At 75.4% G+C, this 56,056-nt stretch carries 50 protein-coding genes and 1 pseudogene (1 of these 51 running past the window's edge); 25 read left to right on the top strand and 26 right to left on the bottom strand.

The window, feature by feature from the left end; all coding sequences use genetic code 11:
- Positions 1–252, bottom strand: the 5' end (the start) of a protein-coding gene (locus ACIQUQ_RS04750; protein WP_403971312.1) for a TetR/AcrR family transcriptional regulator. The gene continues 366 nt to the left of window position 1, outside the view; only the first 252 of its 618 coding nucleotides appear in the window; it begins with the start codon at positions 250–252; the stop codon falls past the left edge of the window.
- 65 nt (positions 253–317) lie between these two features.
- On the opposite strand from ACIQUQ_RS04750, the gene ACIQUQ_RS04745 reads away from it, so the two are divergent.
- Positions 318–2,018 carry an FAD-binding oxidoreductase gene (locus ACIQUQ_RS04745; protein WP_403971310.1) on the top strand — a complete coding sequence of 567 codons (1,701 nt, stop codon included), beginning with the start codon at positions 318–320 and terminating at the stop codon, positions 2,016–2,018.
- Positions 2,019–2,198: 180 nt separating this feature from the next.
- Here ACIQUQ_RS04745 and ACIQUQ_RS04740 read toward each other — a convergent pair whose 3' ends face one another.
- The 5 genes from ACIQUQ_RS04740 to ACIQUQ_RS04720 all read right to left on the bottom strand — a co-directional run bounded on the left by ACIQUQ_RS04740 (position 2,199) and on the right by ACIQUQ_RS04720 (position 7,955).
- Positions 2,199–3,224 carry a hypothetical protein gene (locus tag ACIQUQ_RS04740; RefSeq protein ID WP_403971308.1) on the bottom strand — a complete coding sequence of 342 codons (1,026 nt, stop codon included), beginning with the start codon at positions 3,222–3,224 and terminating at the stop codon, positions 2,199–2,201.
- A gap of 66 nt (positions 3,225–3,290) precedes the next feature.
- Complete coding sequence (locus tag ACIQUQ_RS04735; protein ID WP_403971306.1) at positions 3,291–4,103, bottom strand: TylF/MycF/NovP-related O-methyltransferase; 813 nt, start codon at positions 4,101–4,103, stop codon at positions 3,291–3,293.
- Between the two features lie 122 nt (positions 4,104–4,225).
- Positions 4,226–5,695 carry an alpha/beta fold hydrolase gene (locus ACIQUQ_RS04730; RefSeq protein ID WP_403971304.1) on the bottom strand — a complete coding sequence of 490 codons (1,470 nt, stop codon included), beginning with the start codon at positions 5,693–5,695 and terminating at the stop codon, positions 4,226–4,228.
- A 201-nt stretch (positions 5,696–5,896) separates the two neighbouring features.
- A complete protein-coding gene (locus ACIQUQ_RS04725) occupies positions 5,897–6,799 on the bottom strand; it encodes a helix-turn-helix domain-containing protein (protein WP_403971302.1) in 903 nt (300 codons plus the stop codon).
- A 916-nt stretch (positions 6,800–7,715) separates the two neighbouring features.
- Positions 7,716–7,955, bottom strand: coding sequence for a hypothetical protein (locus ACIQUQ_RS04720; protein WP_403971300.1), 240 nt, complete (start codon positions 7,953–7,955; stop codon positions 7,716–7,718).
- A gap of 427 nt (positions 7,956–8,382) precedes the next feature.
- Between ACIQUQ_RS04720 and ACIQUQ_RS04715 the strand changes: the two genes are divergently transcribed.
- Positions 8,383–9,282 carry an arginase family protein gene (locus ACIQUQ_RS04715; RefSeq protein ID WP_403971298.1) on the top strand — a complete coding sequence of 300 codons (900 nt, stop codon included), beginning with the start codon at positions 8,383–8,385 and terminating at the stop codon, positions 9,280–9,282.
- A gap of 15 nt (positions 9,283–9,297) precedes the next feature.
- Here ACIQUQ_RS04715 and ACIQUQ_RS04710 read toward each other — a convergent pair whose 3' ends face one another.
- Positions 9,298–9,771, bottom strand: a complete 474-nt coding sequence (locus ACIQUQ_RS04710; RefSeq protein WP_403971297.1) for a hypothetical protein — start codon at positions 9,769–9,771, stop codon at positions 9,298–9,300.
- A gap of 164 nt (positions 9,772–9,935) precedes the next feature.
- Here ACIQUQ_RS04710 and ACIQUQ_RS04705 point away from each other — a divergent pair, with 164 nt between their 5' ends.
- Positions 9,936–10,238 carry a putative quinol monooxygenase gene (locus tag ACIQUQ_RS04705; RefSeq protein WP_403971295.1) on the top strand — a complete coding sequence of 101 codons (303 nt, stop codon included), beginning with the start codon at positions 9,936–9,938 and terminating at the stop codon, positions 10,236–10,238.
- 44 nt (positions 10,239–10,282) lie between these two features.
- Here ACIQUQ_RS04705 and ACIQUQ_RS04700 read toward each other — a convergent pair whose 3' ends face one another.
- A complete protein-coding gene (locus ACIQUQ_RS04700) occupies positions 10,283–10,642 on the bottom strand; it encodes a hypothetical protein (protein WP_403971293.1) in 360 nt (119 codons plus the stop codon).
- On the bottom strand, positions 10,633–11,424 hold the full coding sequence (locus ACIQUQ_RS04695; RefSeq protein WP_403971291.1) for a metallophosphoesterase family protein: 792 nt from the start codon (positions 11,422–11,424) through the stop codon (positions 10,633–10,635). The genes ACIQUQ_RS04700 and ACIQUQ_RS04695 overlap by 10 nt, the downstream gene beginning before the upstream one ends.
- A gap of 123 nt (positions 11,425–11,547) precedes the next feature.
- Between ACIQUQ_RS04695 and ACIQUQ_RS04690 the strand changes: the two genes are divergently transcribed.
- The 5 genes from ACIQUQ_RS04690 to ACIQUQ_RS04670 all read left to right on the top strand — a co-directional run bounded on the left by ACIQUQ_RS04690 (position 11,548) and on the right by ACIQUQ_RS04670 (position 17,445).
- The gene (locus tag ACIQUQ_RS04690) at positions 11,548–12,315 is read left to right on the top strand and encodes a hypothetical protein (RefSeq protein ID WP_403971289.1); all 768 of its coding nucleotides are present in this window, start codon (positions 11,548–11,550) and stop codon (positions 12,313–12,315) included.
- A 111-nt stretch (positions 12,316–12,426) separates the two neighbouring features.
- Complete coding sequence (locus ACIQUQ_RS04685; protein ID WP_403971287.1) at positions 12,427–13,743, top strand: M20 family metallopeptidase; 1,317 nt, start codon at positions 12,427–12,429, stop codon at positions 13,741–13,743.
- 70 nt (positions 13,744–13,813) lie between these two features.
- Positions 13,814–14,323, top strand: a complete 510-nt coding sequence (locus tag ACIQUQ_RS04680; RefSeq protein ID WP_403971285.1) for a MarR family winged helix-turn-helix transcriptional regulator — start codon at positions 13,814–13,816, stop codon at positions 14,321–14,323.
- On the top strand, positions 14,314–15,570 hold the full coding sequence (locus tag ACIQUQ_RS04675) for an MFS transporter (RefSeq protein WP_403971283.1): 1,257 nt from the start codon (positions 14,314–14,316) through the stop codon (positions 15,568–15,570). Before ACIQUQ_RS04680 ends, ACIQUQ_RS04675 begins: the two co-directional genes overlap by 10 nt.
- 291 nt (positions 15,571–15,861) lie before the next feature.
- A complete protein-coding gene (locus ACIQUQ_RS04670; protein WP_403971281.1) occupies positions 15,862–17,445 on the top strand; it encodes an SDR family oxidoreductase in 1,584 nt (527 codons plus the stop codon).
- 174 nt (positions 17,446–17,619) lie between these two features.
- Here ACIQUQ_RS04670 and tpx read toward each other — a convergent pair whose 3' ends face one another.
- Together tpx and ACIQUQ_RS04660 are read right to left on the bottom strand one after the other, a co-directional pair.
- Positions 17,620–18,120, bottom strand: coding sequence for a thiol peroxidase (gene tpx, locus ACIQUQ_RS04665; protein ID WP_403971279.1), 501 nt, complete (start codon positions 18,118–18,120; stop codon positions 17,620–17,622).
- Positions 18,121–18,257: 137 nt separating this feature from the next.
- Positions 18,258–21,647, bottom strand: a complete 3,390-nt coding sequence (locus ACIQUQ_RS04660; RefSeq protein ID WP_403971277.1) for a hypothetical protein — start codon at positions 21,645–21,647, stop codon at positions 18,258–18,260.
- 611 nt (positions 21,648–22,258) lie between these two features.
- Between ACIQUQ_RS04660 and ACIQUQ_RS04655 the strand changes: the two genes are divergently transcribed.
- Both ACIQUQ_RS04655 and ACIQUQ_RS04650 read left to right on the top strand, forming a co-directional pair.
- Positions 22,259–22,777, top strand: a complete 519-nt coding sequence (locus ACIQUQ_RS04655; RefSeq protein WP_403971275.1) for a hypothetical protein — start codon at positions 22,259–22,261, stop codon at positions 22,775–22,777.
- Positions 22,778–22,907: 130 nt separating this feature from the next.
- Positions 22,908–24,701 carry a trypsin-like serine protease gene (locus ACIQUQ_RS04650; protein ID WP_403971273.1) on the top strand — a complete coding sequence of 598 codons (1,794 nt, stop codon included), beginning with the start codon at positions 22,908–22,910 and terminating at the stop codon, positions 24,699–24,701.
- A gap of 197 nt (positions 24,702–24,898) precedes the next feature.
- On the opposite strand, the gene ACIQUQ_RS04645 is transcribed toward ACIQUQ_RS04650, so the two are convergent.
- Entirely contained in the window at positions 24,899–25,051 is a 153-nt protein-coding gene (locus ACIQUQ_RS04645) for a hypothetical protein (protein WP_403971271.1), read from the bottom strand.
- A 185-nt stretch (positions 25,052–25,236) separates the two neighbouring features.
- Between ACIQUQ_RS04645 and ACIQUQ_RS04640 the strand changes: the two genes are divergently transcribed.
- Complete coding sequence (locus ACIQUQ_RS04640; protein WP_403971269.1) at positions 25,237–26,619, top strand: hypothetical protein; 1,383 nt, start codon at positions 25,237–25,239, stop codon at positions 26,617–26,619.
- 58 nt (positions 26,620–26,677) lie between these two features.
- Here the strand turns inward: ACIQUQ_RS04640 and ACIQUQ_RS04635 are convergent, their stop codons facing one another.
- From ACIQUQ_RS04635 to ACIQUQ_RS04615, 5 genes and pseudogenes are all read right to left on the bottom strand, one after another.
- Positions 26,678–27,952: a DUF6545 domain-containing protein gene (locus ACIQUQ_RS04635; RefSeq protein ID WP_403971267.1), complete on the bottom strand. Its 1,275-nt coding sequence runs from the start codon at positions 27,950–27,952 to the stop codon at positions 26,678–26,680.
- A 2-nt stretch (positions 27,953–27,954) separates the two neighbouring features.
- A complete protein-coding gene (locus ACIQUQ_RS04630; protein WP_403971265.1) occupies positions 27,955–28,521 on the bottom strand; it encodes a toxin-antitoxin system, toxin component in 567 nt (188 codons plus the stop codon).
- Positions 28,522–28,617: 96 nt separating this feature from the next.
- A complete protein-coding gene (locus ACIQUQ_RS04625; protein ID WP_403971263.1) occupies positions 28,618–29,328 on the bottom strand; it encodes a hypothetical protein in 711 nt (236 codons plus the stop codon).
- A gap of 141 nt (positions 29,329–29,469) precedes the next feature.
- Positions 29,470–29,772, bottom strand: a complete 303-nt coding sequence (locus tag ACIQUQ_RS04620) for a hypothetical protein (RefSeq protein WP_403971816.1) — start codon at positions 29,770–29,772, stop codon at positions 29,470–29,472.
- A gap of 184 nt (positions 29,773–29,956) precedes the next feature.
- Positions 29,957–30,841, bottom strand: a pseudogene (locus ACIQUQ_RS04615) (pyridoxal phosphate-dependent decarboxylase family protein); the annotation flags it as partial.
- 163 nt (positions 30,842–31,004) lie between these two features.
- On the opposite strand from ACIQUQ_RS04615, the gene ACIQUQ_RS04610 reads away from it, so the two are divergent.
- Positions 31,005–31,445 (top strand): hypothetical protein, encoded by a 441-nt coding sequence (locus ACIQUQ_RS04610; RefSeq protein WP_403971261.1) that lies wholly within the window; start codon positions 31,005–31,007, stop codon positions 31,443–31,445.
- Here ACIQUQ_RS04610 and ACIQUQ_RS04605 read toward each other — a convergent pair.
- Positions 31,382–32,617: a serpin family protein gene (locus tag ACIQUQ_RS04605; protein WP_403971259.1), complete on the bottom strand. Its 1,236-nt coding sequence runs from the start codon at positions 32,615–32,617 to the stop codon at positions 31,382–31,384. The two genes, ACIQUQ_RS04610 and ACIQUQ_RS04605, sit on opposite strands and share 64 nt — an antisense overlap.
- A gap of 192 nt (positions 32,618–32,809) precedes the next feature.
- Between ACIQUQ_RS04605 and ACIQUQ_RS04600 the strand changes: the two genes are divergently transcribed.
- The 5 genes from ACIQUQ_RS04600 to ACIQUQ_RS04580 all read left to right on the top strand — a co-directional run bounded on the left by ACIQUQ_RS04600 (position 32,810) and on the right by ACIQUQ_RS04580 (position 38,537).
- Positions 32,810–33,448, top strand: a complete 639-nt coding sequence (locus ACIQUQ_RS04600) for a flavodoxin family protein (RefSeq protein WP_403971257.1) — start codon at positions 32,810–32,812, stop codon at positions 33,446–33,448.
- Between the two features lie 103 nt (positions 33,449–33,551).
- Positions 33,552–33,995, top strand: a complete 444-nt coding sequence (locus ACIQUQ_RS04595; RefSeq protein ID WP_403971255.1) for a hypothetical protein — start codon at positions 33,552–33,554, stop codon at positions 33,993–33,995.
- A 16-nt stretch (positions 33,996–34,011) separates the two neighbouring features.
- Positions 34,012–35,556, top strand: a complete 1,545-nt coding sequence (locus ACIQUQ_RS04590) for a caspase family protein (protein ID WP_403971253.1) — start codon at positions 34,012–34,014, stop codon at positions 35,554–35,556.
- A 198-nt stretch (positions 35,557–35,754) separates the two neighbouring features.
- Positions 35,755–38,112: a hypothetical protein gene (locus ACIQUQ_RS04585; protein ID WP_403971251.1), complete on the top strand. Its 2,358-nt coding sequence runs from the start codon at positions 35,755–35,757 to the stop codon at positions 38,110–38,112.
- 20 nt (positions 38,113–38,132) lie between these two features.
- Positions 38,133–38,537 carry a hypothetical protein gene (locus tag ACIQUQ_RS04580; RefSeq protein WP_403971249.1) on the top strand — a complete coding sequence of 135 codons (405 nt, stop codon included), beginning with the start codon at positions 38,133–38,135 and terminating at the stop codon, positions 38,535–38,537.
- 27 nt (positions 38,538–38,564) lie between these two features.
- Here the strand turns inward: ACIQUQ_RS04580 and ACIQUQ_RS04575 are convergent, their stop codons facing one another.
- Together ACIQUQ_RS04575 and ACIQUQ_RS04570 are read right to left on the bottom strand one after the other, a co-directional pair.
- A complete protein-coding gene (locus ACIQUQ_RS04575) occupies positions 38,565–39,071 on the bottom strand; it encodes a DinB family protein (protein WP_403971247.1) in 507 nt (168 codons plus the stop codon).
- A gap of 116 nt (positions 39,072–39,187) precedes the next feature.
- Positions 39,188–39,403, bottom strand: a complete 216-nt coding sequence (locus tag ACIQUQ_RS04570) for a hypothetical protein (RefSeq protein ID WP_403971245.1) — start codon at positions 39,401–39,403, stop codon at positions 39,188–39,190.
- 465 nt (positions 39,404–39,868) lie between these two features.
- Here ACIQUQ_RS04570 and ACIQUQ_RS04565 point away from each other — a divergent pair, with 465 nt between their 5' ends.
- Positions 39,869–40,402 (top strand): TerD family protein, encoded by a 534-nt coding sequence (locus tag ACIQUQ_RS04565; RefSeq protein ID WP_403971243.1) that lies wholly within the window; start codon positions 39,869–39,871, stop codon positions 40,400–40,402.
- 19 nt (positions 40,403–40,421) lie between these two features.
- Here ACIQUQ_RS04565 and ACIQUQ_RS04560 read toward each other — a convergent pair whose 3' ends face one another.
- On the bottom strand, positions 40,422–41,684 hold the full coding sequence (locus tag ACIQUQ_RS04560; RefSeq protein ID WP_403971796.1) for a cytochrome P450: 1,263 nt from the start codon (positions 41,682–41,684) through the stop codon (positions 40,422–40,424).
- A 473-nt stretch (positions 41,685–42,157) separates the two neighbouring features.
- Between ACIQUQ_RS04560 and ACIQUQ_RS04555 the strand changes: the two genes are divergently transcribed.
- The gene (locus ACIQUQ_RS04555) at positions 42,158–43,654 is read left to right on the top strand and encodes a hypothetical protein (protein ID WP_403971241.1); all 1,497 of its coding nucleotides are present in this window, start codon (positions 42,158–42,160) and stop codon (positions 43,652–43,654) included.
- Positions 43,655–43,755: 101 nt separating this feature from the next.
- On the opposite strand, the gene ACIQUQ_RS04550 is transcribed toward ACIQUQ_RS04555, so the two are convergent.
- The 3 genes from ACIQUQ_RS04550 to ACIQUQ_RS04540 form a co-directional block, all read right to left on the bottom strand.
- Complete coding sequence (locus ACIQUQ_RS04550; RefSeq protein WP_403971239.1) at positions 43,756–44,874, bottom strand: hypothetical protein; 1,119 nt, start codon at positions 44,872–44,874, stop codon at positions 43,756–43,758.
- A complete protein-coding gene (locus tag ACIQUQ_RS04545; RefSeq protein ID WP_403971237.1) occupies positions 44,871–45,575 on the bottom strand; it encodes an ankyrin repeat domain-containing protein in 705 nt (234 codons plus the stop codon). The genes ACIQUQ_RS04550 and ACIQUQ_RS04545 overlap by 4 nt, the downstream gene beginning before the upstream one ends.
- A 245-nt stretch (positions 45,576–45,820) precedes the next feature.
- Positions 45,821–46,291, bottom strand: coding sequence for a MarR family winged helix-turn-helix transcriptional regulator (locus ACIQUQ_RS04540; RefSeq protein ID WP_403971235.1), 471 nt, complete (start codon positions 46,289–46,291; stop codon positions 45,821–45,823).
- A 136-nt stretch (positions 46,292–46,427) separates the two neighbouring features.
- On the opposite strand from ACIQUQ_RS04540, the gene ACIQUQ_RS04535 reads away from it, so the two are divergent.
- Together ACIQUQ_RS04535 and ACIQUQ_RS04530 are read left to right on the top strand one after the other, a co-directional pair.
- Entirely contained in the window at positions 46,428–47,288 is an 861-nt protein-coding gene (locus tag ACIQUQ_RS04535; RefSeq protein WP_403971233.1) for an SDR family NAD(P)-dependent oxidoreductase, read from the top strand.
- A gap of 64 nt (positions 47,289–47,352) precedes the next feature.
- On the top strand, positions 47,353–48,039 hold the full coding sequence (locus ACIQUQ_RS04530) for a cysteine hydrolase family protein (protein WP_403971231.1): 687 nt from the start codon (positions 47,353–47,355) through the stop codon (positions 48,037–48,039).
- Here the strand turns inward: ACIQUQ_RS04530 and ACIQUQ_RS04525 are convergent.
- Positions 47,961–48,563 (bottom strand): histidine phosphatase family protein, encoded by a 603-nt coding sequence (locus ACIQUQ_RS04525; protein WP_403971229.1) that lies wholly within the window; start codon positions 48,561–48,563, stop codon positions 47,961–47,963. The genes ACIQUQ_RS04530 and ACIQUQ_RS04525 overlap by 79 nt on opposite strands.
- Positions 48,564–48,723: 160 nt before the next feature.
- Positions 48,724–50,532 carry a serine/threonine-protein kinase gene (locus ACIQUQ_RS04520; protein ID WP_403971227.1) on the bottom strand — a complete coding sequence of 603 codons (1,809 nt, stop codon included), beginning with the start codon at positions 50,530–50,532 and terminating at the stop codon, positions 48,724–48,726.
- Between the two features lie 188 nt (positions 50,533–50,720).
- Between ACIQUQ_RS04520 and ACIQUQ_RS04515 the strand changes: the two genes are divergently transcribed.
- The 4 genes from ACIQUQ_RS04515 to ACIQUQ_RS04500 all read left to right on the top strand — a co-directional run bounded on the left by ACIQUQ_RS04515 (position 50,721) and on the right by ACIQUQ_RS04500 (position 55,912).
- Positions 50,721–51,422 (top strand): M15 family metallopeptidase, encoded by a 702-nt coding sequence (locus ACIQUQ_RS04515; protein WP_403971225.1) that lies wholly within the window; start codon positions 50,721–50,723, stop codon positions 51,420–51,422.
- A 160-nt stretch (positions 51,423–51,582) separates the two neighbouring features.
- A complete protein-coding gene (locus ACIQUQ_RS04510; RefSeq protein WP_403971223.1) occupies positions 51,583–53,412 on the top strand; it encodes a VanW family protein in 1,830 nt (609 codons plus the stop codon).
- Positions 53,413–53,542: 130 nt separating this feature from the next.
- Positions 53,543–54,121 (top strand): PadR family transcriptional regulator, encoded by a 579-nt coding sequence (locus ACIQUQ_RS04505; RefSeq protein ID WP_403971221.1) that lies wholly within the window; start codon positions 53,543–53,545, stop codon positions 54,119–54,121.
- A 66-nt stretch (positions 54,122–54,187) separates the two neighbouring features.
- Complete coding sequence (locus ACIQUQ_RS04500; protein ID WP_403971219.1) at positions 54,188–55,912, top strand: acyl-CoA dehydrogenase family protein; 1,725 nt, start codon at positions 54,188–54,190, stop codon at positions 55,910–55,912.
- Positions 55,913–56,056 lie beyond the last annotated feature (144 nt).

Below are 56,056 nucleotides of genomic sequence, written 5' to 3'. Positions count from 1 at the left end.
CATGCCGGTGCGGATCGCCGCCAGGAGGCGGTCGCCGACCGGCGCCAGGCAGGCGACGTACAGGTCCTCCTTGGTGCCGAAGTACTGATGCAGCAGCGTCTTGGTGACCCCCACGCGGGCGGCGATCGCGGCGAGCGAGGCCGCCGCGTAGCCGTGGGTGCCGAACTCCTGCGTGGCGGCGGCGAGGATCTGCTGCTCGCGGTCCCGCCGGGGGACGCCCTTGGTGCCGGCTTTGGATCGGGGGGTTGCCATGCGGCGATATTATCAGTAGGTAATTTACCGCGAGGTAAGTTACTGCTACCCCCTGGAGCACAGCCATGGCAGGCACCGCGACGCAGCCCACGTCCCGCACCCGTTCCTGGTGGGGGTGGGGGTGGACGGACGCCCACCCGGACGACGCCGAGTGCGTCGCGATGGGCGCCCTCCTCCCGGGCACGTCGGCCCGGCCCCTGCCGGTGCCGCGCGTCGCGGACCTGGGCATCGGAGCCCCCGCCGTCGAGCCGCCCGCCGCACTGGCGCACGTGGTGCGCACGGACCCCGAGGACCGCGCCGCCCACGCCATGGGGAAGGCCTACCGTGACGTCGTACGCGCCCTCCGCGGCCGGCCCGGGCGGGTCCCGGACCTCGTGGCCCGCCCTCGGGACGAGCGGGAGGTGGCGGACCTGCTGGACTGGGCCGCGGAGCGGGAGGTCGCGGTGGTGCCGTACGGGGGCGGGTCCTCGGTCACCGGCGGGGTGGAGTACCGCGGTGACGCCCACCGCGCCGTCCTCTCCCTCGACCTGACCGCGATGGGCCGGGTGCTGGAGGTCGACGCGCCCGGCCGGGCGGCCCGCATCCAGGCCGGCACGCTCGGCCCGGACCTGGAGGCCCAGCTGCGGCCCCACGGGCTGACGCTGCGGCACTTCCCGCAGAGCTTCGAGTTCTCCACGCTGGGCGGCTGGCTCGCCACCCGGGCGGGCGGTCACTACGCCACCGGGCCCACGCACATCGACGACTTCGTCCAGTCGCTGCGGGTGGTCACGCCGGCGGGCGTGAGCGAGTCGTGGCGGCTGCCCGGATCGGGGGCGGGTCCGTCGCCCGACCGGCTGTTCCTGGGCTCCGAGGGCGCGCTCGGCGTGATCACCGAGGCGTGGGTGCGGCTGCAGGAACGTCCCGTCCACAAGGCCTCCGCGGCGGTGGCGTTCGCCGACCTCCACGCCGCACTGGAGGCCGTACGGCTGATCGCCCAGTCCGGGCTGATGCCGGCCAACTGCCGGCTGCTGGACGCCGGCGAGGCGGCCATGTCCGGCGCCTCGCACGACGGCAGCGCGGTGCTGGTCCTGGGCTTCGAGTCGGCCCACTTCCCGGTCACGGACCGGCTGGCCCAGGCGGTCGACCTGGCCCGCTCGCAGGGGGGCCGGGCGGACGGCACGTCCGGACCGGCGGGCGGCACGTCCCCGATGGGCGGGGCGGGCGGGGCGGGCGCCGCGGGCGGGGCGACCGGCGGGAGGAGCACAGCGGACGGCAGGAGGGCGGCGGACGGGGACAGGGCGGCGGACGGGGCGGTGGACGCCTGGCGCTCGGCGTTCCTCCGGATGCCGTACCTGCGAGACGGGCTGGCCCGGATGGGCGCCGTCGCGGAGACCTTCGAGACGGCAGCCACCTGGGACCGGATCCCGGGGCTGATCGAGGCGGTGCGCACCGAGGTCGGCGCGGCGGCCCGGAAGGCCACCGGGTACCCGGCGACCGTCAACTGCCGCCTCACGCACGTGTACCCCGACGGGGCGGCCCCGTACTTCACCGTGCTGGCCGCGGGCCGGCCCGGCGACGAGGTGGCCCTCTGGGACGACCTCAAGGCCGTGGCGAACGACGTGCTGCACCGGCACCGGGCCACCATCACCCACCACCACGCGGTCGGACGCGACCACCGCCCCGCGTACGACCTCCAGCGCCCGGCCCCCTTCGCCACCGCGCTGCGCGCCGCCAAGCACGCCCTGGACCCGGCGGGAATCCTGAACCCGGGCATCCTGATCGACTGACCCGCCGGGCCACCGGCTCCGCCGGCACCGGGGGGCTCGGCCGGCACCGGGGGGCTCCGTCGGCACCAGGGGGGCTCGGCCGGCCCCGGATGGCTCCGCCGGCACCGGATGGCTCCGCCGGCGTCAGTGGCCGGGGGCCGGGTTGCTCCGCCGGTGCCGGTGGACAACACGGCCCGGCGTTCAGGGGGCCGGGGGTGCCTGCAGGCGGGTGAGGGTGCGGGCTGCCTCGTCCGCCTGCTCCTGCGTGGCGCGGGCGGTGCGGGCGGCTTCGCGGTGGTGGGCGGCGGCGCGGTCCGCCGTGCTGCGGGCTTCCGCGAGGTGGTGCTCCGCCTCCGCCAGTTGCTCCTCGCGTTCCCTGAGCGCCGCTCTGGCCCGGCGGAGCTCCTCTTCCGCCGCGCGGAGTTGCTCCTGGCCGCGTTCGGCCTCCCGGGTGGCCGTGTCGGCGGCCTCCTGTGCCTGTGCCAGGGCACGCAGGTGCGCGGGGTCGGGGGCGGGGACCCCAGGTTCCGGCTCCGAGCCGGGATCTGCCGGGCGGCCGGCCCCTGCCGTGTCCGGCCCCCGCTCCGTGGCGGTTCCCGGGTCCGCCCGGCGGGTGGCTGACGCACGGCGGGACCGTCCGGGGGCCGGTTCCGGCTCCGCCGCCGGGGCGGGTTCGGGCTCGGGCCGGCGGTGGGACCGTGCCGCCGCGGGTGCGGACGGGCGGCGGGCCCGTACCGCCGTCGGGTCCGGTTCGATGCCGAAGCCCGTTGGCGGGGGTGGGGTTCTGGCCAGGCGGGCGGCCAGCCACTCCTGGGCGACCTCCGGGTCGGCCAGGGCCGCGTGGAGGGTCTGCTCGATCTCCCTGAGGCCCGGCTCCGAGACGGGCCGGCCCTCCTCCGCGGCCAGCGCCGCGGCATCCCTCGCCAGGGCGGTGACCAGTACGTGCCGCTGGTGGGACAGCTCGCGCAGCTCCTCCCCCGCCAGCGTCCGCTGCGCCTCGCCCAGGGCACGGCCCAGCTCCACCAGGCGTTCCGCCTCGGCGGGCCTGCGGCGGGCGAGGAGGTTCGCGGCCCACGCCGCCGCCGTCGGCCTGCGCAGCGCGGCGATCCGCCTGGCGAGGGCGCGGTCGCCCTCCTGCCGCGCCCGGGCGGCCAGGGCGTCCCGGGCCGCGGTGAACCCGGCCGGGTCCAGCCCGTACAGTTCGGCGGCCGCCGACTCCAGTTCCACTCCCCCACTCTCGCGTGCGGGTGCGGGGTCCGGCGGCCGCCGGGGCGGGCGGGTCCTCCGTCCGGGTCAGGGCTTCACGGCGATGCGGCCCTCGTCCATGCGGGTCAGCAGCAGCCGGGCGCCCGTCTCCTCCAGGAACTCGTCCACGGCCTGGCGGGAGCCCTGCCAGTAGCCGTAGTCGTCGAGCAGCAGCACGCCGCCGGGGACGAGCCGGTCGTAGAGGTGCTCCAGCTCGTGCTTGGTGGAGGTGTACCAGTCGGTGTCCAGGCGGAGGATCGCGATCTGCTCCGGCGCCTGCTCGGGGATGGTGTCCTCGACCTTGCCCTGGACGTAGTGCAGGCGCTCCGCCGGGTAGTCGATCCGGGAGAAGCCGTCCTGTACGTCGTCCAGCGTGGCCAGCGCCCAGATCGGCCGGTCCTTGCCCTGGGTGGCCAGCAGGTCGGCGGCGCTGGCGCCGTCGACGCGCTTGTCCTCCTCGGTGGGCTCGGTCATGCCCTCGAAGGTGTCGAAGAGGTACAGCTCCCGGTCGGTGACGTCCAGGGAGAGCAGGGTGCGGGCCACGGCCTGCATGCTGCCGCCGCGCCACACGCCGCACTCGACGATGTCGCCGGGCAGCTCGTGCCGGGTGACGTAACGGACGGACTGGACCAGCGCGTTCAGGCGCTCGACCGAGGTCATCGTCCACGGCTTGACCGCGGTGATGATCTCCTTGGCCCCGTCGTCGTAGTCCGCCGGGAAGCGGAGTCCGGCCGGCTTCGGGGCCGCCGCCTTCGGGGCCGCCGCGGGGGTCGGGGTCGCCTTCCCGGCGGGGCGGGCCTTGCGCAGCTCATAACCGGTGAGCTGCGCCAACTTCTGGTTCACACTCGAACGCCACGTCATGCCGCCCGAGCGTACGTTCCAATCCCGCGCCTGTCTGCCATTCGGACCAAGATCGGTGTGCGGTGTCCGGCCGCGGCCTGCGGGGGCGCGCGGCCGGACCCGGGTGCCGTCGCTCCGCGGGCTCAGCGGAGGAGGAACTGCTGGGCTGCGCGGGCGCCTTCGTCGCTGCGGCTCTGGGTGAAGTGTCCGGCGCCGGGTACGACGACCAGTTCGGCCCGCGGGGTCGTGGCGGCCAGTTCGCGCGCCCACTGCACGGGGGTCGACAGGTCGCGGTCGCCGGCGAGCAGCAGCACGGGCATGGTCAGGGTGCGGTGCGGGGCGGCCGGAAGGGCTCGGGACGAGGGCCAGGGCAGGCAGGTGAGCGGGATGCCCTGGGCGCCGGCCGTCTCGCGGCGGAACGGCCAGGCGTCCGCCGGGCGGATGCGCCGTACCGCGGCGGCCAGTGCCCGCTCGCGGCCCTCGGCCGGTGCCGAGGCGTCACCCCACGGCCAGACGCCGTCCGCGCACAGGGTCGCGGCGTGCAGGCCCGAGCTGAACTCGGCGGGTGTCTCCTCCCCGGGCCCGGAGAAGCCGGCGACGAGTGGATCGAGGCGGGTCCGGTCGCTGGCGGCGGAGGCGTGCAGGGCGTCCAGGATCCCGAAGCGCGGGTCGTCGAGCCGGGGGTCGATGATGCCGGCGATCACGAGGAGGTTGAACACGCCGACGCCGTTGCCGTCCCTGCGGACGACCTTCGCGAGGTCCCGGGCCGGGTCGAAGCCGCAGCGCTGTTCGCGGCAGGCCGCGCGCAGGACCCGGGCGGTGTGGCCGAGGGAGTCCTCGTACAGCACCTGCGGTCCGGCGAGCGGGACGACGGAGTCCAGCACCAGCCTGCGGACCCGCCCCGGATGCGTGAGGGCGTACCGGGCGGCGGTGAAGGTGCCGTACGAAACCCCGTCGACGGTCCAGGAGCCGATGCCGAGGGCGCGGCGCAGGTCTTCCAGGTCGGCGACCGTGTCGGCGGTGGTGTAGAAGTTCCGCTTCTCGCCCAGGATTTGGGCGCAGGCGGTGACGGCGCCGGCGGTGGGGGGCACGGTGTCGCTGCTGCCGGCCTCCCGCTGGAGCGCCGGACAGTCGATGGCGGAGCCTCCGGTTCCGCGCTGGTCGACCATCACGAGCCGGTACTCGGCCAGGGCCCCGGGCAGCCGGGAGCGGATCCGGGGTACGTACGGGACGCCGGGCTGGCCGGGGCCGCCGGTGAGGAACAGCAGCGTGCCGCGCGGGGCGTCGGCGCGGCCGAGGACGGCGGCGCGGAGGGTGAGCGTGCCGGGGACCGCGCCGCTGCGGTCGAGGGGGACGGCGAGGTCGGCGCACGTGACGTCCGGCTGGCCGGGGCAGGGGTGGTGGCGGGTGAGGGCCGGGGTGTGCGGGGCGGCGGGGGTGAGCGCGTCGGGGCGGGTGGGCGAGGCGAGACGGGTGTGCGGGGCGGGACGCGTGTGCGGGGCGGTGGGGGCCGCCGTGGCGGGCGGGGCGGCGGTGGCGGGAGGGGCGGCGGTGGCGGGGGGGGGCACCGGCGGCCGGCGGAGCTGCCGGGCGCCGCGGCGGTGGCCAGGCACGCGGCGGCCGTCAGTACGGCCGCCAGGGCCGTGCGGGATCGGTCGGGAAGGATCATCTGCGTCCCCCTGGCCGTCGCCGGTGGCGGTGGGCGCGCCGCGCGCGGTGCCGCGGCGCCGGCCGGCCCCTGCGGAACGGGAGCGCGTCCCGTGTGGCCGGCCGCCGTCATCCTGCGGCCGGGGCCGCCGTACCGCGTCGAAGATTCATGCGCGGTCCGCGAGGAGCCTCCGTACGGCGCTGGGCACCTGGCCCGTGTGGCGGCGGCAGGTCCGCGTGAGGTGCGCCTGGTCGGCGAACCCGTACCGGTGGGCGAGGTCCCGGAGCCCGTCGGCACCCTCCCCGACCGCGTGCAGCACGCCCCGTACGCGCAGTTCGTTGCGGTAGCGGGTGAGGGTGGTGCCGGTGACGGCGTGGAACACCCTGCTCAGGTGGTGCGGGGAGGTGCCGACGAGCCGGGCCGGCTCCTCCAGGGAGAGCCCGAGGGCGGCCGGCCCGGCCGCCAGGGCCGCGCAGGTGTCGCGTACGAGCCTGCCGTGGACCCGCACGGTCGGCCCGCGCCCGGGACCGTCCGCGCGCCAGCGGCCGCCGGCGGCCGCCACGGCGTCGAGGAGGGGGTGCAGGCGTTCGGCGAGCTCGAACGGCTCGGCGCCGCGGGGGGCGGCGGCGAGCAGGGCGCGGTGGTGCAGGTCGGTGGCACCGCTGATCTGGAAGCGGCTGGTGGCGGCCGTACGGTCGAAGCGGTCGGCGAACAGCCGCTCGGGGAACACGATCTCGGTGGAGCGGTCACCGGCCCCGACGGTGTGGGCGACGCGCTGCTCGTGCCCGGGGCTGATCAGGTAACCGCCGGTCGGGTCGAGGAAGAACTCCTCGCCCTCGACTCGGCGGAGGAAGGCGCCGGCCCTGACGAGCACCACGGTGTACGAGGCGGCGTGCCCCGGCCCGACGAAGGCCGGCCGGTCCTCGCAGCGGAGGATGTCGCTGACCGTCATCCCTGCGGTCCGGATCCGCTGCCGGACGAGCCCGCGGCGCTCCTGGACGGCCTCGGAGCGGAAGGCGTGCGCCGGCGGTGGCGGCTGCACCTTCGCGGTGGCGGGTTCCTGACGCATCGATACCTCCGAGGTGGCGGGCTGTCGGGGGCGGGAGTGCGTCGTGCACCCCCGCGCCCCTCCCCCGTCCCGGGCAGGGGGCGATGGGCGGGGCCGGGCTCCGGGCTCCGGGCTCCGGGCTCCGGGCTCCGGGCTCCGGGCTCCGGGCTCCGGGCGAGGGTCGTGGCCGGCGACTGCGGTGTTGGACTGCGCATACGGGTCTTGTTGACGCACCCGCCTCCGAGGGACGCCGGGCTGTGCGGGAGCGGCGGGCCCGCCGCGCTTCGCCCTGCCGTGCCTTGCCCTGCCCTGCCCTGCCAGCCGGATTCGGCCGGGCCCTGACCACGAGGCACCTGGCGGGGCTCGGCCGGACCCCGCACAGAGGTTGTGGGACCGCGGCTGCGGCCGCACGTGCACTGGCGCGCCGGGCACTCCAGGCGTCGGCACGGCCGGATCCCGCATAAGCCCGTCGCCGGCTGCGCCCGAACATGCACCACCGCACGCGTTCCTTGCCGCCGCGACACTCCCTGGGCGGGCAGGCCGTGCGGGAGCGGCGGGCGTACCTGCCCCGTCACCAGGCCGGCTCCGGCCGGACCCGGACCGCGGGCCCCACGAGGTTCGGCCGGATCCCGTACGACGGCCGTCGCCGGCTGCGGCCGGACCTGCACCACCGCACGCGTTCCTTGCCGCCGCGACAGATCTGCCAGGGGCCTGCGAAGTTCCGCCGGACCGTGCGGCGTTCGGCCGGAGCCTGGAAGGTTCGGGCGGACCCCGCGGCGCGGTCGGCGAACCGCGGCGTTCCCTCAGGACCTACCGGGTACGGCAGGGCCTGCCGCGTACTCCGAGCCTCACGGCGTACAGCCTGCGGCCGCCAGGTCTGCCCGGGCCAGGCCGGGAAGCGGGTCAGGCTCAGGACGAGGTCAGGTCCGGTAGCGGGTCAGGTGGCCGGAGGCGGGCCGGACTCTCCGTCGGGGAAGTCCTGGCCCCAGCCGTCCGGGGAGGCGTCGGCGGTGCGCATGGTGCCCCACCGGCCGCCGTCCTCGGACGAGACCGGCTGGACGTTGATGCAGTTCGGACACGTGGGCATGGGTCGGGCCTGGGCCACGGGGAGGGTGAGGACGGTGACCGCGGCGGCCAGCGTGAGGGCGGCGGCGGTACGGGCGGTGAGCCTGGTCATGGCCGGATGGTTGCAGGGGATGGGAGGCGGACGACAGCGTTCAGCCACACACCGCCGCGCGGGCCCGGGGGGAGCCGGTCCGGACTCGGGGCGCGCGACTGCCGGTGGCCGGCGCGGAGCGGGACCGACGCGGGCGCGGCGTAGCCCGTCCAACCAGCGCGGGACGGCGAACGGCGCACGCCGTCCGCCGCCCGTGCCCGGCGGCGGCTGTCGGCTGTCGGCAGGGTGACGGGCGGGCAGCTGCTGGTGGCGGCCCTCCTGACCATGGTGCCCGGGCCGGGCCTGGTGCAGCTCCGCCACCCCCTACCCCTCGCCCGGTCGCGACCCCGGCCGCCGCCTCAGCTCGTAGGGCCTGTCCCGGCGCCGGCCACCCGCCCCCTTTCTCCAGAACCGAGCGGAGGGAAGGGCGTTGGCGGAGGATGGGGGGATGCGACGCATCGTTCTCCTCGACGCCCCGTCCAACCTCGGACTCCGGCCGCCCGTGCCCGGGGCCGTGCCCGGTGTGTACAAGCTGGCCGGCGCTCTGCGCGAGCAGGGGCTGCTGCGGCGGCTCGGTGCCGTCGAGGGCGGTGTGGTCGTGCCGCCGCGCTACGACCGTGGGGACTGGCGGGAGGGGGACGGGGTCTTCCACGCCGGGCCCCTCGCCACGTACACCGTCACCCTCGCCGACCGGATCGAGGCGCTGCTGCGGGCGGGCGACTTCCCCGTGGTGCTCGGCGGCGACTGCTCGATCCAGCTCGGCGCGTCCCTCGCCATGCGCCGGCTCGGCCGGTACGGGCTGGCCGCGATCGACGGCTCCGCGGACTTCCGCCACCCGGGCAACGAGGCGGTCAACGGCCCCGTCGGCGCGGCCGGCGGCGAGGAGCTGGCCCTCGCCACCGGCCGCGGCCAGGCCGGGCTTTCGGACCTGGAGGGCCTCGGCCCGTACCTGCGCGACGAGGACGTACGCCTCTTCGGGCTGCGCGACGGCGACGGGGACCTGCCGGAGCTGCGCGCCGCGGGCATCTCCGCGGCCCCGGTCGGGGAGATCAGGGAGCGCGGGGCGGCGGCGGTGGCCGAGGCCGCGCTGAACGGGCTGCACCCGCCCGTGACCGACGGGTTCTGGGTGCACCTGGACGCGGACGTGCTGGACCCCTCCGTGATGCCGGCGGTCGACAGCCCCGATCCGGACGGGCTGCTGCCGGCCGAACTGGCGGGGCTACTGCGGGTGCTGGTCGGCTCGCCGAGGTGCGTGGGTCTGAACGTGACCGTCTACGACCCCGACCTCGACCCGGACGCGAAGGCGGGCGCTCTGCTGGCCGACCTGGTCGTCGAGGCCTTCGCCTGACGGGACGGCGGGCCGTCAGGCCGCGGCGGGCGGGCGGCGCCGGAAGTGGGCGTGGGCGGCGGGCAGGTGGAGCGGTACGACGGCGGCCGCGCCCAGCAGGTCGGGGAGGGCGGCGAGGAGGGCCCAGCCGCCGGGCACCGTCCCGTCCATGCCGAGGTCGGTCGCCCGGGCGAGCAGGGCCACGGCCGCGGCGGCGGTGAGCACGATCCTGGCCCACCCGCGGCCCGCCCGTACGTACGCGGCCACGGCGATCCAGGCCGCCAGGAGCACGGCCGACACCGCACCGGACAGGGCCAGCTGCCGGGCGGCGGCACCGGCCCCGACGGCCGCGGTCATGTCGTCCAGACCGGTGGGCTCGACCACGAAGGCGCCCAGCACCCACACCACCGCCTCCGCGGCGCACGCCGCGAGGGTCAGCCGCCAGGCCGCCTCGACCTGCCAGGGCCGCCGGCCCGCACCCCTCCCGCTCCCGCTCCCCGTACCCGACATCCGTGCCTCCCTCGTGTGCGACGCCCTCTCAGATGCGTTGCGCGGCCCGACGGTTCCGTGTCGGAGCGAGGTCGGCGGGCCAGGTCCCGGGCCAGGTCCGGCGGGGTGTCCGCCTGGTGGAATGCCGTCGCCCGACGGTCGTGGGCGGGCCTAGGGTGCGGCGCATGACCGACTCCGTACGACTCGTGATCCTCATCAGCACCCTTCCGGGCCGTGGCCGTGAGCAGGCCGAGGCGTTCGCGCGGCTCGCGCCGGTCGTACGCGCCGAGGACGGCTGCCTCCAGTACGACCTGCACGAGGTGAGCGGGGAGCCCGACCGCTTCGTGCTGCTGGAGCACTGGGCCACGAGGGCGGACCTCGCCGCCCACGGGTCCGCCCCGCACATGGTCGAGGCCGACGCGGCCGGCAAGGCCTTCCGCGCGGGCCCGGCGCAGGTGCTCGAACTGTCCGGCGCTCCGGTGGCCTGACGGTCACGGCCGTCCGCACGGCCCAGGAGCGCGGACGGCGCGGTTCAGGCGAACCACGGGACCCGGCAGACGTGCGGTTCCGTGGACGGCGGGCACATCGTGCGGAGCACGGTCTTGCGCACGGCGCGCCAGGTGCGCAGCGAGCAGACCAGACGGACGCGCAGTTCCACCGCCTCGCGGGTGCCCGGGTCCTGGCCCGGGTGCTCCCAGGCCCACTGGTCCACGAGAACGTCGTACATCTCGGCCGTCGTCACGTGGCCCCCGGGCAGGGTGTGGGCGACGGCAGTGCCGGCGATCCGCGCGCTCCGGGCGCGTACGGCGTCCTCGACGAGGCCGAGGGTCCACGCCAGCCCTTCGGCGTCGGCGTACAGGCCGAGGCGGAGCGTACGTGTCCTCAGTGGCATGTGCGGGTCTCCCGGTCGGGTGGTGCGGTGCGGCCGTCGCGGGGGCCGAAGGCCGCCAGGGCGTCCGCGTCGGTCGGTGGGGTGCGGAGGTACGCGTCGGCCCAGCCGGCGATGCCGGGGTACGCGGAGTCCCCGGTCAGCCGGGCCACGGCGGCGTCGGCGTCGACGTCCGTGGTGCGCAGGGCGACGCCGGGGCCCAGCAGGGCCCAGTGGGCGCCGGGGCGGCCGTACGGCATGCCGACGCTGCCGGGGTTGACGACGAGCCGGCCGTGGGCGAGGCGGACGAACGGCATGTGGGTGTGGCCGAGCACGACGGTCCGTACGGCGGGGTCGACACCGGCGAGGACCTCCTGCCAGCGGTCGGGGCGGGAGTCCACCAGCACCGTCTCCTCGTCGTCGCGCGGCGTGGCGTGGCAGAACAGCACCTCGCCCAGGCCGTCCAGCGGGAGGGTCAGCGAGAGCGGCAGGGCGGCCAGCAGGTCCAGGTGGTCCTCGCGCAGCTGCTCCGCCGCCCAGGGGGCGATCGGGTCGGGGATGGCGTCGCGCTGCCCGCGGCGGTACTCGACGAGTTCGCGGTCGGCGTTGCCCGCGATCCAGAGCGCGCGGTCGCCGAGACCGGTCAGCAGGTCGAGGACCTCGGCGGGCTGCGGGCCCGCCGCGATGTCGCCGGTGAGCACGATGCGGTCGGCGGCCCGTACGTCCGGCTCGTCGAGCACCGCCTCCAGGGCGGGCAGCACCCCGTGGACGTCGGAGAGGACCGCGACGGTCCGGTGGTTCGGCATGATCACCACCTTGGTGCGGACCGCGGCCGGACGAAAGGGTGTTCGCTCGCCGCTGAGCGGCGGGTAAGGTGGCGACCTTCGGCCGGCGGAGGCCGGCCGGAGTCCTGAGAAGGCGTGACGCCGATGAACTCCCCGTCCACTCCCCCGCCGCCGCTCTCCCTCGGCCCTGCGCTGGACCGCGTCGCCGAAACGTTTCGGGGGATGACCGCCCGGGCCGACGAGGCCCAGTGCGACTGCCACTGGGGCAGCGCGGAGGAGCTCGCGCTGCTGAAGGTCCCGGACGTGGAGCTCGACGCCGGTCTCCTGGACCGGACCTGGTACGCGCCCGACTGGGACGACCACGGCGCGGTGCTGCGGCGCGTCCTGCCCCAGCTGGCGCGGGAGCTCGCCGCGGGACGGGTCGACCCGCTCGTCGGCTGGCAGAACGTCGGCACGTCCTTCGCGCGCGGCGGGTGGCGGGACTGGCCCTCCGGTCAGGCCACGGCGGTGTGGGAGTTCCTACACGCGTGGTGGGCACGGGTGCTGACCGGCCCGGAGTTCCCGTACCCCGCGCACGAGGTGCTGGTCGTGTGCGCCGAGGCGTCCGGCACGCTCACCCCGTGGCTCGCCGCCTGGGAGGCGCTGGACGACCCCGTGGCGGACCGCCGGCTGGCGGAGGCGGCGCGATGGTGGGAGAACGACCTGCTGCGCGACGAACTCCCCTGGCTGCCCTGGGAGGACGAGGAGGAGGACGCGCTGCGCACCGAACTCTGCGGCTGGCTCGTCCGGCACGTGCCCGCCCGGCTGCGCGGCACGCCCGGCCACGAGGAGGTGCTCCACCGCGTCAGGCTGCTCTCGCTGACCGGTCCGGCCCGCTGGGAGGACCCGCACTGGCCGGCCCACCTCGGCTGACCCCCGGGCGGTGGCGGGCGGTGGCGCGAAATCCGGCTCCGGGTGCGCGGCCCGGGTCCGTAGGCTGCCGCCGTCGGCACGGGTGCACGTACGGACGGACGGAGGGCGCGCATGGGCGACGACGAGACGGTGTACGCGGATCCGCACCGGCGGGTGGTGTACGCGGAACTGGACCGGCGGGCTGCGGAGGCGGCCGCGGACGTGGTCGCCTGGCGGCACCACCTGCACCGGCATCCCGAGCTGCCCAACCGGGAGGCCGGCACCGCGCGGTACGTGGCCGGCCACCTGCGCTCGCTCGGGCTCGACGAGGTGCGCACCGGGATCGCCGGGCACGGGGTGGTCGGCGTGCTGCGCGGCGGGCTGCCCGGGGAGCGGGTGGTCGCGCTGCGGGCCGACATGGACGCCCTACCGGTGAAGGACCTGAGCGGGGTGGAGTTCGCGTCGACCGTGGTCGACACGGACTACCCCGGCGGCCCGTTCCCGGTGTCGCACGCGTGCGGGCACGACTGCCACACCGCCATGCTGATGGGCGCGGCGACCGTGCTGGCCGGGATGCGCGAACGGCTGCCCGGCACCGTCCTGTTCGTCTTCCAGCCCGCCGAGGAGGGCCCGCCCGTCACCGAGCCGGGCGGGGCGCGGCAGATGGTCGCGGAGGGCGCGTTCGCGGACCCGGAGCCGACCATGGCCTTCGGGATGCACGTCACTCCCTTCCCGAAGGGGTACGTGGGGTACCGCGTGGGCAACCAGTACGCCGCGTCCTGCCTGGTCAGGATCGTGATCACCGGCCGGCAGGTGCACGGCTCCACGCCCTGGCAGGGCATCGACCCGATGCCGGCGGCCGGCGCGGTACTGACCGGGATCGGGCAGCTGTACCGGCAGTTGCGCGCCTTCGACGCCGTCACGGTCACGATCGGGCACGTCGAGGACGTCGGCCGGTTCAACATCATCGGCGAGACCGTCACCCTGTGGGGCACGATCCGCTGCGCCGTGGAGTCCGGCATGGGCGAGGTGCAGGAGCGGCTCGCCCGGCTCGTCGAGCACAGCGCGGCCGCGTACTCCTGCACCGCGGCGGTCGACTACCTCCAGGACGTGCCGCCCGTGCACAACACCGAGGGGTGGGTGACGGCCGCGCTGCCGACGCTGCGGCGCGTCGTCGGCGCCGGGCGGGTGCTGGAGACCTCGCCGACGCTGGGGTACGACGACGTGTCCGAGCTGGTCAACCGGTACGGCGGGCTGTACGTGATGCTCGGCGTCCAGGACGCCGAGCTCGACGCGCGGGGCGCGCCCGTCCCCGTACCAGGCGGCCGGGGCCTGGTCACCAACCACAACCCCGCCTTCTACGCCGACGACGCCACCCTCGCCACCGGCGTCCGCCTGCACGTCCACACGGCGTACGACCACCTCAACGGCACGCTCGACGGGGGCTGAGGCCGGACCGGCGGACGACGTGCGCGACCGATCGTAACAGCACTTATATAAGCGCTGTTACGATCGGTCGGTGACCCAACACCCCAAGCCCGGCACGCCCGACCCCTCCGAGCAGAGCCTCTGGCGGCCCCTGCGCCTCCTCCAGGCGTCCATGGACGCCGACATCGACCGGATCTACTCCGGGTCGGCGGTCCAGGGCCTCAAACCCAGCTTCGTGATGGAGCTGCTGAGGCTCTACGCCCGCGGACCCATGACCATCGGGGAGCTTGCCGAGTCGGTGGAGCGCACCCATTCCGCGCTCAGCCAGAAGGTGGCCGCGATGCGCGCGGCCGGCTGGGTGGAGACGGTTCCCGGCGACGACGCCCGGACCCGGAGGGTGGCGCTCACGGAGAAGGCCCGGAGCGTCGTGGGGCGGCTCGCGGCCGAATGGCGCGCCACCGAGGCCGCGCTGGCGGACCTGGAGGCCGAGGTGCCGTATCCGCTCTCGCAGGTCGTGACCGACATCGAGCGGGCGCTGGAGCGCCGGAGCTTCCACGACCGGATCGCCGAGAAACTGGCCGAGGACCCCGAATGGGGCTGAGGCGGGCGCTCGTTGACGTTTCACCGCTGCGCACCGTGCCGGCGTTCCGGCGGCTGTGGGTCGGGCAGTCCCTGTCGGGGTTCGGCAGCCAGATGACGCTGGTCGCGGTCATGTTCCAGATCTGGCAGACCACGGGCAGCACCGCGTGGACGGGGGCGGCCGGGCTGGCCCAGGCGGTTCCGCTCGTGGCGCTCGGGCTCTTCGCCGGCTCGGTCGCCGACCGGGTCGACCGGCGGCGGTTCTACCTGCTGATGACGGGCGGTCAGGCCCTGTGCTCCGGGCTGCTCGCGCTCCAGGGGTTCCTCGCTCCGCTGCCCGCCGCGGGGCTGCTGGGGCTCGTCGCGCTGCAGTCCTGCTTCGTCGCCGGGGCGGGCCCGGCCGCGCGCACGTTCGTCCCCTCGCTGCTGCCCGGGGAGCAGCTGGCCGCGGGGCTGGCCCTGGGGCGCGTCTCGTTCCAGGCCGCCATGCTGGCCGGGCCGGCCCTGGGCGGGCTGGTCGCCGGCGGGCCGGGCGTCGGCGTCTGCTACCTCGTGGACGCCCTCACCTTCCTCGCCGCGCTCGCCGGCGCGTACGGGCTGCCCCAGCTGCGCCCCGGGGACGAACCGGCGCGGCCGGGGGTGCGCGGGGTGCTGGACGGACTCGCCTTCCTGGTGCGTACGCCCGTCATCCGCGGCGCGCTGCTCACCGACCTGGCAGCCACCGTGCTGGCGATGCCGGTGAGCCTGTTCCCGCTGGTCAACGCCGAGCGGTTCGGGAACGATCCGCGCACGCTGGGCCTGTTCCTGACGGCCCTGGCCGTCGGCGGGGTGGCGGCGTCGCTGCTCTCCGGGACGTTCACCCGGCTGCCGCGCCCCGGGCTGGTGATGCTGGGCGGGTCCGCCGTGTGGGGAGCGGCACTGGCCCTGTTCGGCCTGACCGCGGACGCGTGGACCGGGCTGGGGCTGCTGGTCGTGGCGGGCGCGGCGGACACCGTGTCCGTCGTGTCCCGGGGAACGGTCGTCCAGGCCCACACCCCGGCCGGGCTGCTCGGGCGGGTGGGGGCCGCCGAGCAGATCGTCGGACAGGCCGGCCCGGAACTCGGCAACCTGCGGGCCGGGCTCGTCGCGGGCGCCACGTCCGGGACCGTCGCGCTGGCCGGGGGCGGGCTGCTCTGCCTCGCCGCCGTCGCCGCGGTCGCGGCCGGCACGCGCGAGCTGCGGGGCGCGCCGGACGGCGGGCGCGGTCCGGTGGTGCCGACGGGGTCCTGAGGAGTGGGTCGGGGCGCGCGCGGCCGGCGGGTCGGGGCGCGCGGCCGGCGGGGTGGGGCGGGCGCAGCCGGCGGGGGCGGGGCGCGCGCAGCCGGCGCGGCGGGCCTACGGACCGCGGGCGGCGGGCGGCCCGTACGTCCGGCCCGCGTCCTGCCCGTACGCACGACCTCCGGTGTCCTGCGCGTGCGGACCGCCCCGCCTCCGGCACCTACGGGTGACTGCGCACTTCCCCCGCGCGCGGTGCGTCCGTACGGCTCTCCCGGGCGGAAGGGAGGGGTGGGGGGAGAGAGGATGGTGCCCGTGATTCCCCAACCGACGGAGGACGCGGAGCCCGGGGCCGGTGCCGGGCCGCTGTGCCTGGTGACCGGTGCCGGCGGCTACATCGGCGGGCGGCTCGTGCCCGAGCTGCTCCGCGCCGGGTACCGGGTGCGCTGCCTTGCCCGCACCCCCGCCCATCTGCGGGACCACCCCTGGGCCGGGCAGGTCGAGGTGGTGAAGGGCGACGTCACCGACGCCGGGAGCCTGCGGGACGCCCTGCACGGGGTGCACGTCGCCTACTACCTGGTGCACTCCATGAACTCGGGCCCCGGCTTCGAGCGCACCGACCGCCTCGCCGCCCGCTGCTTCGCCGACGCGGCCGCGGAGGCCGGCGTACGGCGCATCGTGTACCTCGGCGGGCTGACGCCCCGGGACGTGCCGGAGGCACAGCTCTCGCCGCACCTGCGCTCCCGCGCCGAGGTGGGCCGCATCCTGCTGGCGTCCGGCGTGCCGACCACGGTGCTGCGGGCCGCGGTGGTGATCGGTTCGGGATCGGCGTCGTTCGAGATGCTGCGCTACCTCACCGAGCGCCTCCCCGTCATGGTGACGCCCAGCTGGGTGGCCACCCGCGTGCAGCCCATCGCGATCCGGGACGTGCTGCGCTACCTCGTGGGCAGCGCAGCGATGCCCGGCCACGTCAACCGCGCCTTCGACATCGGGGGGCCGGACGTCCTGGACTACCGGACGATGATGATCCGCTACGCCGAGGTCGCGGGCCTCCGGCGGCGGCTGATCGTGTCCGTGCCGATGCTGACGCCGGGGCTGTCCAGCCAGTGGATCGGCCTGGTCACGCCGGTCCCGCCGCGGCTGGCCCGGCCGCTCGCGGAGTCGCTGCGCCACGAGGTCGTCTGCGCGGAGCACGACATCGCCGACTGGGTGCCGGATCCGCCCGGGACCCCGGTCTCCTTCGACCGGGCGCTGGCACTGGCCCTGAAGAAGGTGCGGGAGGCCGACGTCGCCACCCGCTGGTCATCCGCCTCGCTGCCCGGCGCCCCGAGCGACCCGCTGCCGACCGACCCCGACTGGGCGGGCGGCAGCCTGTACCAGGACGTGCGCGAGCGGGAGGTGGCGGCCGGGAGCCGGGACCTGTGGCGGGTGGTCGAGGGGATCGGGGGCGAGAACGGCTGGTACTCGTTCCCGCTGGCCTGGGCGGTGCGCGGCTGGCTGGACCGGCTCGTCGGGGGCGTGGGCCTGCGCCGCGGGCGCCGGGACACGGCTCGGCTGCGGGTCGGCGACTCGCTGGACTTCTGGCGGGTGGAGGAGATCGAGCCGGGGCGCCTGCTGCGGCTGCGCGCGGAGATGCGGCTGCCGGGCCTGGCCTGGCTGGAGATGTACGCGGAACCGGACGGGGACGGGCGCTCCCGCTACCGGCAGCGGGCGCTGTTCCACCCGCGGGGGCTGGCCGGGCAGCTGTACTGGTGGAGCGTGGCGCCGTTCCACGCCGTGGTGTTCGGCGGCATGGCCCGCCGGATCGCGCGGACCGCGGAGGAGGGGGCGGGCGGCGGCGCGGACGCCGCCGGGGGCGGCAGCGGCGCAACCGGGGGCGGGGGCCCGTAACAGCCGGGCGCGCAGGCCCGTACCGGGGCCGTGGGCCGTGACGACCGGGCGCGCAGGCCCGTACCGGGGCCGTGGGCCGTGACGAGCGCGGCCCAGGCACACGTCCGGGCCCCGCGGTACGGGCGGGCGGCGGGCACGGTCCGGCCGCCGTCCGCCCGTACCGGGCGACCGGGGTTACTTCAGGGCCGCGAGGGCGGCCTCGTAGTTCGGCTCCTCGGCGATCTCGCCGACCAGCTCGGAGTGCAGGACCTGGTCGTTCTCGTCGAGGACGACGACGGCGCGGGCGGTCAGACCGGCGAGCGGGCCGTCGGCGATGGCGACGCCGTACGCCTCGTGGAACTCACGGCCGCGCAGGGTCGACAGGCTCCTGACGTCCTCCAGGCCCTCGGCGCCGCAGAAACGTGCCTGCGCGAAGGGCAGGTCGGCGGAGATGCAGAGGACGACCGTGTTGTCGAGCTTGGCGGCGCTCTCGTTGAACGCGCGCACGGAGGCCGCGCAGGTGGGGGTGTCGACGCTCGGGAAGATGTTGAGCAGCTTGCGCTTGCCGGCGAAGTCCGCGAGCGCGGCGTCCGCCAGGCCGGCCCCCACGAGCGCGAACGCGGGGGCCTGGGTGCCGGGGGCCGGGAGGGTGCCGTTGACCTGCACCGGGTTGCCCTTGAGCGTGACCTGAGCCATGTGGTGTGTCCCCTATCGAACAGAGATGCTGATTCCGCTCGCGATCTTAATGCTTTCGGGTGAAAGCACCGCAGGCCGCTGCCGGGGACCCGGCCCGCCCCCGTGGGGGCCCGGTCCCCGGCTGCGGCGTCACGCCGTCAGTGCCCCTTGAGCCAGCTGACGATCGGCGAGGCCAGCTCGCCCGCCACCGAGGTGAGGTCCTTCACGAGGCGGACGCCCCGGTCGGCCTTCTTGGCGAACTCCACGCCGTGCAGGATCTTGGCCTGGCCGAGGGTGATCAGGCCCAGGGCGGTGATCCCCGCCTGGCTCTTGAACTCGCTGCTCGTCCATCCGTAGCCGAAGCCCTTGAAGATCGCGCTGGTCGCGTCGAGCGCGGTGCCGAGGAGGCCGATCTTCAGGCCGACGCCCATGATGGCCGCACCGGCCAGCGGGTTGAAGAAGGCGACGCCGGCCCCGACCAGGCTCACGCCCGCGCCGATGAACCCGACCGCCATGCCGGCGGTGTGGAAGGCGTTGCCCCACCACTTCGGGTCCTTCCACCAGGGGTCGCCGCCCTTGACCGAGTCGTTCTCGGCCGTGTCGGCCGGGTTGGTCCCGGTCCGCCTGGCCTCCTCGGCCGCCTCGGCCGCCTCCCGGGCGCGGGCCCGGACCTCGTTGGTCCGCATCCGCATGGCGATGGTGTTGGCGTCGCTCGCCGCGGCGGCGGCCTCCTCGGCGCTCTGGTTCGCCTGCTTCGCGCTCTTGTACGCGGAGACGGCGGAGGCCTGGGCGGCGTTGGCGGAGGCGACGGCCTGGCGCGCCGACTCCATCGCGCGGTTCGCCGAGTAGTTGGCCGAACGCGCGGCGGAGCGCGCCACGGCGGCGGCCTGCTTGGCCCGCTCCGCGGAGGCCTGCGCGTCCTTGGCCGACTGCTCGGCGTTGTTCGCGTACGTGTTGGCCTGGGTCGCGTACGTGGCGGCCTGCTCGGCCGACAGCCGCGCCTTGTCCGCCCACTGGACGGCCTCGGCGGCCGCGTTACGGGCCTTGGCCGCAGCCTCCTGGGCGCGGGCGGCGTCCTCCTGCGCCTTGTGCGCGATCTTCGCGGCCGCCGCGATCGCGCCCTGCATGGCCGCGATGTGGGTGGCCGAGTCGTGGTCGAGCTGCGCCGTCTTGAACTGCACCGAGGCGATGAAGTTGCGGCGCATCCACGCCGGCCCCTCCAGCGCCGCCTGCGCGTGCGCCTTGGTGTACGGGCCGCCGGTCTGCAGGAGGGCCGCGGTGGCCACCGCGTCGTCCTCCCACTGGGCCTTCTCGAAGCCGACGGTGAGGAACTCGTGCAGGGCCTCGGCCGTGCCCGCGTCCAGCGCCGCGTTGGCCGCCTTGGTCACGGCCTTCCCGGGCCGCAGGTCCAGGATCCGGGTGACGGCCACCCGGTTGTCCATGATCGCTGCGCCGATGGCGCCGCCCTCGAGGAACTTCGCCGGGGCCTCCAGGTCCGTGCTGTCGAGGGCGTCCGCCGCCGCGGCGGCGGCCTCGGGGGAGGCGGTCCGGGCGATGAAGAGCGTGGTCTCCCGGTCGTCCTGCCGCTGCGCGAGCCGGCGGTCGACGTCGATCCAGCGCAGCACGTCCGCGTCGGCGCCGGCCAGGGCGAACCGCGCGGCCTCCTGGGACCAGGAGCCCCGGGAGGACATCAGGGCGACGGCGGCCCGGCGTCCGAGGCCGGCGGCCGTGCTCGCGTTGCCGGCCCGCAGCGCCGTCTCGGCCTGGGCGATGAGGTCCTTGGTGGCCTGCTCGGTCTGCTCGGCCTGGGTCCTCTTCCGCTCCATCTGGGCCTTGTCGTAGGCCTCGATCTCCAGCAGCAGACGCATCTCCTCGACAGCCCGCTGCGTGTCCTCCTCCAGGCGCTGCCACTCGGCCTCGCGGGCGGCCTTCTCCACCTCCACGGCCTTGACCACGGCCTCGGTCGCGGCGTTGGCGGCCTTGGTCGCCTCGTTCGCGAACTCGGTGGACTTCTTCGCGTGCTCCACCGCCTGGCCCGCGTACTGCGCGGCCCACTCGGCGGCCACGGCGGCCTTCTCCGCATGGTCCGCCGCGCTGTTCGCGGCGTCCCGGGCGGTACGGGCCGCGACGGCGGCCGCGTTCGCCAGGGCCTGGGCCCGGCCCGCGGCGTTGGTGGCGATCGCCGCGTTCGTGCCCGCGATCTGCGCCTGGCGCTTGGCCTCCGCGGCCTGCGCCTGGGCGGCACCCGCGGACGAGGCGGCCGAGGCCGCGGCGGAGGCGGCGGCGGAGGCGTTGCGCGCCGCGGAGGCGGCGGCGGAGCCCGCGCTCGCGGACGCCGCCGACGCGTCGGCGGCGTAGCCGGCGGCCTGCGCCGCGCTGCGGGCCTTGGCGGCGGCGTTGCGCGCCGCCACCGCGACCTCCCTGGCGAGCCCGGCGTTGTCGGCGTTCTCGGAGGCGGCGATCGCGGCGCGGTAGGCCACGGCGGCCGCCGAGCCCGCATTGGCGGCGGCCTGGCTCGCGGCGGCCGCCGCGTAGGAGGCGCGGCGGGAGGCCTGGACCGCGGCGTGCGAGGCGCTGATGGCGACGCGTGAGGCGTCGGCGGCACCCTGCGCGGCGGCGCCCGCGTTGCGGGCGGCCTTGCCGGCCTTGGCCACGTCCTGCTGGGCGGCGGCCGCCTCGGCTGCGGCCTTCTCCGCGGCCTCCTTGGCCTTGGCGGCCGCCTCCACGGCGCGCGCCGAGGCCTCTTCGGCCTGCTTGGTCATCGCGTCGGCCTTCTTGCCCTCGCGCTGGACGACCGCGACCAGTTCCTCGATCTTCGCCCGCTCCTGGTCCCGGGCGCGGGCGATGTGCTGGCCCGTCTCCAGGAACCACTCCACGTCCTCGGCCGTGCCGGACAGCGCGCGGTCCGCGTACTTCCGCACCTCGGGACCGGCCAGCACCATCAGCTTCGAGGTCTCGACGCGCATGTCCTCCAGCCGGGCGGTGAACTGCCCGTCGGTGAGGAACGCCTCCAACACCGGCTGGGTGCCGGTGGTGAGGGCGGTGTTGCCGGCACGGTTCACGGCCTTGCCGCCGACGGCCATCACCGTCGACGTGGCCACGCGGAGGTCCTCCAGGAGGGCGGCCTTGTAACCGCCGCCCAGGAACGTGGCGATGGCCGGATCGCCGCCGTTGATCGCGGCGTTGGCCTCCCGGCGCATGCCCTTGCCGGCGCCGGACAGCGTGCTCGTGATCGCGACGCGGTTGTCCCGGGTGCTCTCGGGCCCGAACTGGACGTCGAGGAAGTTCCGCACGTCCGCGTCGGTCCCGGTCAGCGCGGCCTCCGCGGCCGCCCGGACGGCCTTGCCGCCCAGGATCCACGCCTTGACGACCTTCGCCCGGTCCGTGTCCGGGAGCAGGAAGGGGTCGCCGGCGTCGGGCTCCGTGGGGGGCGTCTCCGTCGCCCACGCCGCGAGGGGGTTGAGTACGAGGCTCGAAGTGGCTGCGACGGCGCTGGTGGCCGCGAGGGCGCCCAGAACGCGCCGCCTACTCCAATTGGTGGTGTCCAAAACGGTCCTTCGCTTTCGGCGACTGGCACGCCACGGAATATGCGGGCTGGGCCAGGACAGCAAGGGTGAATGCGCGATGGATTCATCGGGGCGGGCCGCAGGAATGGCGGGCCCCGAGAGGCGCGGATCCCGACCCTACGCGCAACCGACACTCTTGACCATACGCAAGATGACTAAGAATCAACTGCCGTTGATTCACGGTGGCTTCATTCCTGCGGAAGTTGACGCGAAAGCGCCCCTCAATTCGGGCATCAGGCCACCAAAACCGCAGTTCACGGCGGTCCGTCAACCACAGTTGTGTGAGCCGCGTCACTGACTGCCCGGTCGCCCCCGGGCGATCCGGCCACCGGCAACGCCCCCTTACGCGCGCGCGAAACAAGGGGTTTTTGCCGACCCCGCTCCGTTCGGCCGAATCACGCGGCCGAACATCGCCCCGGATTATGGGACTTGATTTGTCCGGCCCTCATGCGGTTACGATCCGGGCCGGAGTTGGGGGCTTCCCCGAGAGATCTCCTGTCTTCTCGACACCTCTCGCCGCTGGACACGAGCCTTCACATCCGTACGCACACTTCTTCCGGCACGTGCTGCCGGAACCGACGACTGGGACAGGGATGAAGGCACGCACGACACTCCTCCGCACGGTGGGCGCGGCCCTGGCCGCGGGCGCCCTGGCATGGGCGGCCATCACGGGCGGCGCCGTCGGCGCCGGGTCCGGCACCGGCGCCGACGCGATGAAGGCGGTGGCCGAGGAGGGCCCGGGCTACGCCATCGAGGACTACGGCTACCCGAACGCCGACAAGATCCTCGCCGAGCGCAACATCACCCTCAAGCGCGGCGACGGGCACATCCTGCTCGCCGACTGCGACAGCGCCACCGACCTCATGGAGGTCTGGTCGCGCGAGAAGGAGAAGATCTGCTTCAAGGTCAGCGGCACCCGCGGCTACCTGGCCCTGGAGATCCCCTCCGTCTTCGCCGTCAAGGGCAACAACTACTCCGCCGAGGTCGACATGACGGTCGGCACCGAGGAGAAGTCCTTCGACGTGAACAAGAACTCCTGGACCCCGGTCGGCGAGAGCGCCGACGAGCAGGGCCGCGACTTCATGCTCATGGAGATCCGCACCGTCAAGTAGGCGTCGGGGCCCGCCCGGCCGGCCCTCGCCCGTGGTGCACACCCGCCGCCCGGCGGCACCCTCGCGCGCCCGCCCCCACGGGACGGCACCACCCGCCATTCCGCTCCAACCCCTGCTTCCAGGAAGAGAAATGAAGCCTCTGCACTCCGCAACGACTCCGATACGGGTCGCCGTCGGCGCGGCCCTGCTCTCCGCCCCGCTGACGCTCGGCGCCCTGGCCGGCACCGCCTCGGCGGTCGTCGGCACCCCCGCCGCGGCCGGTTCCCTGGCCCACACCGCCCGGTTGTCGGTCGGCGAGTGGCCCTCGGACCGCGGCTGTGCCGCGACCGTGGTCGACGAGATCTGGCTGGCCACCGCCACCAGCTGCTTCGCCACGGTTCCGGGCGCCACCGTCCCCGCCGGCCAGCCGGCCGTCAAGACCACCGCCACCCTCAGCGACGGCCGGACCGTACGGATCACCGAGGTCGTCCCGCGCACCGACCGCGACCTCGCCCTGGTGCGTCTGGCCGAGCCCACCGCCATCAAGCCGGTCACCCTGGCCGCCGCCGCGCCCGCCGCCAACGCCGAGGTCAAGGCCGCCGGCTTCGGCCGCACCAAGACCGAGTGGGTGCCGGACAAGCTCCACACCGGCGCGTTCACCGTCAACGCCTCCGACACCACCACCCTCACCCTCACGGGCAAGGGCACCGACGCCCTCTGCAAGGGCGACACCGGCGGCCCGCTCCTCAACGCGTCCGGTCAGCTCGTGGGCGTCAACAGCCGTTCCTGGCAGGGCGGCTGCCTCGGCGCCCCGGCCACCGAGACCCGCACAGGCGCGATCTCCTCGCGCGCCGACGGCCTCGGCTCCTGGATCTCCTCCGTCAAGGCCCGGCCCACCCTGCTGAAGGCCGGCCAGACGCTGCAGTCCGGCGAGACGATCTCCTCGGAGAACGCCCGTCTGGTCATGCAGGCCGACGGCAACCTGGTCCTGTACCACCGCACGGGCGGCCAGGGCAAGGGCGGCGCCCTGTGGGCCTCCGGCACCGGCGGCAACGAGGGCGCGTTCGCCAGGATGCAGGACGACGGCAACTTCGTCGTCTACAAGAAGGGCTCCACCGGCACCGAGCCCGCCGGCGCCCTCTGGTCCACCGGCACCCACCAGTACGCGGGTGCGCGCGTGGAGCTCCAGGCCGACGCCAACCTCGTCGTCTACACCAAGGACGGCGGCCACGGCATCGGCGGCCACCTGTGGCACAGCGACACCTACCCCCGCGGCAACAAGCTCGCCTCCGGCGCCAAGCTGATGCCCGGCTCCTGGCTCACCAACGGCACCCACGTGCTGCTCATGGACATCCAGGGCAACGTCCACCTCCGTGAGCAGGCCACCAGCCGCGAGCTGTGGTCCAAGATCACCTGGGACTGGTACGCGTACCTGAACATGAAGGCCGACGGCAGCCTCGTGCTCAGCAAGAAGGACGGCACCACCCTGTGGACCGCCTTCGGCGGCGGTGCCGGATCCACCGCGACCCTGGACGGCGGCAGCCTCGTGGGCAACTGGGGCGACGGCGGCACCCGCTGGGCCTCCGCCTCCCTCCGCGGTGAGGGCTCCGGCCGCTGCCTCGACTTCAACGGCGCGACCGCGACGATCTACGACTGCTGGGGCGGCGCCAACCAGCGCTGGGACTACACCCCCGCCAAGGAGCTTCGCACCAGCGGCAACCAGTGCCTGACCGCCGAGGCCGGCGCCAACCAGAGCGCGAAGGTCGGAACGGCCCTCTGTGACGGCCGCGCCGAGCAGAAGTGGAACTTCGACGGCGAGACCATCACCGCACACCTCAACCCCGGCCAGTGCATGAACGTCTGGGGCCAGGCCACCGCCAACGGCTCGCAGCTGGGCCTGTGGCAGTGCAACGGCGGCTCCAACACCAAGTGGAAGCGCCCGTAACCGGCCGCTGACAGGGGGCGGTCCCGCACGGGGCCGCCCCCTCCCCATGTCACCGCCGACACCGGCCCGAACAGGTACCAGAACCACGCGCTGGTCCACGGCGGCGCGCGGCTCGGCGAACGCGGCAGCGGCAGCGGCAGCGGCAGCGGCAGCGGCAGCGGCAGCGGCAAGGCGATGGAGTTCGACGGCCGGGACCACTACCTGCGGGTGGTCAGCTGCTCCCCGTCGCTGCGGCTGGGGCGGGGCGACTTCACCGTCACGGCCTGGTTCCGGCACTCGGCGGCCGCCGGCGGCCTGCCGATCGTGTGGGGGTACGGCATGGGCGAGGGGGTGCGGCAGTTCTGGCTCACCGCCGGCCGCCTCCCGGACGGCAGCGGACGACGCCCGAACGGGCCAGGCCGGGGAGCCATCGGAAGCAGAGAGTGTTCATCTGATCACAGAATGTCGTGGCCGGGTCGGTGTGCGCCCCCGGTCCCGGCCCCTGGCTGGAGTGCGCCCGGCGCGGGAGCCTCCCGGTGGTGAAGGAGAGCCTCTGATGACTTGGCAGGACTCCCGGGCGACGGATCCGGTCGGCCGTGTCAGGAGAACCGGTCCGGCCCGCCGGCTGGCACTGGCCGGCCTGGCGGCCGGCGCCGCGGTGGCGTTGCCCGCCCCGGTCGCCCATGCCGCCACCCTGCCGGTGGCGTGCTCGGCCCCGGCCCTGGTGGCGGCGATCAACACGGCCAACAGCCAGCCGGGCCCCGACACGCTCAGCCTGGCCGTCGGGTGCACCTACACGCTGACGGCCGCGGACCACGCCGCGAACGGCCTGCCGGCCATCAGCAGCGAGATCACGGTCAACGGCAACGGCGCGACGGTCACGCGCGCCCCGACCGCCCCGGCCTTCCGCATCCTCTTCGTGGCCGGCGCGGGCAACCTGACGCTGAACAACGCCACGATCAGCGGCGGGCGGGCGGAGACCGACTGCCAGGAGATCGAGGGTATCTCCTGTGGCGGCGGCATCTCCAGCCTCGGCACGCTGACGGTGAACAACAGCCGGGTGCGCGACAACACCGCCACATCGCCCGTGTTCGCCCAGGGCGGCGGCATCGACAGCGCGGGCACGGGCACCCTGAACAACGTCGAGGTCAGCGGCAACACCGCCGCCTACACCGGAGACGACCCGGAGGGCGCCGCCGCGGGCGCGGGGGTCGCCAACGACGGCCCGCTGACCGTCACCAACAGCCGGCTGCACCACAACGTGGTCACCGTCCAGAAGAAGGACAGCGTGGGGTTCGGCGCCGGCCTCGCGGCGTTCGCGCAGACGACGGTCACGAACGCCACCATCAACGACAACCGCGTCAGCGCCCCGGACGGCATCGCGCGCGCCGCCCTGACCAACTCCGCCCCGATGACCGTCACCGGCACGGTCGTGCGCAACAACACCGCCAGCGCCCCCGACGGCGACGCCCAGGGTGGCGGAGTGGCGACCAACACCACCCTGTCCCTGAGCGCGACCCAGGTCAGCGGCAACCTCTCCAGCGCCCCGCGCGGCACCGCCCTGTCCGGCGGCATCCAGGTCGGGGCATCGGGCGCGCTCACGCTGAACCGCAGCATCGTCCAGGGCAACACCGCCAGCGGCGGCACCGCCCGGGGCGGCGGCATCGCCAACGCCACCGGCGGCACGGTGACGGCCACCCAGACGACCATCGGCGGCAACACCGCCGTCGCCACCGGCGGCACGGCACAGGGCGGCGGCCTCTTCACCGGCGTCGGCGCCACGAACCTCAGCCTCAGCAGCGTCACCGGCAACCGCGCCGGCGACGGGGGCGGCATCTACGAGGCCTCCGGCACCGTCACCCTGACCAGCACCTCGGTCAAGACGAACGTCCCGAACAACTGCGCCCCGCCCGGCAGCGTCCCCACCTGCGTGGGCTGAGCGGACCCGGCGCCGCCGACGACCGCCCCGTACACGGTGCTTCCGCCGTACGGGGCGGTCACGGCGTACGACCCCGGCTCCCCGCGGCAGGCTCCGCACGGCGGGCACGCGCGTACAGCTCGGCGCGGCCGGGGGCCGTCGGCAGCGCACGGGACACGCAGACCAGGATTTCCGCGTCGGCCGCCTCGGCCGCGCCGACCACACGGGCGGCCAGCAGCCGCTGCTCCTCGCTGGCCGTGCAGCGCCGCGCCCGGTCCTCGGTCGCCGCCTTCAGCATGGCGGCGATGCCGATCGCCCGCGCCCTGCGCTCGGGGGCGCCGGCCTCCGTCGCGTCGCGGTGGGCCAGCTCCCGTACGTCCTCGGGGCAGTACGCGTACAGGCCGAGCAGCCAGTCGTGGATGGCGGTCATCCGGTACATCAGCAGGTGCTCGGGCCCCAGGTACCAGGGGGTGCCGACCAGCGCCCGGAAGCACCCGGCGGCCGCCGGGGGGTGGGCCGCCCGCCAGAGCCACCGCAGGGCGAAGACCTTGGCGTACGGGTGCCACACGTGCCCGGCCAGCCAGGGGCCGACCACCGGCGTCAGGAAGCCGAGCCCGACCAGCGCGCCGCAGAGGGCCATGAAGGGCGCCATGCCCTCGCCGACCATGCTCCAGTCCCGGCCGGCCCAGGTGGCCGCGATGACGGTGAGTTTGGCGGCGCCGAACAGGAAGTTGGCGGAGGAGCCGAGCACCAGTGCCTGGAGGCCGATCTTCAGCCACGGCACGACGGGCGTGGCCCCGGCGCGGTCCGAGGCGTTGCCGATGGTCCCCGCCCAGTTCCAGCACATGACCATCGTCGCGAAGGAGGCCAGGGAGAGGCCGGTCAGGTAGACCACCGACATCTCGCGCAGGAAGGGGGTGGCGGCGTAGTGGAGGTCGAAGTCCACCGGCCGTTCGACCGGGGCCTCGCCGAGGGCGAAGAGGACGACGACGGCCACGATCACCACGGCGTAGCAGAGCAGCCAGCCCCGCACGCGGCGCCGGGTGGCCGCCCCCGCCTCGGGGCCGGCGCGCCAGTACTCCACCAGGACGACGGAGGCGCACGCGTAGGCGGAGAGCACGCAGTGGACGAACACGGCCGAGAAGTTGTCGATGCCCGTGAGCCGGTTGACCAGCCGAACCGTCGGCGGGGCTGAGCAGGCGAAGGTGACGCACGGCAGCAGGAGCATCGCGTTCACGGCGCGGACCATGGGGTTGCGCCAGCCGCGCCGGAGTCCCGGGAGCTTGGCGAGGAAGGCGACGCCCAGGACGGCCGCGGGCACGTACCAGGTGAGGGGGTGGGGTTCGGCCGTCACGGTCACCCCTCCAGGCAGGCCCAGATCCGGCCGGCCGTCTCGTCCGTGGGTCCCCCGCCGCGGGTTCCGTCGAGGTAGGGGCGGAACCTGGCCGCCAGCATCCGGCCGAACCGCTCCGCCCGCCGCTCCTCGTCGAGGTCGGCCCCGTCGCGGGCGGCCACGTGCGCGACCGCGTCGTCCAGGGACCAGCGGCCGCCGAGCATCCGGGCGGCCGCCGAGACCGCGGCGCCGGCCCCGTGGTGGCCGCAGCCGCCCTCCTTCCGGTGCCACAGCTCGTGCCCCATGATCACCATCTGGTGCAGGGGCGAGGTGTTCGCCTCGACGGCGATCACGTCGAAGTCGCCCATGTCCAGCCAGAGTCCGCTGACCGTGTCGACGGGGAAGGGCTCCAGCACCAGGCGCACCTCCCGCCCGCTGCTCAGCGTCAGATGGCGGCAGATCGCCCGGAAGATCCCCTCCGGTGTCTCGGGAACCGGGCGGCCGACCCCCTTGAACAACTCGTCGCGGTGGCGCTTCATCGCGCGCGCGAGCCGCAGCCCGTCGGTGTACGTGTCCCATGGCAGACGCACGGGTTCCCCCCTGCACATCGTTCTCGGTTGCGCGTGACCGCGCGCGGACCACGACTCCCCCGTCGTGGCCGCCTGCTCCGTCCTGCGTGGTGCCCCTCAGTCGCGTGCGGCGCGGGCCTCCCGGGCCCGGTCCTCCTGGGCCCGCCGTGCGACGGACTCGATGAGGGCGATAAGCGGCTGGGCCGTGTCCTCGGGGACGTCGACCAGCGCGCGGGCGGCGTAGGCGACGACGCCGAGCTCGGGGTCGACGCCGGCGACCGTGCCGGTCTTCCGCAGGCGTGCGAGGTCCTGGTCCTGGCGTTCCACCGTACGTTCCAGCAGGTCCCGGTGGATCTGCTGGAGGACCCGGTCCAGGGCCTCCGCCGGCTCGGCGACCAGGAACTCGATCCGCTCGCCGAAGAAGGCCGCGATGCCGGCGGCGTGGTCGAGGTTCGGCGCCCTGCCCGTCCTGATCATCTTGTCCAGCCACTGTGCGCTGGTCCCCGCGCCCGCCGCGATCTCCGCGAGGGAGCTGATCCGCCTGCTGCCGTCCGGGCCGGTACGCAGGCGGGTGCGGCGCAGGAAGAGGATCCGCTCGACCACGCGCCGGTGCCGGGCCTCCACGGCGTCCGCCCCCGGGTCCGGGGAACCCACCGGTTCCCCGCGCAGCAGCGCCGCCACGTCCTCGGCCGGCACTCCCGAGGCGTGGGACAGGCCGCCCTCACCGTCGATGCGCAGGACCCGGTCGCGGTCCAGCCCCATCCGGTCGAGCAGGACGTCGATGCGCCGCACGGTCTCGGTCAGGTCCCGGGCGGTGCCCTCCGTCACAACAGCTCCCGCGGTGTTCGAGTGGTTCGTCCGCCGCGCTCCGCGGGCCCGCCCGAGCGGGCGGCCGGGGCGGCGGTCCCGCAAAGACTAACAACCGCCGCCGGTCCGTCATCACCCGTACGGCGGCCACCGGGTGGCCGGTCAGGGGGCGGTGGCGGCCCGGCGGACGGCTTCCAGGGCGCGGGCGACGTCGGCGTCGGTGGTGGACCAGTTGCTGACCGAGATGCGCAGGACGCGGCGGCCGTGCCAGGTGGAGCCGCTGATCCAGGTGGTGCCGTCGGCGAGGAGGCGGTCGATGACCAGGTCGGTGCGCGCGTCGGTGCCGAAGTGGGCGCAGACCTGGGTGAACACGACGTCGTGGAGGATCGTGGCGCCCTCGATGCCGGCGATGCCCTCGGCGAAGGCGGCGGCGTGCCGGCAGAGGCGGTCGACCAGGTCGCCCACGCCGGACCGGCCGAGGGAGCGGAGCGCGGCCCAGACGGTGAACGCGCGGCCTCGGCGGGAGAGTTCGGGGACCTTGTCGATCGGGTCGCCCTCTTCGTGGTGGATGAGGTACTCGCCGTCCCATGGCGGCCCGCAGCGCGGCCGGGTCGCGGACGACGGCGAGGCCGCAGTCGTAGGGGACGTTCAGGGTCTTGTGGGCGTCCGTGGCCCAGGAGTCGGCGTCCGCGCAGCCCGCCATGAGGGGCGCGTACGCCGGCGACGCCGCCGCCCAGAGGCCGAAGGCACCGTCCACGTGCACCCAGCCGCCGGCCTCGCGGGCGGCCCGCACGGCCTCGGGGAAGGGGTCGAAGGCGCCGGAGTGGATGTCGCCGGCCTGCAGGACCACGATCGTGGGTACCGGCCCGCCGGCACCCGCCGCGGCCAGGGCCTCGCTCAGCGCGTCGGGCCGGATGCGTCCCTGGTCGTCGGCGGGCACCAGGCCGGGACGGCCGAGGCCCAGGTAGCGCAGGGCGAGGTCGACGGCCATGTGCCGGTCCTCGCCGGCGAGGACGTGGACGCGCGGGGCGCCGCTCAGCCCGTCCCGGTCGGTGTCCCAGCCGGCGCGCCCGAGGACGGCGTCGCGGGCGGCGGCGAGGCAGGTGAAGTTGGCCATGGTGGCGCCGGTGGTGAAGCCGACGGCGCTCCCGCCGGGGAGGCCGAGCAGGTCGAGCACCCAGGCGCCCGCGATGTCCTCCGCGGCCGCGTACGCCGGGCTGACGGCGCGCATGACGCTGTTCTGGTCCCACGCGCTGACCAGCCAGTCCGCGGCGAGGGCGGCGGGTTCGGTGCCGCCGACCACGAAGCCGTAGAAGCGGCCGCTGGGGAAGGCGGTGAGGCCCGGCTCGCAGGCGGTGGCCAGCAGGTCGACCACGTCGGCGGGGGTGCCGGGGCCGTCGGGCAGCCCGGGGCCGAGCGCGCGCACGATCTCGTCGACCGAGGCGCGGGCGGGTACCGGGCGGTCGGACAGGCTCGCCAGCCAGCGGACGGCATGGCCGTACGCCTGTTGGAGCGCCGCCTCGCGCGCGTCCATACTTCGGACTATGAGCCGGTACGGGCGGCCGCGCAAGCGGCGGTGCGGGCGGCGGCTGCCGGTCGGACGGGGAGGCGGCCGGACGGCCGTCCGCGTGCCTGAGGGAGGGGGCAGGTGCTCGTCCAGGCGTGCCTGAGGGACGGGGCCGGATGATCGTCCAGGCGTGCCTGAGGGAGGGCTCCGGCGGGAGTCCCACGTGCTGCCGGACGACGGGCGGCTGGACGACGCGGAGCGGTGCCGGGTGCCGGTGGAGCACGGCACCTCGCACGCGGTGTTCGTCGGCGCGGACGTCGCCGCCGGCACCGCCGGGGACCCCGGACTCCCGGTGCCGCCGCGGTTCTTCACGTCGGCTGGGGAACTGCCGGCCTGCGGCCACGGTACGGTCGCGGCGCCGGCCTGGCCGGCCCGGCGGACCGGGGGCGAGGGCCGCCGGAGCTTCCGGCTCCGGGCGTCGGGGCGGGACTTCGACGGCTGGACCGTACGGGCCGGCGCGCGCGTCACGACCTCCTTCGATCCCGGCCCGGTGCGGCTGCCCGCCCCTCACCGGTCCTCGTCGTCCCAGTCGTCGACGTCCCAGCCGTCGTCCGGGTCCGGGTGGACGTAGGGCAGCGGCTCGGCCACCCAGCCGGCGGCGAGGACCAGCCGGGAGGTGCGGTGGACGGCGAGGAAACCGAAGGGGCGGTCGATGGTGACGCCGATCCGGCGGATCAGGTACGGGGGCAGGGTGGCGGCACTGCCCACCACCGCGAAGAACGCGGTGACGGCGGCCGCCTCGAAGCCCTCGGCGTGGAACCGCGCCATGGCGGACTGCCTGCCCCGGTTGACGGCCAGCGGGACGGCGCTGATGCCGGGGAAGTGGCCGGAAGTGCTGTCGGAGGCGGTCTCCAGGCCGAACAGGCGCGCCCGCTCCAGGAGGTCGTGGTCACCCTCGACCTCGAAGGCCGGCGTCTCGACGTCGAGCTGCGGCTGCCGGCTGTACGAGCGTTGCCTGCCGACCGCCAGACCGGGTCCGGGCGCACCCTCGGGCAGGGCGTGGCCGTCGACCGACGCGACGGCCCGGGTCACCGCGTCGACGCCGCCGCGCAGCACGCGGCCGGGATCGGCACCGGGTTCGCCCAGCACCAGGTGGACGTCCACCCCGCCGTCGCCGACCACTTCCAGCACGGTGACCCGGCCGCCGGTCGTGTCGGCGACCCGCACCCGGTCCAGGAGGGAGGTCGTGCGGCGCAGGCACAGGAACTCCCGGCCGGCCCAGGGGCCTTCGTACGCCTCGCCGGGTGCGGGCGTGAACGGCCGGATCCAGCGCAGGCGCAGGGCGAGCGCCGAGGCCAGCACCAGCATGGTCGACTCGTCGACCGCCGCGGGCATGCGGTCGATCCGGCCGCCGGTGTTCTCGGCGGCCCAGGCGTCGAGCGCCGCGCGGTCCTTCTCGGGGTCGCCGGTGAGGGGGCCGCGGGCCCCTTCGGGGAGCCCGGCGGTCCAGTCCGGATCCAGCGGCAGGTCCTGGTGCGCCCAGAGGCCGGTCGCGGCGTCCAGGCCTCGGATGCGGCCCAGGGCGTCGAGCAGTTCGACGGCCGCGGCGGCGGCGCGCTCCGGGGGCAGCCCGAGTGCCCCGGCCAGTTCCTCGCGCGCCGGGCCGCCCGCGCCGTCCGCGAGCTGCGCGAGCAGCGGCCAGACGCCGGCCGCCGTCAGGACGGTGCTCTCGGCCCCGTCCACCGCGGTCTCCACCCAGCGGCCGGTCAGCCGGTTCACCGCACGTATCGTCGAATCCCTCATGCCGGGAGGGTATGCGGCCGCCGGCGGGCCGCCCTCCGGATTTTCGCCCGCCGGGCCTGCGGGGCGGCGGCCGTTCGGCCGGGCGGGGCGGGAATACCCCGGGATCCGGCGGGGGTTGGCGGGGAGGAGACCACGGATCACCAACCCGCCCGTGGGCGGCCGTGGCCACGCCGGCACGGACGCGCCCGGCGGATGACCGAGAGCGGAGCACACCTGACCATGGACACGACCCCGACCGCCGGCCGCTCGTTCCTCTTCGTCCTCGGCAGCTCCCGGCCCGGGGGCAACACCGAGACCCTGGCCCGGGCCGCCGCCGAGCAACTGCCCGCCGACGTCGCGCGCCGGTGGGTGGACCTGTCGAGGATGCCGCTGCCGGACTTCCAGGACGGGCGGCACGACGACGACAGCTGGACCGCCGGCGAGCACGAGGAGGCCCTGCGGCACGCCACGCTGGAGGCCACCGACGTCGTGATCGCCTCGCCGCTGTACTGGTACAGCCTGTCCGCGCAGGCCAAGCGGTACCTCGACTACTGGTCGGGCTGGCTGTCCGTACCCGGCTCGGACTTCAAGGAGCGGGTGGCCGGCCGCACGCTGTGGGGCGTGACGGCGATGGCCGACCGCGACGAGGCCCGGGCCGAGCCGCTGGTCGCCTCGCTGGAGCACACCGCGGCGTACCTGGGCATGCGGTTCGGCGGGGTGCTGCTCGGCAACGGCTCCCGGCCGGGCCAGATACGGGACGACGAGCGGGCCATGGTCCGTGCGAAGACCTTCTTCGGCCGGGAGGCCCGGCCGGCGGCGTTCCCGACCGCGTTGCCGCCCGCGTCCGCCTAGTCCGCGATCCTCTGGCTGTCGCCGAACTACGGTGCCGGCAGCCCGAGTTCACGCCATAATCGAGACGCTTGGCCATCCGCCGACCAGCGACCGCGGGAGCCCCATGGACGCCACGCTGACCGTGACGAGCACCGATCTCCGCGAGGGCGGGGAAGCCACCGCTTCACTCCTCACATGGCTGTCCCGGGACTCGGAGGTACGCAGGCACTGCCGGCCCGTACCGGTGCACGCGCCGCCCGAACCCGGAGCCATGGGGTCAGCCCTGGAGGCGATCAGCCTGGTGATCGGGAACGTCACTGCCCTCGGCGGCCTGACGGTGGCGGTCGCGGTCTGGCTGCAGGGGCGCTCTGACCGGACCGTGCGGATCAGCCGGGGCGACACCACCGTCGTGATCGACAGGGCGTCGCCCGGGCAGGTGTCCGAGATCGCCCGGGCCCTGAGGATCCCGGACCCGGCGGTCGTCCCGGACGCGGCGGTTCCGGCCGCCACCCTGCCGGAGCCCGGCCATACCGGCGACCCCGCTCCCGCCCCGGACGGCAGCACGTAGCCGGGCCGGGCCGAACGTGGCCGTGCTTCCGGACCCGGCGCGCTCACGCTGCCTGCTGGTCGGAGTCTCCCGCCTCGCGGCGAACGACCTGGCGGACCTGCCCGCGGTCGACAACAACCTCGAAGCGCTACGGGCGGCTCTGACGGACCCGGAGGTGTGGGGTCTGGCCGCGGAGCACTGCGTCGTCATGCGACCCGGCCTCGCCGAGGAGGTGATCGACCGGATCCACTCCCTCACGCAGGAGGCCGAGGACACCTTCGTCCTGTACTTCGCAGGGCACGGTCTCGTCGACGCGGCCGGCGACGAGGGCCTGCGGCTGGCGATGCCGAGGTCCACGAGGCAGAGGTCGAACTGGTCCCTCCTCTACAAGTCGGTGGTCAAGGCCCTCAAACACAACGAGTCCAGGGCCGAGCGCAACATCGTGATCCTGGACTGCTGCTACAGCGGGACGGCGGCGTCCGAGCCGATGGGGGTGAGGCGGCCGACGCGCGAAGAGCCGCCCGTGGACGGCATCTTCCTGCTCACCGCGACCAAGCGCCACGAACAGGCGATCTCGCCCGCCGGGCAGCCGCTGACGGACTTCACCGACGAACTCGTGTCCGTCCTGTCGGAGGGGCTTCCCGAGGGGCCCCCGCTGCTCGACCTGGACACCCTGTACCGCGAGCTGTACGGCAGGATGGTCCGGCGCAACGGGACCCACCCCGACCTCGCGGCCACCCGGAGCAGCGCCGCGCGTCTCGCCCTGGCCCGCAACCGGGCGTACCGGGAACCGCCGGAGGGGCCGGCCACAGGCCGGACCCGACCGCGGCCGGGCAGGCTGATCGCTGCTCTGGCGGTGGCGGCCGCGGTGGCGCTCGCCGCGCTCGCGGTCGTGCTGCTCGACCCGTTCGGCGGCGCCGGGGGCTCGGCGTCCCCGCCCGGCGTCGGGGGCCTGCTCCGGGGTACCGGGAGCGCCCTCACCGGGAACGTCGACCTGTCGTCGGAAGGCCGGACCGACTGGGTGCAGTGGGGGTACCTCCCCGAGGACGAAGACGCCACGACCGAGTTCGCGGGCGGCAAGCCGGCGGCATCGGAGTGCGCCCACCTGAACGTCTACTGCGTGACCCGCAAGGCGGACGCCTTCGTCATCGGGGACTTCACCGCACTGGGCACCGAGGAACCGACGAGGCTGTACGCGAGCGGGCAGCCCGTGACGTTCTCGTGGACCGGCGGCGCCTCACCCCACCAGGCGGCGCGCAACGTCCGTTCGGTGGTGTACCAGGGCGGGCCCGGCGCGGGCTTCCGCATCCTGGTCCCCTCGAAGAGCACGACCCGGGTGTTCCGCCTGTACGTCGGCTACCGCCAGGGCGCGATGCGCTTCACCGCCGCGCTCGGCAAGGACGCCCGCCCCGCCTACCGCGACCACGCCGACACCGCGTCCGGCCCCCTGAACAAGGACTACTTCCGGGTCTACGACATCACCTTCCGCACCCCCGAGCCCTCACTCCTGGACGTGAACATCACCCTCGAACGCAACCACGGCGGCGGCAACGTCACCCTGCTGGCGGCAACCCTGGCCTGAGCAACCGGAACCGGCGCCGCCGGGGGTGCTCCGTGCGCCAATGGTGGCTCGTTCCTGCGGTGTTGGGGCCTGGGTGCCAGCGCGACGGCTGACATTCCGGCGGTGGGCTGCCTAGAGTACGAGGCCTCGAACGGGTCGGGGGGATCCATGAGACGGGTGGGCGGCAGGGGGAGAGCGGCACTCCTGTGCGGGGTCCTGGTGGCGTTGGGCAGCCCGTGGACCGTCGAGGCGCTGCGCGGCTGGTACCCGGACGACCGCGTGGTCTGGCTGCTCCACCGGTCGCTGTTCGTCCCCCGGTGGAGCCTCACGGAACGCGTCGACCGCCTCGGGGCGGGAATCCCCTGGCAAGACGACCTGGTACTCGTCGGGCTGCTGCTCGGCACCCTGCTCTTCGTGCCCCGCCTGGTGGGCCGGGCCCCCGCGGCCGGCGGCGTCCGGTGGGTCGCCGCCCTCGGCACCGGTGTGGTGACCTCCGTCCTCGCCACGCTCCTGTGGTGGGCAGTCGCCGCGCTCACCGGCCCCGGCAGCTCCGTCCTGCTGCGCACGGCCCCCTCCGAAGCCCTGGTCGTCTACCTCTTCGACGCCCTGGTCTTCGGCGTGCTGCTGGGCCTGCTCATCGGCGTCGTCCACGCCGGGGCCCCGACGGCGCCCGGCACCGGGCGCGGGGTCCTCGCCGCCTTCCGCACACGCACCCGTGAACGGAGCACCGCCATGGCCCACCCCACCGCGAGCGCCACCGAGCCGGTCGCGACCGGCACCGCGCCCGGTGACATCACCCGCTATCTCAGCGCCGGGACCTACCTGGATCCCCCCTTCGCGCGGCGCGTGGTGGACGGCGTACTCGGAGACGGGCTGGGCGCGGTCGCCGTCTCGCCCGGCATCGACCTGGTGCCCGTCGTCCGGCACGCGCTCGCGGCCCGCCGGCTGCACCGCCGGCGTGACCGGCGGCTGGCCGCGGCCTTCTGCCCGGTGCTCGTGGCCGGCCCGCTGTGGGTGTTACCCACCCTGTTCGCGCTCCGGGCGCTGGGGGCCGCTGCCGAGCCGCGCGCGTCGCGCCAGGTGGCCCGCGGCCGCGGGGTTCCGCCCACGTCCGAGGTGGCGTGGCGACTGGCCGGTACGGTCTTCGGCCTGGTGGTGGCCGGCGTGCTGACGGGGCTCGCGCTGTCGGCCCTGCCGCTGCCGGGGGTGCTGAGCTGGCTGGTGGGCGGCTACCTGTTCGGCGTACCGCCGCTCCTCGCGGTGGCGGCGGCCTGCGCGCTGGCGCTGCGCGCGCTGCTCGACGAGGAGACCGACGTCGACGCACGGCTGGCCGGGGCCCTGCGGCGCGGGGTCTTCGACCCCGCCCGGCTGCCGGACGCCGGGACCGCCGAACCGTGGGCGGCGGCCAGGATCGCCGCCGTGGCCGAGGCCCAGCGCGGCAACGTGACGTGCCACAGCACCTTCTCGCCGTTCATCGGCTACGGGGGTCAGGACTCGGCCTGGGACCTCACGGTGCCGTTGCTGCCCGCCCAGCCGGCCGCCGGACCGTCCGGGGACGGTGCCGCGGGCGCGCCCGCCGGGGTGGCCGCCGGGGTGGCCGCGTTCGACACCTGGGACGTGCTGGAACGGCTGCGGAGCGGGCTGCGCGCGACCGCCGCCGCCACCGTGGCGGCGGCGGGGGCGGGGGCAGCCGCGGGGGCGGGCGCGAGTGGCTCCGGCCAGGCCGGCGGTGCGGACGCCCCGTACCTGGCCGGACTACGGGTCGAGGAGCGGGTGTTCGTCAGCGGCCGGGAGCTCGTCGCCGGCAGCCCGCTGCTGCCCGATCCGCTGCGCGCCCCCGCCACCCGACTGCCCGACGAGGCGCTGCGCCGGATCGCGGGGCAGCCGGACGGCGTGGCCCGGCTGTGGCTCGCCACCCACCTGCCCCTGTGGGGCGGGGAGGTGGTTCCCAGCCACTTCGTCCACGTGGCGGTGACCGACCGGACCCTGCACCTGCGCTGCGAGCGGTTCGTCCTGGACCCCGCACCACGGGGGTTCCACGTGATGGACCTGCTGCCGCCGGGCGCTGAGCGCGGTACGGCCGCGCCGGCCCCGGACCGGCGCCGGCGCCTGGTGCTCAACGCCGTACGACGGAGCGCCGGCGCCCTGCGGCAGGCCCCGCGGGCGTGCCTGGCGGATGCCCTGGCCGAGCGCCGCAGGCCCGGTCTGCTCCGCCGCGAGCTGCACGTCGCCGCCGAGGACCCGGCGTTCGACCGCGGCGCCAGGATGAGCATCCGGGAGACCGGTACGGGGCCGCAGTACTTCCACCACTTCCAGCGGCTGGACGCCCAGCGCACGCTCAACGCACTCGACCGGCACGCGCTGGCCGCCGTACGGGACTTCCTGGACGACCACGGCGTGGACACCTCCGACTTCCGGGCCCAGAGCCAGACCATCCTCAACCACGGCGTCCTGCAGACCGGCGGCGTGAGCGTCGTGGGCAACCAGGCCGTGGGCCCCGGCGCACGGGCCGACGCCCGGTCGGCCACGGCCCGTGCCGGGGGGCCGACGCAGCCCGGCGGCACGACGACCCGTTGAACAGGAAGGCAGGAATGGACATGTCCCAGCAGCCCGGGCCCTCGCCCGACGGCGCCCGGCCCGTCGTGAACCTCGGGATCCAGCAGTACGGGGGCCACAGCCACGTGGCGAACCAGGCCGTGGGCCCGCACGCCCGGGCCGTGGCCGGCCAGGTCTTCATGCAGGCCCCCACCATCGAGCAGCGCACCCGGCTGGACGACCTGCTCCGGCAGGTCGAGCAGCTCCTGGAGGAACACCGGGCCGCGCTGCCCGACCAGGAGGCCCCTCGCGCAGAGCTGCGCCGCCTGCGGGAGGAACTCGACGAGGACCAGCCGGAGCCCGGAGTGGTCCGCAGAGCACTGGACCGCCTGACGGTTTTCGCGCAGCCCGCGGCCCCCCTGGCCGCGGCCGTGGCCGAACTCGCCCGCCTGGTCCAGGCCTTCTGAGCGCGGCCGGGGGCGACCGGACGGAACCTAGCCGCCGGTCGTGCCGTCGAGCATCTCCCGCAGGATGTCCAGGTGGCCGTTGTGGCGGGCCGTCTCCTCGGTGAGGTGGAGGAGGATCCAGCGCAGGTCGACGTGGAGGCCGCCGCGGACGGCTCGTTCGGCCCGGTCGTCCAGCCCGCTCCCCGCGACCAGTTCGCGGTAGCGGGCGCTCTGTCCGGCGTATTCGTCGAGCAGCTGGGACAGCGGGAAGTCGACGGCGATGCGCATCTCGCGGTCGGGGTCCTCCTCGGTCCAGGGGCCCTGGTCCTCCTCGCCGAGGAAGACCACCTGGAACCAGTAGTACTCGACCCAGCGGAGATGGTTGATCACTCCGCTCATCGTCATCAGCGGTGAGCCGGGCAGGAGGGCCTTGCGTGCGTTCTCCGCGGAGATGCCTTCGCACTTGGCGCGGGCGGTGTCACGGGTGTAGTCGAGGAACGTGGTGAGCTGGGTGCGCTCGTCCCACGCGGGCGGCGTGTCGTCTGTTCTGGTCATCGCGCGAAGCGTCCCCGACCACCGCGGCCGGTGTCGAGGCATTTTCGGCGGACCAAGCTGCCTCGACACGGTCTCCCGGCGTCGACGGCCCGCCCGGCGTGACCGCCGGACGGGCCCTAGTCCGGCAGGTGGCCGGTGTCCGGGTCGATCTGGGCGAGGAAGTCGCGCGCGGACTGTTCGAGTTCGGCCGGGGTGAGGGAGTCGGCGCCGTGGACCGCGGTCGTGAAGCCGTAGCCCTCGTTCGGGCCCGAGTCCCAGGCGAAGTCGTAGACACCGCGCGCGTCCTCGCGCTCGGTGACGGTGAAGCGTTCCCCGTCCACGACCAGCTGCATGCCCGGTACTCCCCTCGCGGCGCCGCACGGCCGTTCCGGCGGCGTTGTCGGACCCATGATGGAGCATGGCGTCGAGGCGTGCGCTGAAGGGGCGGGCCGGTGGGCGGGGGTCGGGGGTGGGCCGTGCGGCGGAGGCTGTGGGTGTGGGCGCTCGTCGTCTGGGGGGTGCTCGTGGCCGCGGGCGGTGTCGCCACGCTGTACCTGGGCGGGCCGGAGGGCGGGGCCGCGCCGCAGAGGGTCTGGGAGCCGGCGGCGACGCCGTCCGCCCCGCCGACGCTGGATCCCGCCGCGTGCGAAAGCCAGGGTGCAGACCCGTTGGGGCCCAGGGTCCTCTGCGCCGAGGCACGGGAGTGACGGGGGAATGCGGCCGAAATGCGGGGCACGCTTGATCACTTGGGGTGGCAGCATGGTGGGTCCACGACGGTGGCCGGCGGGTGCCGGCGGAGGAGAGGGGTGGGGGCGCCGATGAGCGGTTTCCGCAAGGGTCCGGCGAAGGTCGAGGTCGCGCTGAAGTGGGATCCCGCGCCGGCCGGGCGGCCGCCGCACGACCTCGACCTGGTGGCGGCCACCTACGCGGCCGACGACCCGCACGGCGAGCCGGTGTACGTCGTGCACTTCGGCAGCCGGTCGCCCGACGGCACGATCACCCTCGACCGTGACAGCCGCACCGGCCAGGGCTTCGGTTTCGACGAGGTGATGACCCTCGAACTCGACCGGATCCGGCCGGAGCTGGGCCGCGTCGTGGTCGGCGTGTCCGTGCAGGACCAGGGCGGCCGGGTGACCTTCGGCGAGATAGCCAACGCCGGGTTCCGGATCCGCGAGGGGCACACCGTGCTGGCCGAGGGCGGCTTCGCCGAGGTGGGCGACTGCCCGGCCGTGCTGGTGGCCGAGTTCGTGCGTGACGGGGCCGGCGCCTGGACCTTCGTACCGGGGCTGCGCGGCTCGCAGTCCGGGCCCGCGGAGTTCGTACGGGCCATGGGCGCGCTCCGCGCCCGCTGACCGAGCCCCGGCCCGGGCGTCAGCCCAGCGTGACCGGGGTGGGGCCGTCCGGGCGGACCGTGATCCCGAACACCGTTCCGGCCGGGGTGGCGCGGAAGCGCGGCCGGTGGGCCGGCAGCAGGTGCTCCAGCAGGGCCGTGGCCTCGCGCAGCGCGAACTGCAGGCCCAGGCACGCCCGGGGGCCGATGCCGAAGGGCAGGTGGCTGCCGGGCTCGGAGGGGCGGCGGCCCGGCGTGGTGAACCGTGCCGGGTCGAAGCGCTCCGGGTCGGGCCACAGCTCCGGGTCACGGTGGGTGAGGTACGGGCAGACCAGGACGTCGGTGCCGGCCGGCACCACGTGCCCGGCGAGCAGTCCGTCCTCGACCGCGTGGCGCGGCAGGATCCAGGCGGCCGGGTACAGGCGCAGCGCCTCGTGGACGAGCGCGCCGAGGGCCTGACGGCGCTCCGGTGTGCCCTCGCCACCCGCGGCGAGGGCCTCCTCCCGTGCCTCCGGGTGACGGTCCAGGAGCAGGTACAGCCAGGTCAGGGTGGTGGCCGTGGTCTCGTGGCCGGCCACCAGCAGGGTAACCAGCTCGTCCCTGAGCAGGTCGTCGGTGTACTCGGCGTGCTCCCCCGCCGCGTCGAGCAGCACGTGCAGCAGCCCCGGGCCGTCCGGCCCGGCCTCGCCCCGGCGGGCCGCCCCGATCGCATGCCGGGCGACGGCGTCGATCCTGGCCAGCTCGGCGGCCACCGCCGCCCCCGGGGCACCGGCGGGCAGGGTGGGGAGGGCGCCCATCACGGTGGACACGGCGGCCAGTTCGCGCTCGGTGTGCGCGTCGAGGGGGTGCCCCGTCAGGGACCGCCAGATGGTGTCCAGGGCGAAGCGCCGCATCTCGTCGCCCAGGTCGAACTCCTCGCCGGTCCGGGCGTACGCCGCCCAGCGCGCCGCGGCCGTACGGGCGGCCGCCTCGATCCGGTCCTCGTAGCGCCGCATCCCCTTGCCCGTGAACTGGCCCTGGAGCACCCGCCGCTGCCTGCGCCAGGCGTCGCCGGTGGCGGAGAGCACGCCGTCTCCGACGAGCAGGCGGGCGCGGTGGGACCGCTTGACGTACCGGTCCGGGTGCAGGGCGAGCACCTGCTGGGCCGCCCTGGGGTCGGTGACGAGCACGGTGGGGTCCGGACCGAGCCGGAACGCTGCCACGCCGCCCAGGAGTTCACGCGTCCGGGTGAGCAGGTCCACCAGCTCCCCGCCGTCCGCGCGCCAGCGCGCGACGAGCGCGGGGTCGGCTTCGGGCACCGGCACCCCCTCCCCGGCCGGCGGGAAGGGCACGGGCGAGGGGGCCGGGACGGGGCCTGACTCGGCGTGGGTGGCCACGGGGCTGCTCCTGGTGCGAAGTGGGGCGGTCGGCTCCGGCGGCGGGCACGGCGGCACGACGGGGGCCAGGCACGGACGGGGGCCAGGCTCGGGCTCGGCACGGGCACGGGCACGGGCACGGGCACGGGCACGGGCACGGGCACGGGCACGGGCACGACGGACTGTACGGGAGCGCGTGCGGTGGGTGAAAGGGCGCATCGAGCCGTCCGTCCGACTCCGGCCACGCCCTCACTCCCCGATTCCATCCAAGCCTCAACTGTCGTTTTTTGAAGCACTTCTGAGGATCCGTCGATTACGAGAGAGTCGCGTGCTCATGTCATGATTCCGCTGCCGCATTACTTCCCAGTAGGAATCTTGACGGCATCCACCCCCCTCATCCTCGAACCGCGGAGGACGCCCCCGTGCGCAGGCCCGCCAGGACCATCCTCGTCCCGTTACTGACCTCCCTCGCCCTCGCCGCCACCGGCTGCTCGGCCGCCGGTACGGCCCCCGAGTCCGCCCCCGCCACCCCGGTGGCGGCCGTCGCCCCCGCCCCCGCGGCCGGCAGCGAGCAGCTCGCCGTCGCCGAGGCGCCGCGCGGCACGCCGACGGCCGTGGCCCGCCCCGACGCCAAGGGCGGCGCGCCCGCGGCCGGCGGCGCCAAGCGGAGCGCCCTCAAGGTGGCGTCGTACGACAGGCGCACCCGACGCGCCGTCATATCCGCCCCGTCGAAGCCCGCCCCGCCGCCGAAGGCCACACCCGGCGCACCGGACGCCACGCAGCCCGGCGCGACGGCCGGCCCCTCCGCCGGCCCCTCCGCCGGTCCCTCCGCCGGTTCCTCGGCCGGGAGCACCCCCGTACGGGCCGGCGACATGATCGCCAGCCCGCCCGCCCCCGGCGCGCCGGACGGCCTCCTCGCCGAGGTCACCGAGGTCGTGGGGACCACGGGCCGCGGCACGGAGGTCGTCACCAGGCCCGCCGCCCTGAGCGCGCTCCTCGGCGACGACAAGGCCGCCGGCCAGGTACCGGTCGACCCGTCCACCATCGGCGTCGAACCCCTCGTGGACGGCGTGAAGTTCTCCTGGACCAGGCCCGACGGGCTCCACTTCGGTCCCAGCGGCGCGAAGGTTCCCGTGGGCCGGCTCCGGCTCGACGTCGGTGCCGCGCTCGCGACGGCGGAGGGCGCGCCGGTGTCGGCCGCCGCCTCCGTGTCGGGCTTCGTGGAACTGGCTCCGGAGGTGGAGTTCTCGTACGACGGCGGCGCACTCGGCGCGCCGGGCAGGTCCGGCCCCGGCACCGCGTTCCTCGGCATGAGCGGCGACTGGTCCGCGCAGTGGGCCCTCAAGGGCCGGGCGGCGGCCACCGCCTCCCAGCGGATCCCCTTCGCCAAGCTGCACGCCGACCCGGTCATCCAGGTCGGGCCGGTCCCCGTGGTCGTCAACCTCGACCTGACCGTGTACCTGCTGCTGGAGGCCGACGGCCGGATCACCCTCGACGTGCGCCAGGACGTGAAGGGCGACTTCCGCGTCGGCGGCAGCTACGCCCGCGGGCAGGGCTGGACCCCGGTCGGCACCTCCGAGGTCACGAGCACGCCGGTGACGGCCACGGTCACGGCGGCCGGCCGGGCGAAGGCCGCGCTGGGCGCCGAGGCGTCCGTCGGCCTGTACGGGATGGCCGGCGTCGGCGCGGACTTCGCGCCGTACCTCCGGGCCGGCGCCGAGGCCACCGGCACCGCGTCCACGGACGGCAGCGCGACGCTGGCCGGCTCCTGGTCGGTGCACGGCGGGTTCGACCTGAGCGGACACCTGCAGCTCCAGCTCTCGGTCTTCGGCACGCCGATCTTCCGGAAGCGGATCCCGCTGGGCTCGCTGAACCGTGAATGGCCCCTCGCCTCCGGTCACGGGAAGACGTCCGCCTGAGTGCGCGTGGGGGCCGGCCGGACCTCGGTCCGGCCGGCCCTCACGCCGTCTGTCTCCGGCCCCGCCGGCCGTGCGGCACGACCACCGGTCCGCGACGTCCGTCAGAGCACGGCGATCCCCAACGGCCGCTCCCCGGCAGGGAGGCGGCGGGTCGCGCCGCTCGCGAGGTCGACGACGGTGATGCCGTCCCAGTGGCCGTCCCGCGTGAACCCGCCGGAGACGTACGCGGTCCTGCCGTCGCGGGACACCGCCACCGACTCGTGCGGCCCGTCCAGGGGGACGACGCGCTCGCGGCCGTCGGGCGCCCGGACCGTGAGCGAGGCGCCCGCGTCCTCCTCAGGGTCGATCGGACCGGTGCCGACGACCAGCAGCGCCCCGTCCGGTGCGACGGCGACGCCGTGCTGGTGCGTGTCGGCCGTCATCGGCTCCACCGTCGACTTCCCGGTCCGCGGGTCCAGTACGACCAGCCGCTCGCCCTCGAAGGGCAGCAGCAGCCTGCCGTCCGAGGGCCGTACGGCGGCGTAGTGCGGCTTCAGCCAGGAACCGAGCCCGCCCTCGGTGCCGTACGGGGCCACCTCGATGCGGCGGGGGCGCAGCGAGCCGGCGTCCACCACGGTCACGTCGAAGGAGTCGTGCCCGGTGGCGTACACCTCGCGGCCGTCGGCCGAGACGTCCACGTCGAAGGGGCGGCGCCCGACCGGGACGGTGTCCGTGACCTCCAGGCGGGCGGTGTCGACCACCTCCAGGACGCCGTTGCGGCCGGGGACGTTCACGCCGACGAAGGCGCGGCTGCCGTCGGGCGACAGCGCGATGCCCATGCCGCCGCCGCGGTACTCCCCCGTGTCCGGGCGGCCGGTGGCGGTGCGGTACGGAACGAGGGCCGACCGGGTGCGCGTACGGGTGTCGACGACGGCGACGCCCTCCGCCGTCGCCACCCAGGCCCGTCCGTCCGCGCCGAGGGCCAGGCCGTACGGGGCCGTGCCGACCCGTACCGAGCCGGTGGCGCCGCGCACCGGGTCCACGAAGGTGACGGTGTCGGCGCCGAAGTCGGCGACCAGCAGGGTGCCGGGGGCCGGCGGCGCGGCGGGGGCGGGCACGGCACGCGTCGGCGCCGGGGCCGTGGAGTCCTCCGCGCCGTCGGCGGGCGTACAGGCGGAGAGCAGTGCCGCCGCGGCCAGGACGGGGAGCAGCAGGACGCGGGCGGGACGGCGGGGCCTCACCGGCCGGCTCCGGCCGTGGGGTCCGTGGGGCCGGCGGGGCCGGCGGAGTCCGGGGAACGCTCAGCTCCCGCAGGGTTCGCGGCGCCGGCCGGGCCCGTGCGGCGGGCGGTGACGGCGCGGAGGAAGTCCGCGATGCCGGTGAACCCGCGCCGCTCGGCGTGTTCGAGGGCGGTCACGCCGTCGTGATCGGCGAGGAGGGGGTCAGCACCGGCCGTGACCAGCAGTTCCACGATCTCCTCGTGCGCGGGTCCGCCGTCGCCGAGGATGACGGCCTCCAGGAGCGCGGTCCAGCCGAGCCGGTTGACGTGGTCGACGTCGATGTCGGTCTCCCGCACGACCGCGCGCACGTACTCGACGTGGCCGCGCTCGGCGGCCGGGATCAGGCTGACACCGCCGTAGCGGTTGCGCAGCCGCAGGTCGGGGCCGGCCGCCAGGAGGGTCCGCATCATCGGGACGCTGCCGGTGACGCCGGTGACCAGCCAGGGGCTGTCGGACCGCTGGTCCTGGGCGTCGGGGTCGGCCCCCGCCCCGACCAGGGCCCGTGCGGTGCCGACGTGGTCGCCGAGCGCGGCCAGCAGCAGCGCGGTGCGGCCGTGCGGGTCGCGGGCCTCGATCGCGGCGCCGTCCCGCAGGGCGGCCGCCACCGCGGCGGTGTCGCCGTCGGCGGCCGCGGTGAGCAGGCGCGCGTCGTGTGCGTTCATGGTGGTCGTCCCCGGTGCTGTCGACGGTCGGCGGCGCGCCGTGGGGCGCGCGGTCCGGGCGGGTGCCCGCCGCAACCATCCTCGGCGGCGGGGCAGCCTCCGGGCCTCCCCGGACCGGCTGGTGCCCGTGCGCGGCCCGGTGGACCCGGGGGTCATCCGATCGGCTGACCCGGGCCCGGCCAATTCCGGCTGACCGGGCGCCGCCGGCTGCCCGCTCCGGCCCGTCGGGCCCCCCGGCCGCCCGCTCAGCGGCTGCGCGGCGGCGCGGTCGCCTTCAGCTTGGCCCAGACGGTGTTCAGGGCGTCGATGTCCGACCGTTCGAGGCGGTCGTCGAAGGCCTCGGCCAGCGCCTGGCGGCGGGTGGCGTCGGCCTCCGCGAAGGCCTTGCGGCCCTCGGCGGTGAGGGCGATGCCGACCGAGCGGGCGTCGGTGACGGAGGGGACGCGCTCGATGAGGCCGCGCGCCTGGAGGGCGTCGAGGACCCGGGAGACCTGGCTGCGGCTGAGCAGGGTCCTGGCGCCGAGCGAGGAGGGCGCGACCGGGGCCGTCTGGGCGTTCAGCCAGAGCATGACCTCGAACCAGGAGAGCGGCAGGTCGTGGGCGCGGGTGAGCGCCTGGTCCACCCGGGTGGTGAGTGTCGTGCCCGCCCAGACCAGGCCGTAGAAGGCGTGGTCCCGGTCGGAGAGTTCTCCCAGGGTGATGTCCTCGCGGCTCATGATCCCCAGTTTACCGGCTTGCGTGCGCGTGCACACAAACCTAGGATGTGTGCGTGTGCACGCAAGTAGCGATTGCTTGCGGTATACCCCTGTTTGTTTGCCATTGAGGCGAACCGAATCCAGAAGGAGTCCCCCGATGACCCGCACCCCCGACAGCACCGACAAGGTCGTCCTGATCACCGGCGCCTCCTCCGGCATGGGCCTGGCCACCGCGGTGGCCGCGGCGCAGGCCGGCTGGCGGACCGTCGCCACCATGCGCGACCTGGGCAAGGCCACCGCACTGCGCGAGGCCGCCGAGGCGGCGGGCGTCGCCGACCGGGTGGACGTGAAGCGCCTCGACGTGGTGGACACCGACACCGTGACCGCCTGCGTCAACGCGGTGATCGCCGAGTACGGGCGGCTGGACGCGGTGGTCAACAACGCCGGGGCGGGCCGCGTCGGCACCCTGGAGCAGGCCTCCCTCGGCGACGTGCGCGCCACGATGGAGGTGAACTTCTTCGGCGTGATCAATGTCAGCCACGCCGCGCTGCCGCACCTGAGGGCCGTCGGCGGCCGTCTGATCACCGTCACCAGCGTGGGCGGCGTGGTCGGCCAGCCCTTCAACGAGGCCTACTGCGCGGCCAAGTTCGCGGTCGAGGGGTTCATGGAGTCGCTCGCGCCGGTCGCGGCGACCGTCGGCGTGGACGTCACCGTGGTCGAGCCCGGCGCGGTGGCCAGCGAGTTCGTCAACAACATCGGCGTCGACGTGCCGGAGATGCTGAAGGCCGCCGGCCCGTACGCCCCCGCGCTGGAGGCGTACATCAACCGCACGATGCAGACCTTCACCGCCGCGCAGACCTCGGCCGAGGCGGCCGCGCCGGTCATCGAGGCGCTCACCGCCGAGCGGCCCGCCTTCCGCGTCCAGACCTCCGACTGGGCCCGCGAGTTCGTCTCCGGCAAGCTCGCCGACCTGGACGGCTCGGCGGTCGTCGGCATGACGCGGGGTTGGGTGGCCTGACCGCCGGGGAGCCATCACCCGGCGGCCGGCGCGGGCCGCCGCCGCGAGGGGTGACGGGAGGCCTGTGGACGAGGACCGGCGGCACCGGTGGGCCATCGGCGGCCACGAGTACGAGCGGCACGAGCGCCGGCGCGGGCGGCGGTTCGCGTACGAGGAGCTGTGCCCGGAGCGGACCGCGCTCGTGGTGGTGGACGTGGTCGGGTTCTTCGTGACGGGCAGCGCGTACACGGCCTCGGTGGTGCCGCGGGTACGGGAGCTCGCCGACGCGACGCGGGCGGCCGGCGGGACCGTCGCGTGGGTGCTGCCCGCCGTCGCGGCGCGTCCGGACCCGTGGGCGGTGGGGTTCTACGGGGCCCAGGCGGCCGAGGCGTACCGGCGGTCCGGCGGCACCGGCCCGCCCGCGGAGCGGCTGGCCGCGGGGCTGGTGCCCGGGCCCGGCGACGCCGTGCTGGAGAAGAGCGCACCCTCCGCGTTCTTCCCGGGGCGCTGCCCGCTGCCCGAGGTGCTGGCGGAGCGCGGGGTGGACACGGTCGTGGTCTGCGGGCTGGTCACCGACGTGTGCGTGGCCGCCACGGTGCGGGACGCGGCGACGCTCGGCTACCGGGCGGTGCTCGTCGCCGACGCCTGCGCGACCCGCAGCGATGCCGCGCACAACGCCGTACTGGAGACGGTCTACCGCAGCTTCGGCGACGTCCGGTCGACGGCCGCGGTGGTGGCGCTGCTGTCGGGCGGGGCCGCGGGGAAGGTGTAGTACCAGCCCTCCTGCCACCGGAAGGGCGCGTCCACCAGGTCCTCGATGGCGCCGCCGCCGAGCAGGCACTGGAGCGCCCAGCGGTTGGCCGAGTGGGCGATGAGCAGGACGCGCTGCCCGTCGTGGCGCGCGTGGAGGTCGGCGAGGAGGCCGGCCGTGGCCTCGATGACCTCCCGGTAGCTCTGGCCACCGCCGGGGAAGGGGGTGTCGATGTGCCGGGCCCGGACGGCGGCGACCTCGGTGACGGGGCGGCCGTTGAGCTCGCCGTAGTCGCACTCCCGAAGCCGCCGGTCCTGGCGGAGGGGAATGCCGGTGTCCGCGAACGCGATCCGCGCGGTCTCCACCGCCCGGTGCAGGTCGGAGGAGTACACGGCGGCGAGGCCGTCGTCGCGGCGCCGCTCGCCCAGACGGGCTGCCAGGTGGCGGCCGCGCTCGGAGAGGCGGCCCGGGAGCCGGCCGGTGGCGATGCCGCGCTCGTTGTCCTCCGTGATCGAGTGGGTCTCGTAGACGATCTCGACGGCCATGACGGTCTCCCCAGTGGTCGCGGGCCGGGCGGCCATCGTCCCGCGGCCGGCCCGTCCCGGGACAGACCGCCTCACGACGGACCGCCACACGACGAGCCCCTCACGACGGGCCACGGCGACGGGCCGCAGCGACGGACCACCCCGCGGCGGGCCGCGCCGGTCAGCGCTTCCGGGTCAGGGTGCCTGGCGCGCCGGCCGACTGGGCCCCTTCCGATTCGAGCTTCACACGGTCGGGTGCGCTCAGGGTCACCACGTACAGGTTGCCCTGGGGGCAGGTGAACGGGGCGGTGCTGTCGGTGGGATGGCTGGTGGCGGCCAGGAGGAACACGGTGTCGCCGCGGACCTGGCGGAGTTCGAGCGCCTCCGTGCAGCCCAGGTTCCGGCCGGTGCCGATCTCCTCCAGGTTGCTGACCTGACGCCCCACCACTTCGCCCACGGCGCCGCCCTGGAGGGTGACCGTGACCTCGAACTGCCGCGTCCGGGCCTGGGTCAGGCCGTCCGCCTTCGGCGTGCCGGGGCCGACCCCGGCCCAGGTGCCGACCCAGGACGCCGGGAGGGAGGCCGCGGTCCCCGGACCCGCCGCGGAGGGGGTGGGCGACTTCCCGCCCTTCGCGCCGGCGTCGCCGTCCCCGCCGTTCCAGGGGGAGGTGACGGCCAGCGTCACCACCACCGCGAGTGCGGCGGCGCCCGCCACGGCCGCGATCACCCGGCCCCGGGAGGACGGGGTCCCGGTCCCCGCCGGGATGCCGGGAACGGGCGGGGGTGCGGGCGCGCCGTGAGTCGGAGCGGGTGCCGGCGTGCCGGTGCCGGCGGGCGGCGCGGCAGGGTCGGACGGCGGCGAGCCGGGAGCCGTCGGCAGGCCGGGGACGGGAGTGGGTGCGGGCGTACCGGGAGCCACGGGCGCACCGCCGTCGGAAGCCGCCGACGCGCCGCCCGCGGGAGCAGGCCCGGGCCCGCCCGCCACGGGGCCGGGCGGCGGCGTACCGGGCGCCGTCGGTGTCGGCGCCGCGCCACCTTCGCCGCCCGGCGCGCCGGGCGGCGCCTCCGCGGCCCGCCGCAGCGGCGTCGTGAGCAGGTGCCCCAGCTCCTGTGCCCGGCGCGCGGCGTCCGCCGCCAGCGGGGCCGGAACCGCCGCGGCCCAGGTCCCCTCGGCCGCCGGACCGCCCAGCCGCGCGCAGACCTCCTCGGCGGTGGGCCGGTCCTCCGGTGCCTTGGCCAGGCAGTCCCGCACCAGGGGCAGCAGGGCGTCCGGCACTCCCGTGAGACCGGGCTCGTCGTGCACGACGCGGTACAGCAGGGCCGGCAGGCTCAGCTCCTCGGCGTCGGCCAGGAAGGGCCCCCGCCCGGTGGCCGCGTACACCAGCACCGCGGCCAGCGAGAACACGTCCGCCGGCGCCCCGGCAACCTCCCCGGTGGCCTGCTCGGGCGCGAGGTAGCCCGGCGTGCCGAGGACCGTGCCCGTGCGGGTGCGGCGCGGGTCCTGTACGGCGCGGGCGATGCCGAAGTCGATGAGGTACGGGCGCTCCGGGCCCAGCAGCACGTTCCCGGGCTTGATGTCCCGGTGCACGACGCCGACCGCCCGCACGGCGACCAGCGCCGCGGCCAGTTCCCGGGCCAGCGCGTGGACGACGGGCCCGGCGAGCGGCCCGTGCCGGCCCACCCAGTCGCCCAGCGAGGGTGCGGCCACGTACTCCGTGGCCAGCCACTGCGGTGCCGCGCCCGGCGGACTGAAGTCGACCACCGAGACCGTCCACGGGGAGCGCACCCGGTCGTTGGTGCGTATCTCCCGGGCGAACCGCTCGGCGAAGCCGGGCTCCCGGCTCAGGTCCCGGTGCACGGTCTTCAGCGCCAGGGGCCGGCCGGAGTGCGTCCTGGCCAGGAACACCTCGCCCATGCCCCCCGCGCCGAGCCGCGCCAGCAGGCGGTAACCGCCGATCTCCGACGGGTCGCCGGGCTCCAGAGACTCCACCAACTCCCCCTGCCCCCCTGCACCTTGCCGGCCCGAGCGGTCCGGGCCGTCCGGTGGTCACCTTAGAGGAAGCCCACGGCACCCCCTGCGGCACGCCGGCGACTGCGGACGACCGGGAGCGGGCCGGTGTGCCGACGCCGCTCCCCCGCCGGACGGCGCAGGGCGCCGGATTCGCCTACGTTGGACGTGTGGGTCGGCCCAAGACCGCCCTGGCGCTGCTGGTCGTGCTGTGCTCGGCCGTGCCCGGGTGGGCCCCGTCGGCGCACGCGACCGCGGGGTCCGCGCAGGTGGCCGCCGCCCGCGTGGGCGACCCGGCGACGCCCGTCCTCGCGGCCCGGGTGACCCCGGTGCCGCCGGAGTTCGTCGGTGCCACGTACCGCCCGGGCTGCCCGGTGCCGCCCGAGCGGCTCCGGCTGATCCGGATGAACCACTGGGGCTTCGACGGCCGGGTGCACCGCGGCGAGATGGTGGTCCACGAGGACGCGGTGGGCCCCGTGCTGCACGCCTTCGGCGAGGCCTTCCGGGACCGGTTCCCGATCCGCCGGATGCGCGTGATGGCCGCGTACGGGGGCGACGACCGGGCGGCGATGGCGGACGACAACACCTCCGCCTTCAACTGCCGCGCCGTGACGGGGCGGCCCGGGCGGCAGTCGCAGCACGCGTACGGCGACGCCGTGGACGTCAACCCCGCCGAGAACCCGTACGTGGACCGGAACGGGACCGTCCACCCGCCGGCCGCAGCCGGCCACCTGGTGGACCGGGAGCCGGCCCGGCCGGGGGTGATCCTGGCGGACGGTGCCCTGGCCACCGCGTTCCGTGCGGCCGGGTGGGAGTGGGGCGGGCACTGGAGCGACCCCGACTACCAGCACTTCTCGGCGAACGGGCACTGAGACCGGGGCGGTGTTCCCGGTCCCCGCCGATCGTGAGAACGCGCACATTTATGCCCTATTTCGGACTATTCACCTCATGCTGGTTCCTGGTCCGGCGCACGGGGAGGTGCGGGGGTGGCCACCGGACCCGTCCGTCGTGCCCGCAAGCACCAGGAGAGACATGCGACCCGTACCCCGTTGGGCGAACAACTGGCGGATCACCCTGCCCCTGGTGGGTGGAGCCGCCGTGCTCGGTTTCGGCGGCCTCTACGGCGCCGGTCTGGCCTTCGGGGCCGACGGCATAGCCGAGGGCACCACGGTCCGGGGCGTCGACATAGGCGGCATGAACCGTGCGGAGGCCGAGTCGGCCCTGCGCCACGGGCTCGGCGAGGCCGCGACCGCGCCCATGGCCCTGAAGGTCGGCGACCGGGTCGAGAGCGTCTCCCCCGCCGCCTTCGGCCTGTCCTTCGACCCCCGCGCCACGGTCGACCGCGCCGCCCCCTCGGGCTCCGACCCGGTCTCCGTGATCGGCCGCGTCGTCTCCCCGCCCCAGGGCGGGGCCGTGGAGCCCGTGGTCCACGTGGACCGGGCCGCCGGCACGGCCGCCGCGGAGCGTCTCGCCGCCACCGCCCGCCCGCCCCGCGACGGCGCCGTCACCTTCGAGGACGGCACGGCCCGCGCCGCCGCCCCCGTCACCGGCGTGACCCTGCGTGCCGACCGCGCCGCCGACGCGGTCCGGGCCGCCTACCTGCGCCCCGGCACCGGCCCCGTGGCCCTGCCCGTGGACGAGCAGGCACCGAAGGTGGGGGCCCAGGAGACGGAGCGGGCCCTGCGGGAGTTCGCCGAGCCCGCGATGTCCGCTCCGGTCACCGTGCGCCTCGCCGGGAAGCCCGTCACCCTCTCCCCCACCGTGCTGGGCAAGCACCTCACGTTCCGTGCCGACGCCTCGGGCCGCCTCGTGCCGCAGCTGGACACCGCAGGGCTGCTGGCGGAGCGCGAGGTCGCCCGTCAGGTCGCCGCGGCCGCTCCGGAGCCCCGGGACGCGACCTTCCGCGTCGACGCGAAGGGCCGTGCGGTCGTCGCCGAGGCGGGCCGGGCCGGTGTGCGCTTCACCGAGAAGGCCTTCGGCGACACCGTCCTGACGCTGCTGACGCGCTCGGGCGACGCCCGTACCGGCACGCTGGAGACCACGAGCGTGGAGCCCCGGCTCACGACCGCGGAGGCGCGGCGCCTGGGCATCCAGGAGAAGGTCTCCTCCTTCACCGTGAACTTCCCGGCGGCGCCGTACCGGATCACCAACATCGCGCGCGCCGTGGAGCTGATCAACGGCTCCGTGGTCATGCCCGGCCAGACCTGGAGCTTCAACGACACGGTGGGCGAGCGGACCAAGGAGAACGGGTTCGTCGACGGCATCATGATCAACGGCGGGCAGTACGTGAAGTCGCCCGGCGGCGGTGTCTCTGCCGTCGCGACGACCATGTACAACGCCGCGTTCTTCGCCGGCGTGAAGCCGGTCGAGCACGGCGCCCACTCGTTCTACATCGAGCGCTACCCCGAGGGCCGCGAGGCGACCGTCGCCTGGGGCACCCTCGACCTGCGCTGGCAGAACGACACCGGGCACGCGCTCTACGTGAAGGCCGAGTCGACGGACACGTCGGTCACCATCTCCCTGCTCGGCACCAAGCAGTACGACGAGATCCGCGCGACCAAGAGCGAGCGGACCAACGTGGTGCCCCCCGGCAAGCGGACCGGCACCGGCGAGACCTGCGAGGTGCAGACGCCGCTGGAGGGCTTCGACGTCAGCGTCGACCGCGTCTTCGTCCAGGGCGGCCAGGAGGTCAAGCGGGAGACCTACAAGACCCACTACACCCCGCGCGACGAGGTCACCTGCGGCCCGGAGCCGACGGAGCCGCCGAAGGCCGGAACCCAGGAGGCCGGGGCCCCGGCGGCCGGGACCGTGGAGCCGGGCGCGCCGGCCGGGACCGCCGCCGCGCCCGCGCCGAAGGCGTAGCGCGGGCAGCACAGCACGCACGGGCCACGAGGGGCCCACGGGGCCGTCGCGGCCGGCCGCCGGGTGAGCCGCGTCTCACCCGGCGGCTCCCGCTTGTCTATGCAACGAGTTGCATAAGAAGATCGACGGCATGGCGCTTGAGCACGCGATCCTCGTCTCCCTGCTGGAGAAGCCCGGCTCCGGCTACGAGCTGGCCCGTCGCTTCGACCGGTCCATCGGCTACTTCTGGACCGCCACCCACCAGCAGATCTACCGGGTGCTCAAGCGCATGGAGGGGGACGGCTGGGTCGACGTCCGGGACGTACCGCAGCAGGCCAGGCCGGACAAGAAGGAGTACTCCGTCGCGCCGGCCGGCCGCCAGGCCCTCGCGGCCTGGCTGCACGAACCGGTCCAGCCCGACAGCGTCCGCCACGAGCTGGCCGTCAAGATCCGCGGCGCGGCCTTCGACGACCCGGCGGCCCTGATCCGCGAGGTCGAGCTGCACCACCGGGCGCACGCCGACCGGCTCGTCCACTACCTCGCGGGAGAGCTGCGCGACTTCACCGGACCGGACGCCCCGGCGGCGCCCGGAGCCGCCCACGAGCTCCGGACCGGCGCCGCCCGCGAGCTCCAGCACGTGGTGCTGCGCGGCGGCATCGCGTACGAGCGGATGATGCTCGCGTGGCTCGAGGACGTGCTCGCCACCCTCCACCGGCTCACCGAGAGCTGACCCGCAGCGCCCTGCCCCCTCCGCTGCGCCCTCGATCCGCACCTCGAACCCGAAAGGCGAAGGTCCATGACCGACCCGCTGCTGTTCAACCCGCGCACCTACGACCCGGCGCACTTCGACCCGGAGACCCGCAGGCTGCTGCGCGCGACCGTCGACTGGTTCGAGCAGCGCGGCAAGCGCCGGCTGATCGAGGACTACCGCTCGCGCGCCTGGCTGGCCGACTTCCTGGCGTTCCAGGCGAAGGAGGGCCTGTTCGCGGCCTTCCTGACCCCGGCCGCCGCGGCCGGCGAGGGCGAGCAGGACAAGCGCTGGGACACCGCGCGCATCGCCGCCCTCAACGAGATCTTCGGCTTCTACGGGCTGGACTACTGGTACGCCTGGCAGGTGACCATCCTGGGCCTCGGCCCGGTCTGGCAGAGCGACAACGACGGGGCCCGCGCCCGGGCCGCCGAACTCCTGGCGTCGGGCGAGGTGTTCGCGTTCGGCCTGTCGGAGAAGACCCACGGCGCGGACATCTACTCCACCGACATGCTGCTGGAGCCGTCCGCCGACGGCGGCTTCCGGGCCACCGGCTCCAAGTACTACATCGGCAACGGCAACGCCGCCGGCCTGGTGTCCGTCTTCGGCCGCCGCACGGACGTCGAGGGCCCCGACGGCTACGTGTTCTTCGCCGCCGACAGCCGCCACCCGGCGTACCACCTGGTGAAGAACGTCGTCGACTCCTCGAAGTACGTGAGCGAGTTCCGCCTGGAGGACTACCCGGTCCGTGCGGAGGACGTGCTGCACACCGGCCGTGCCGCCTTCGACGCGGCGCTCAACACGGTCAACGTCGGCAAGTTCAACCTGTGCACGGCGTCGATCGGCATCTGCGAGCACGCGATGTACGAGGCCGTCACCCACGCGCACAACCGCATCCTGTACGGCCGTCCCGTCACCGCCTTCCCGCACGTCCGGCGCGAGCTGACCGACGCGTACGTCCGCCTCGTCGGCATGAAGCTGTTCAGCGACCGCGCCGTCGACTACTTCCGCACCGCCGGTCCCGAGGACCGCCGCTACCTCCTCTTCAACCCGATGACGAAGATGAAGGTGACCACCGAGGGCGAGAAGGTCATCGACCTCATGTGGGACGTGATCGCCGCCAAGGGCTTCGAGAAGGACAACTACTTCGCGCAGGCGGCCGTCGAGATCCGCGGCCTGCCCAAGCTGGAGGGCACGGTCCACGTCAACCTGGCCCTGATCCTGAAGTTCATGCGCAACCACCTGCTGGAGCCGGTCGAGTTCGCGCCGGTGCCGACCCGTCTCGACGCCGCCGACGACGACTTCCTGTTCCGCCAGGGTCCGGCCCGCGGGCTGGGGTCGGTGCGCTTCCACGACTGGCGGACCGCGTTCGACGCGTACGCCGAGCTGCCGAACGTGGCCCGGTTCCGCGAGCAGGCCGACGCCCTGTGCGACTTCGTGCGGACCGCGGCGCCGGACGAGGCGCAGAGCCGCGACCTGGACCTGCTGCTGGCCGTGGGCCAGCTGTTCGCGCTGGTCGTGCACGGCCAGCTGATCCTGGAGCAGGCGCGCCTGACCGGCCTGGACCAGGACGTGCTGGACGAGCTGTTCGCCGTGCTCGTACGCGACTTCTCCGCGCACGCGGTGGAGCTGCACGGCAAGGACTCGGCCACGGAGGCGCAGCAGGAGTGGGCGCTGGGCGCGGTCCGCCGCCCGGTCGTCGGCGCCGGCCGCTCGGAGCGGGTCTGGGCGCGGGTGGAGGCGCTGTCGGGCTCGTACGAGATGGCGCAGTAGCGCGGGAGTACCAGGACGGACGTGGGGGGGGGCCCCCGCAGGGCCGGCCCCCCCCGCGGGGCGGGGGGGGGGCGCGGGTGAGCGGGGCCCGGGCGGCCGGGTAAGCAGAAGGTGGAGCGGGGGGGCGACAATTACCAGGTACAG

Source organism: Streptomyces sp. NPDC101118 (assembly GCF_044759445.1).
GTDB lineage: Bacteria > Actinomycetota > Actinomycetes > Streptomycetales > Streptomycetaceae > Streptomyces.
Note: the sequence above shows the minus strand (reverse complement) of the source record. Positions and strands in the feature narration are given on the sequence as shown.

Coding starts and splice junctions, on each gene's coding strand:
- ACIQUQ_RS04720 (WP_403971300.1), bottom strand. CDS start 7,955: ATGACCAGGCTCACCGCCCGTACCGCCGCCGCCCTCACGCTGGCCGCC.
- ACIQUQ_RS04745 (WP_403971310.1), top strand. CDS start 318: ATGGCAGGCACCGCGACGCAGCCCACGTCCCGCACCCGTTCCTGGTGG.
- ACIQUQ_RS04675 (WP_403971283.1), top strand. CDS start 14,314: ATGGGGCTGAGGCGGGCGCTCGTTGACGTTTCACCGCTGCGCACCGTG.
- ACIQUQ_RS04725 (WP_403971302.1), bottom strand. CDS start 6,799: ATGCGTCAGGAACCCGCCACCGCGAAGGTGCAGCCGCCACCGCCGGCG.
- ACIQUQ_RS04695 (WP_403971291.1), bottom strand. CDS start 11,424: ATGCCGAACCACCGGACCGTCGCGGTCCTCTCCGACGTCCACGGGGTG.
- tpx (WP_403971279.1), bottom strand. CDS start 18,120: ATGGCTCAGGTCACGCTCAAGGGCAACCCGGTGCAGGTCAACGGCACC.
- ACIQUQ_RS04605 (WP_403971259.1), bottom strand. CDS start 32,617: ATGAGGGATTCGACGATACGTGCGGTGAACCGGCTGACCGGCCGCTGG.
- ACIQUQ_RS04535 (WP_403971233.1), top strand. CDS start 46,428: ATGACCCGCACCCCCGACAGCACCGACAAGGTCGTCCTGATCACCGGC.
- ACIQUQ_RS04710 (WP_403971297.1), bottom strand. CDS start 9,771: ATGTCGGGTACGGGGAGCGGGAGCGGGAGGGGTGCGGGCCGGCGGCCC.
- ACIQUQ_RS04655 (WP_403971275.1), top strand. CDS start 22,259: ATGAAGGCACGCACGACACTCCTCCGCACGGTGGGCGCGGCCCTGGCC.
- ACIQUQ_RS04685 (WP_403971287.1), top strand. CDS start 12,427: ATGGGCGACGACGAGACGGTGTACGCGGATCCGCACCGGCGGGTGGTG.
- ACIQUQ_RS04735 (WP_403971306.1), bottom strand. CDS start 4,103: ATGACGTGGCGTTCGAGTGTGAACCAGAAGTTGGCGCAGCTCACCGGT.
- ACIQUQ_RS04580 (WP_403971249.1), top strand. CDS start 38,133: ATGTCCCAGCAGCCCGGGCCCTCGCCCGACGGCGCCCGGCCCGTCGTG.
- ACIQUQ_RS04595 (WP_403971255.1), top strand. CDS start 33,552: ATGGACGCCACGCTGACCGTGACGAGCACCGATCTCCGCGAGGGCGGG.
- ACIQUQ_RS04545 (WP_403971237.1), bottom strand. CDS start 45,575: ATGAACGCACACGACGCGCGCCTGCTCACCGCGGCCGCCGACGGCGAC.
- ACIQUQ_RS04690 (WP_403971289.1), top strand. CDS start 11,548: ATGAACTCCCCGTCCACTCCCCCGCCGCCGCTCTCCCTCGGCCCTGCG.
- ACIQUQ_RS04715 (WP_403971298.1), top strand. CDS start 8,383: ATGCGACGCATCGTTCTCCTCGACGCCCCGTCCAACCTCGGACTCCGG.
- ACIQUQ_RS04510 (WP_403971223.1), top strand. CDS start 51,583: ATGCGACCCGTACCCCGTTGGGCGAACAACTGGCGGATCACCCTGCCC.
- ACIQUQ_RS04700 (WP_403971293.1), bottom strand. CDS start 10,642: ATGCCACTGAGGACACGTACGCTCCGCCTCGGCCTGTACGCCGACGCC.
- ACIQUQ_RS04705 (WP_403971295.1), top strand. CDS start 9,936: ATGACCGACTCCGTACGACTCGTGATCCTCATCAGCACCCTTCCGGGC.
- ACIQUQ_RS04500 (WP_403971219.1), top strand. CDS start 54,188: ATGACCGACCCGCTGCTGTTCAACCCGCGCACCTACGACCCGGCGCAC.
- ACIQUQ_RS04540 (WP_403971235.1), bottom strand. CDS start 46,291: ATGAGCCGCGAGGACATCACCCTGGGAGAACTCTCCGACCGGGACCAC.
- ACIQUQ_RS04640 (WP_403971269.1), top strand. CDS start 25,237: ATGACTTGGCAGGACTCCCGGGCGACGGATCCGGTCGGCCGTGTCAGG.
- ACIQUQ_RS04565 (WP_403971243.1), top strand. CDS start 39,869: ATGAGCGGTTTCCGCAAGGGTCCGGCGAAGGTCGAGGTCGCGCTGAAG.
- ACIQUQ_RS04525 (WP_403971229.1), bottom strand. CDS start 48,563: ATGGCCGTCGAGATCGTCTACGAGACCCACTCGATCACGGAGGACAAC.
- ACIQUQ_RS04575 (WP_403971247.1), bottom strand. CDS start 39,071: ATGACCAGAACAGACGACACGCCGCCCGCGTGGGACGAGCGCACCCAG.
- ACIQUQ_RS04600 (WP_403971257.1), top strand. CDS start 32,810: ATGACCGAGAGCGGAGCACACCTGACCATGGACACGACCCCGACCGCC.
- ACIQUQ_RS04505 (WP_403971221.1), top strand. CDS start 53,543: ATGGCGCTTGAGCACGCGATCCTCGTCTCCCTGCTGGAGAAGCCCGGC.
- ACIQUQ_RS04570 (WP_403971245.1), bottom strand. CDS start 39,403: ATGCAGCTGGTCGTGGACGGGGAACGCTTCACCGTCACCGAGCGCGAG.
- ACIQUQ_RS04670 (WP_403971281.1), top strand. CDS start 15,862: ATGGTGCCCGTGATTCCCCAACCGACGGAGGACGCGGAGCCCGGGGCC.
- ACIQUQ_RS04650 (WP_403971273.1), top strand. CDS start 22,908: ATGAAGCCTCTGCACTCCGCAACGACTCCGATACGGGTCGCCGTCGGC.